General features: G+C 31.9%; 54 protein-coding genes and 1 other annotated feature (1 of these 55 running past the window's edge). Of the genes, 6 read left to right on the top strand and 48 right to left on the bottom strand.

What is annotated here, in order from left to right:
- The 5 genes from BK011_00270 to BK011_00250 form a co-directional block, all read right to left on the bottom strand.
- On the bottom strand, positions 1-1,251 hold the 5' portion of the coding sequence (locus BK011_00270) for a hypothetical protein (GenBank protein ID AUD64202.1). The gene continues 828 nt to the left of window position 1, outside the view; the window shows 1,251 of its 2,079 coding nt (coding positions 1-1,251); the start codon lies at positions 1,249-1,251; the stop codon falls past the left edge of the window.
- A gap of 14 nt (positions 1,252-1,265) precedes the next feature.
- Positions 1,266-2,897, bottom strand: a complete 1,632-nt coding sequence (locus BK011_00265) for a glutamine--tRNA ligase (protein AUD64201.1) — start codon at positions 2,895-2,897, stop codon at positions 1,266-1,268.
- Between the two features lie 197 nt (positions 2,898-3,094).
- Positions 3,095-4,363 (bottom strand): hypothetical protein, encoded by a 1,269-nt coding sequence (locus tag BK011_00260; GenBank protein AUD64200.1) that lies wholly within the window; start codon positions 4,361-4,363, stop codon positions 3,095-3,097.
- 145 nt (positions 4,364-4,508) lie between these two features.
- A complete protein-coding gene (locus BK011_00255) occupies positions 4,509-6,176 on the bottom strand; it encodes a hypothetical protein (GenBank protein AUD64199.1) in 1,668 nt (555 codons plus the stop codon).
- Positions 6,177-6,251: 75 nt separating this feature from the next.
- Entirely contained in the window at positions 6,252-7,058 is an 807-nt protein-coding gene (locus BK011_00250; GenBank protein ID AUD64198.1) for a hypothetical protein, read from the bottom strand.
- A 103-nt stretch (positions 7,059-7,161) separates the two neighbouring features.
- Between BK011_00250 and BK011_00245 the strand changes: the two genes are divergently transcribed.
- Together BK011_00245 and BK011_00240 are read left to right on the top strand one after the other, a co-directional pair.
- Positions 7,162-7,596: a hypothetical protein gene (locus BK011_00245; protein AUD64197.1), complete on the top strand. Its 435-nt coding sequence runs from the start codon at positions 7,162-7,164 to the stop codon at positions 7,594-7,596.
- Positions 7,597-7,661: 65 nt separating this feature from the next.
- Positions 7,662-7,919 (top strand): hypothetical protein, encoded by a 258-nt coding sequence (locus BK011_00240; GenBank protein AUD64196.1) that lies wholly within the window; start codon positions 7,662-7,664, stop codon positions 7,917-7,919.
- Positions 7,920-8,031: 112 nt separating this feature from the next.
- Here BK011_00240 and BK011_00235 read toward each other — a convergent pair whose 3' ends face one another.
- From BK011_00235 to BK011_00135, 21 genes are all read right to left on the bottom strand, one after another.
- The gene (locus tag BK011_00235) at positions 8,032-9,879 is read right to left on the bottom strand and encodes a hypothetical protein (protein AUD64195.1); all 1,848 of its coding nucleotides are present in this window, start codon (positions 9,877-9,879) and stop codon (positions 8,032-8,034) included.
- 96 nt (positions 9,880-9,975) lie between these two features.
- The gene (locus tag BK011_00230; protein ID AUD64194.1) at positions 9,976-10,983 is read right to left on the bottom strand and encodes a tRNA (adenosine(37)-N6)-threonylcarbamoyltransferase complex transferase subunit TsaD; all 1,008 of its coding nucleotides are present in this window, start codon (positions 10,981-10,983) and stop codon (positions 9,976-9,978) included.
- Complete coding sequence (locus BK011_00225) at positions 10,980-11,414, bottom strand: ribosomal-protein-alanine N-acetyltransferase (protein ID AUD64193.1); 435 nt, start codon at positions 11,412-11,414, stop codon at positions 10,980-10,982. Before BK011_00225 ends, BK011_00230 begins: the two co-directional genes overlap by 4 nt.
- Positions 11,392-11,994 (bottom strand): tRNA (adenosine(37)-N6)-threonylcarbamoyltransferase complex dimerization subunit type 1 TsaB, encoded by a 603-nt coding sequence (locus BK011_00220; GenBank protein ID AUD64192.1) that lies wholly within the window; start codon positions 11,992-11,994, stop codon positions 11,392-11,394. The genes BK011_00225 and BK011_00220 overlap by 23 nt, the downstream gene beginning before the upstream one ends.
- Positions 11,991-12,449: a tRNA (adenosine(37)-N6)-threonylcarbamoyltransferase complex ATPase subunit type 1 TsaE gene (locus tag BK011_00215; protein ID AUD64191.1), complete on the bottom strand. Its 459-nt coding sequence runs from the start codon at positions 12,447-12,449 to the stop codon at positions 11,991-11,993. The genes BK011_00220 and BK011_00215 overlap by 4 nt, the downstream gene beginning before the upstream one ends.
- Positions 12,450-12,456: 7 nt before the next feature.
- Positions 12,457-13,761, bottom strand: coding sequence for a glucose-6-phosphate isomerase (locus BK011_00210; protein ID AUD64190.1), 1,305 nt, complete (start codon positions 13,759-13,761; stop codon positions 12,457-12,459).
- Positions 13,762-13,772: 11 nt separating this feature from the next.
- Complete coding sequence (locus tag BK011_00205; GenBank protein AUD64189.1) at positions 13,773-14,096, bottom strand: hypothetical protein; 324 nt, start codon at positions 14,094-14,096, stop codon at positions 13,773-13,775.
- An 85-nt stretch (positions 14,097-14,181) separates the two neighbouring features.
- A complete protein-coding gene (locus BK011_00200) occupies positions 14,182-14,901 on the bottom strand; it encodes a hypothetical protein (GenBank protein AUD64188.1) in 720 nt (239 codons plus the stop codon).
- A 33-nt stretch (positions 14,902-14,934) separates the two neighbouring features.
- Positions 14,935-15,780 carry a hypothetical protein gene (locus BK011_00195; protein ID AUD64187.1) on the bottom strand — a complete coding sequence of 282 codons (846 nt, stop codon included), beginning with the start codon at positions 15,778-15,780 and terminating at the stop codon, positions 14,935-14,937.
- Positions 15,781-15,840: 60 nt separating this feature from the next.
- Positions 15,841-16,071 (bottom strand): hypothetical protein, encoded by a 231-nt coding sequence (locus BK011_00190; protein ID AUD64186.1) that lies wholly within the window; start codon positions 16,069-16,071, stop codon positions 15,841-15,843.
- A 62-nt stretch (positions 16,072-16,133) separates the two neighbouring features.
- Positions 16,134-16,409, bottom strand: coding sequence for a hypothetical protein (locus tag BK011_00185; GenBank protein ID AUD64185.1), 276 nt, complete (start codon positions 16,407-16,409; stop codon positions 16,134-16,136).
- A 3-nt stretch (positions 16,410-16,412) separates the two neighbouring features.
- Complete coding sequence (locus tag BK011_00180; GenBank protein ID AUD64184.1) at positions 16,413-17,534, bottom strand: 2-C-methyl-D-erythritol 2,4-cyclodiphosphate synthase; 1,122 nt, start codon at positions 17,532-17,534, stop codon at positions 16,413-16,415.
- Entirely contained in the window at positions 17,531-18,058 is a 528-nt protein-coding gene (locus BK011_00175; protein ID AUD64183.1) for a 5-formyltetrahydrofolate cyclo-ligase, read from the bottom strand. Before BK011_00175 ends, BK011_00180 begins: the two co-directional genes overlap by 4 nt.
- The gene (locus BK011_00170; GenBank protein ID AUD64182.1) at positions 18,055-19,635 is read right to left on the bottom strand and encodes a hypothetical protein; all 1,581 of its coding nucleotides are present in this window, start codon (positions 19,633-19,635) and stop codon (positions 18,055-18,057) included. Before BK011_00170 ends, BK011_00175 begins: the two co-directional genes overlap by 4 nt.
- A 178-nt stretch (positions 19,636-19,813) precedes the next feature.
- Positions 19,814-20,560: a TIGR00159 family protein gene (locus tag BK011_00165; GenBank protein AUD64181.1), complete on the bottom strand. Its 747-nt coding sequence runs from the start codon at positions 20,558-20,560 to the stop codon at positions 19,814-19,816.
- A 135-nt stretch (positions 20,561-20,695) separates the two neighbouring features.
- On the bottom strand, positions 20,696-21,859 hold the full coding sequence (locus BK011_00160; GenBank protein AUD64180.1) for a hypothetical protein: 1,164 nt from the start codon (positions 21,857-21,859) through the stop codon (positions 20,696-20,698).
- Positions 21,849-22,775: a hypothetical protein gene (locus tag BK011_00155; protein ID AUD64179.1), complete on the bottom strand. Its 927-nt coding sequence runs from the start codon at positions 22,773-22,775 to the stop codon at positions 21,849-21,851. Before BK011_00155 ends, BK011_00160 begins: the two co-directional genes overlap by 11 nt.
- 301 nt (positions 22,776-23,076) lie before the next feature.
- On the bottom strand, positions 23,077-26,493 hold the full coding sequence (locus BK011_00150) for a transcription-repair coupling factor (GenBank protein ID AUD64178.1): 3,417 nt from the start codon (positions 26,491-26,493) through the stop codon (positions 23,077-23,079).
- 28 nt (positions 26,494-26,521) lie between these two features.
- Positions 26,522-27,091 carry an aminoacyl-tRNA hydrolase gene (locus BK011_00145; protein AUD64177.1) on the bottom strand — a complete coding sequence of 190 codons (570 nt, stop codon included), beginning with the start codon at positions 27,089-27,091 and terminating at the stop codon, positions 26,522-26,524.
- On the bottom strand, positions 27,088-28,068 hold the full coding sequence (locus tag BK011_00140) for a ribose-phosphate pyrophosphokinase (GenBank protein ID AUD64176.1): 981 nt from the start codon (positions 28,066-28,068) through the stop codon (positions 27,088-27,090). Before BK011_00140 ends, BK011_00145 begins: the two co-directional genes overlap by 4 nt.
- 160 nt (positions 28,069-28,228) lie before the next feature.
- Positions 28,229-29,557 carry a hypothetical protein gene (locus BK011_00135; GenBank protein ID AUD64175.1) on the bottom strand — a complete coding sequence of 443 codons (1,329 nt, stop codon included), beginning with the start codon at positions 29,555-29,557 and terminating at the stop codon, positions 28,229-28,231.
- A gap of 204 nt (positions 29,558-29,761) precedes the next feature.
- Between BK011_00135 and BK011_00130 the strand changes: the two genes are divergently transcribed.
- Entirely contained in the window at positions 29,762-30,571 is an 810-nt protein-coding gene (locus BK011_00130) for a hypothetical protein (GenBank protein ID AUD66096.1), read from the top strand.
- A 205-nt stretch (positions 30,572-30,776) separates the two neighbouring features.
- Here BK011_00130 and BK011_00125 read toward each other — a convergent pair whose 3' ends face one another.
- From BK011_00125 to BK011_00105, 5 genes are all read right to left on the bottom strand, one after another.
- A complete protein-coding gene (locus tag BK011_00125) occupies positions 30,777-31,049 on the bottom strand; it encodes a septation protein SpoVG (GenBank protein AUD64174.1) in 273 nt (90 codons plus the stop codon).
- Between the two features lie 68 nt (positions 31,050-31,117).
- On the bottom strand, positions 31,118-31,939 hold the full coding sequence (locus BK011_00120; protein AUD64173.1) for a 4-(cytidine 5'-diphospho)-2-C-methyl-D-erythritol kinase: 822 nt from the start codon (positions 31,937-31,939) through the stop codon (positions 31,118-31,120).
- On the bottom strand, positions 31,929-32,717 hold the full coding sequence (locus tag BK011_00115) for a hypothetical protein (GenBank protein AUD64172.1): 789 nt from the start codon (positions 32,715-32,717) through the stop codon (positions 31,929-31,931). The genes BK011_00120 and BK011_00115 overlap by 11 nt, the downstream gene beginning before the upstream one ends.
- Positions 32,675-33,247, bottom strand: a complete 573-nt coding sequence (locus tag BK011_00110) for a ribonuclease M5 (protein AUD64171.1) — start codon at positions 33,245-33,247, stop codon at positions 32,675-32,677. Before BK011_00110 ends, BK011_00115 begins: the two co-directional genes overlap by 43 nt.
- Positions 33,244-34,449, bottom strand: coding sequence for a phosphohydrolase (locus BK011_00105; GenBank protein AUD64170.1), 1,206 nt, complete (start codon positions 34,447-34,449; stop codon positions 33,244-33,246). The genes BK011_00110 and BK011_00105 overlap by 4 nt, the downstream gene beginning before the upstream one ends.
- A 316-nt stretch (positions 34,450-34,765) precedes the next feature.
- Between BK011_00105 and BK011_00100 the strand changes: the two genes are divergently transcribed.
- The gene (locus BK011_00100; protein ID AUD64169.1) at positions 34,766-35,992 is read left to right on the top strand and encodes a hypothetical protein; all 1,227 of its coding nucleotides are present in this window, start codon (positions 34,766-34,768) and stop codon (positions 35,990-35,992) included.
- A gap of 145 nt (positions 35,993-36,137) precedes the next feature.
- On the opposite strand, the gene BK011_00095 is transcribed toward BK011_00100, so the two are convergent.
- On the bottom strand, positions 36,138-36,728 hold the full coding sequence (locus BK011_00095; protein ID AUD64168.1) for a propanediol utilization protein: 591 nt from the start codon (positions 36,726-36,728) through the stop codon (positions 36,138-36,140).
- 95 nt (positions 36,729-36,823) lie between these two features.
- On the opposite strand from BK011_00095, the gene BK011_00090 reads away from it, so the two are divergent.
- Entirely contained in the window at positions 36,824-37,240 is a 417-nt protein-coding gene (locus BK011_00090) for a diadenosine tetraphosphate hydrolase (protein AUD64167.1), read from the top strand.
- Here BK011_00090 and BK011_00085 read toward each other — a convergent pair.
- The 5 genes from BK011_00085 to BK011_00065 all read right to left on the bottom strand — a co-directional run bounded on the left by BK011_00085 (position 37,221) and on the right by BK011_00065 (position 42,608).
- A complete protein-coding gene (locus tag BK011_00085) occupies positions 37,221-38,501 on the bottom strand; it encodes a hypothetical protein (GenBank protein ID AUD64166.1) in 1,281 nt (426 codons plus the stop codon). The genes BK011_00090 and BK011_00085 overlap by 20 nt on opposite strands.
- Positions 38,498-39,154 carry a DNA-binding response regulator gene (locus BK011_00080; GenBank protein AUD64165.1) on the bottom strand — a complete coding sequence of 219 codons (657 nt, stop codon included), beginning with the start codon at positions 39,152-39,154 and terminating at the stop codon, positions 38,498-38,500. Before BK011_00080 ends, BK011_00085 begins: the two co-directional genes overlap by 4 nt.
- Positions 39,155-39,297: 143 nt before the next feature.
- On the bottom strand, positions 39,298-40,575 hold the full coding sequence (locus BK011_00075; GenBank protein ID AUD64164.1) for a serine--tRNA ligase: 1,278 nt from the start codon (positions 40,573-40,575) through the stop codon (positions 39,298-39,300).
- Positions 40,576-40,849: 274 nt separating this feature from the next.
- Positions 40,850-41,722: a UTP--glucose-1-phosphate uridylyltransferase gene (locus BK011_00070; GenBank protein ID AUD64163.1), complete on the bottom strand. Its 873-nt coding sequence runs from the start codon at positions 41,720-41,722 to the stop codon at positions 40,850-40,852.
- Complete coding sequence (locus tag BK011_00065; GenBank protein AUD64162.1) at positions 41,715-42,608, bottom strand: hypothetical protein; 894 nt, start codon at positions 42,606-42,608, stop codon at positions 41,715-41,717. The genes BK011_00070 and BK011_00065 overlap by 8 nt, the downstream gene beginning before the upstream one ends.
- Before the next feature lie 83 nt (positions 42,609-42,691).
- Here BK011_00065 and BK011_00060 point away from each other — a divergent pair, with 83 nt between their 5' ends.
- Complete coding sequence (locus BK011_00060) at positions 42,692-43,492, top strand: hypothetical protein (GenBank protein AUD64161.1); 801 nt, start codon at positions 42,692-42,694, stop codon at positions 43,490-43,492.
- Positions 43,493-43,510: 18 nt separating this feature from the next.
- Here BK011_00060 and BK011_00055 read toward each other — a convergent pair whose 3' ends face one another.
- From BK011_00055 to BK011_00005, 11 genes are all read right to left on the bottom strand, one after another.
- Positions 43,511-44,167, bottom strand: coding sequence for a hypothetical protein (locus BK011_00055; GenBank protein ID AUD64160.1), 657 nt, complete (start codon positions 44,165-44,167; stop codon positions 43,511-43,513).
- The gene (locus tag BK011_00050) at positions 44,160-46,283 is read right to left on the bottom strand and encodes a hypothetical protein (GenBank protein ID AUD64159.1); all 2,124 of its coding nucleotides are present in this window, start codon (positions 46,281-46,283) and stop codon (positions 44,160-44,162) included. The genes BK011_00055 and BK011_00050 overlap by 8 nt, the downstream gene beginning before the upstream one ends.
- A gap of 90 nt (positions 46,284-46,373) precedes the next feature.
- The gene (locus tag BK011_00045) at positions 46,374-47,189 is read right to left on the bottom strand and encodes a hypothetical protein (protein ID AUD64158.1); all 816 of its coding nucleotides are present in this window, start codon (positions 47,187-47,189) and stop codon (positions 46,374-46,376) included.
- An 11-nt stretch (positions 47,190-47,200) separates the two neighbouring features.
- Complete coding sequence (locus BK011_00040; GenBank protein ID AUD64157.1) at positions 47,201-47,866, bottom strand: hypothetical protein; 666 nt, start codon at positions 47,864-47,866, stop codon at positions 47,201-47,203.
- A complete protein-coding gene (locus BK011_00035; GenBank protein AUD64156.1) occupies positions 47,859-48,842 on the bottom strand; it encodes a hypothetical protein in 984 nt (327 codons plus the stop codon). The genes BK011_00040 and BK011_00035 overlap by 8 nt, the downstream gene beginning before the upstream one ends.
- A gap of 51 nt (positions 48,843-48,893) precedes the next feature.
- Positions 48,894-48,995, bottom strand: a binding site (SAM riboswitch class I).
- A gap of 114 nt (positions 48,996-49,109) precedes the next feature.
- Positions 49,110-51,710, bottom strand: coding sequence for a DNA gyrase subunit A (locus BK011_00030; GenBank protein AUD64155.1), 2,601 nt, complete (start codon positions 51,708-51,710; stop codon positions 49,110-49,112).
- Positions 51,711-51,723: 13 nt separating this feature from the next.
- On the bottom strand, positions 51,724-53,619 hold the full coding sequence (locus BK011_00025) for a DNA gyrase subunit B (GenBank protein AUD64154.1): 1,896 nt from the start codon (positions 53,617-53,619) through the stop codon (positions 51,724-51,726).
- Complete coding sequence (locus BK011_00020) at positions 53,606-54,652, bottom strand: hypothetical protein (GenBank protein ID AUD64153.1); 1,047 nt, start codon at positions 54,650-54,652, stop codon at positions 53,606-53,608. The genes BK011_00025 and BK011_00020 overlap by 14 nt, the downstream gene beginning before the upstream one ends.
- Positions 54,630-54,857 (bottom strand): hypothetical protein, encoded by a 228-nt coding sequence (locus BK011_00015; GenBank protein ID AUD64152.1) that lies wholly within the window; start codon positions 54,855-54,857, stop codon positions 54,630-54,632. Before BK011_00015 ends, BK011_00020 begins: the two co-directional genes overlap by 23 nt.
- Before the next feature lie 170 nt (positions 54,858-55,027).
- Complete coding sequence (locus BK011_00010) at positions 55,028-56,158, bottom strand: DNA polymerase III subunit beta (GenBank protein AUD64151.1); 1,131 nt, start codon at positions 56,156-56,158, stop codon at positions 55,028-55,030.
- Between the two features lie 130 nt (positions 56,159-56,288).
- On the bottom strand, positions 56,289-57,671 hold the full coding sequence (locus tag BK011_00005; GenBank protein ID AUD64150.1) for a chromosomal replication initiator protein DnaA: 1,383 nt from the start codon (positions 57,669-57,671) through the stop codon (positions 56,289-56,291).

Here is a 57,671-nt window from a genome sequence, read left to right as displayed (position 1 = left end):
TTCTAAGACTTGTATGCTTTTAAGACCTATAGATCTTTTCGGTACATTGACTATTCTTTTAAAATAAAAATCCTGATTAAAATCATTGATGAGCCTTATATAAGCAAGCGCATCTTTGATCTCTTTTCTCTCGTAAAAGGAAATACCTCCATAAATAATATATGGAATACCTTCTTTAATCATCGCATCTTCAAACAATCTTGATAATGCATTGTTTCGATATAAAATCGCAATGTCATCATAGGAATAGCCTTGTTGTCTAAGTTTATTAATCTCGTTTATGACATAAAACGTTTCCTGATAATCAGATTGTGCTGTGTGGTAGATGATTGGATTACCTAAACCTAAATCAGACTCAAGGTTTTTCTGTGAAGGACGATTAAAATTGTTTGCAATAAGTTTGTTTGCAGCTTGAAGAATGTAGTTTGTTGATCGATAATTCTTATCTAATATAACTTCCTCAGCATTAAAATCTTTCATAAAATATTTACTATTGTTGTAGTTAGCACCTCTAAATCCATAAATGGATTGATCAGGATCACCTACAACAAAAACATTTTTATGAAGAGCTCCTAAGATCTTTAAAATCTTATATTGTATGAGGTCGGTATCTTGAAACTCGTCTACTAAAACATGCTCAAATGCTGTTTGGTATTTCGCTTGAATGTGCGGATAACTATCAAGGAGTTCGTGTGTATATATTAAAAGATCATCAAAATCAACCAATTGATTTTCTCTTAAATAGGTCTGATATCCTTTATATATTTTTTCCTCATCTGATCGTTCAAACTCTTCCATGCGTTCACATTTAAAAAGTGAAATCAATCCTTTGAGTGCCTTAACAGAAAACATCTTTATATCAAAGCCTAATGACTTAATGACATCACTAACGATTTTTCTTCCATCTTCTTCATCTATAACAGTGAATGACGGTTTATATCCATATGGGAGTTCTTGAATATGTCTTCTTAAGATTTGAAGTCCAAATGCGTGAAATGTATATAACCATACATTCATTGCATGAGGACCAGTCATATCGATGACTCTCTGTTTCATTTCTCGTGCTGCTTTATTGGTGAATGTGACTGCCAAAATTCTTTTTGGATCGACACCTTCCATGATTAAATATGCTATTCTTGCTGTTAATGTTCTTGTCTTTCCTGTCCCTGCTCCTGCAACAACAAAAAGCGGTCCACTCGGGTGGATCACCGCTTTTAATTGAGATTCATTTAGGGTTGCTAGCCAGTTCATGGCTCACCAACTTTCTATTTATAACTGCTCTTTAACGGAACAATTTCATTGAATATAAGATTTCCAGATGTAGAATCATCATCAACATTGAAATATCCGTTTCTTACAAATTGATATCTATCTTGCGGTTTTGTATCTTTTAAAGCTGCTTCTACATAGCCTTTTTTAATATGCCATGAATTGTCGTTAAAACGTTCTAAAAGCGGCAATGAAGTATCTTCGTTAATCAGTGGTTCAAAGAAGTTAAACGTCGCAGGAACTGCTTTAGTTGCTTCTACGAAATGAATCGTTCCATTTGGTTTTCTTTCGTTAAATCCAGAACCAGATTTTGTTTCTTGATCATATGTCGCTAGCACTTCAACAATTTCACCTTGCTCATTATATTTCACATCGTAGGCTTTAATGAAATATGCATGAAACAATCTCACTTCAACATTTAATGCTAGTCTTTTATATTTTTTATTTGGTTTCTCTAAAACAAAGTCATCTTGTTCAATATAGATATGTCTTGAAAAAGGGATATGTCTTCTGCCCATGTCTTCATGATCCGGATGATATTCAACATCTAAGTACTCGATTTCATTTTCTGGATAGTTTGTTATAGTCACTTTAAGTGGATGGATGACAGCCATTGCCCGATAGGCTTTATCTTGAAGATCATCTCTAACTGTTGCTTCTAACATATCCGTAGATACAGTTGAATTAACTTTTGATAGTCCAGTTGATATAATAAATCTCTTGATAGCATCTGGTGTGTAGCCGCGACGGCGCATACCAGCAATGGTTGGCATTCTTGGATCATCCCAACCGATAACTCTTCCATCTTCAACAATCGCTCTTAAGAATCTCTTGCTGAGTACTGTATTTTCAATATTCAAACGACCAAATTCGATTTGTCTTGGAATTTTCGGCATTTCAGTTTCTTTAACAAACCAGTCATAAAGTGGACGATGATCTTCAAACTCTAGCGAACATAATGAGTGTGTAATACCTTCAATCGCATCTTCTAATGGATGTGCATAATCATACATTGGATATATACACCATTTATCTTTTGTATTATGATGATGTGCATAAACAATACGATAAATGACAGGATCTCTCATGTTCATGTTTGGAGATGCCATATCAATTTTAGCTCTTAAGACACATTCGCCTTCTTTAAATTTGCCGTTTTTCATATCATCGAAAAGTTTTAAATTTTCTTCAATTGAACGGTTTCGATAAGGGGACTCGATACCAGGTGTATTGACATCGCCTCTTGTCTTTTGAATTTCTTCTGGGGTTTGATGATCGACATAAGCTAATCCTTTTTTGATTAAAAGAATTGCTCTATCATACATTTCATCGAAATAGTCAGATGCATAAAAAATATTTTTAGGCTCGTAACCCAACCATCTAATATCTTTAATGATTGCTTGCACATAAGAATCATCTTCTTTTACAGGATTCGTATCGTCAAAACGAAGATTTGTATACCCGCCAAAGGCAATAGCACTCTCAAAATCGATCACGATTGCTCTTGCGTGTCCGATGTGTAGTTGTCCATTTGGTTCTGGTGGAAATCTTGTGACGATTTCGTCATGTTTTTTATTTGCTAAATCTGTTTCAATTATGGTTTTAATAAAATTTGAATGATTTTCCATATTAACTCACCTCAAGTCCTCTTTATTATATGATAATATCATATAAATCTCAAGTTATAATTGTTTATTTTTTCTTGGTTTCATAGCTATAAAATGAAGACTAATTAAATCTTAAAGTTACTTTCTGAGATTCATATCTTTAAAGATCTCTAAAATAGAACAAAAGTAATTTTAAAATTACTCCTTTAAAACGATTCTTACCCAAATAGGTAAGTCCGTTTAGGCGTGTTCCAACCTCTAAACCCTGTCCCTAAGGCATCAGGCTTACATTTTCTAATCATATTTAATGAGGCATTTAAATCTGCATTAATTAAAATGCCTTTTTTACTTTCATAAAGTCCTCTTTTGATTCTTCTACCAGAAAACTCTTTTTGATTAAATGCATCTTGATCAATAAAAGATGCGACTGACGTGTAAGACTCGTTCATTACTTGATATGAGATATCGTTAGCTTCTGCTAAAGATATGATTCTATCTCTTAATCGTGCGATTGGGATTGATTTAAACCACTGATTATTTTTCTTACTTGTTTTCGCATCTTTAAACCCTTCATTATATCCGATGATGATTTCTTTTACATGTTCTTTTTTAGCATGTTCAATAATCAATTTAGCTGCTTTATATATCCCATAAGACATTTGATGGTTTCTTTTTTCCATCAATGAAATCATTCTTTTTGTAAGTACATGTTGGTTTTCTCTTAAAGAAGCTAGCTTTGATATACGTTTCCAATATCTTTGATTCATACTTTTTAATCTCAACCCGTCGACTAATAGATGATGCCCACTCGTTACTGCACACATGGCTAAGTTATTATATCCAAAGTCAATCCCCATCACTTCTTTTTTAGTGTTATGCTCATTGGTTACATCATCATCTTCATAAACATGTATCACTTCGATGTACTTGCCATCATATTTTTCTTTGATGGTGATTTCTTTAATTCGTTTGTTTGATATACATTTAGGTGTGTCTATCTTTAATGATAATGTTTCAATTTCTAATAATGATAATGCATGTTTGGATAACTGTTTGGATATATCTTCAAAGTCTTTAGATATCTTTTTAATAAAATGTCCTCTAGGCAGTATATACTCATGATCATTTGGTTTATAGACCATTCGATCAACAAGTGAGAAAAAGCCATCTTTTTTTAAGTATCTAGGTAGTTTTACTTTTTTACTTTTCTTTGATCTCATCGATCCAAAAAAAGCTTTCATGGCTTCATCAACTTTTTTTATAACTGACTGTCCCAACGATGTTGATAAGGTTCTATAATGGATGCTATCTTTTAATAATTTGTAATTATCAACATAGCTTAAATATGTTCCATATTCAAAATAATGTTGTCTAACATGATACAAGGCTTGATTGTATAAATGCTTGGCTTCATGCATTAGAAAAAGTAAGAATTTTTTCTCATTTTGACTTAAATATAACTTCGTTTTTATGGCTTTATAGCTCATATAAGCGCCCCCCTTTCTTCAAATGTTTTCTACACTTCTATTTTACCATTTTTATAAATATGATAAAAGATTTAAATAGAAATTCCTATTAAATAAAAAAGTCTAATCAACATTGACTAGACTTTGTTCATTTTCAAATGATATCTTATGGTACAAGTCCTAAAATATCTTCAAGTGAATATTCGCTATTTTGGAACTCTTCTTGTAAAGCATCATAAACAGCTTGTTGATCTTCTTCACTTAACCCTTCAAAAGTTTCCATAAAGTCTTCAACTGCCTGTTCTGGATCACCTTGTGGGTCAGTTATACTATTTAATACGTCATCAATGGCATCGTTAACTTCAGCTGGGACTTCAGGATTATCACTGATACCACCTAATACACCTTCGATAGCATCTTGAATGTCTCCAAGTGGAATTGAATCGCTTAATACAACATACATTCTAAGTTTGCTGTTTGTGACTTCAACGCTTTCAATAGACATACCAGCTTGATTCATTTGTTGATCAAAATTTTGAATAACTATGTTTCCATCAACGATTAAGTTGGTGTCTCCTAGTAAAGTCACTATATTGGGAAGATGCTCATTGGTTACTGAAACTTCACCAGCTGTTAACTCATTTAAAGTAATGACTAAATCACTACCTGAAATTGTAGGAGTTGCATCAATTTTAATAATTGTTTGAAATTGATGAGTTGGCTCTGCAATCGATGATATATTGAGTGGAATATTGACTACAAACTCAGTATCCGTCATACTCACATATGGGACATAGGCTTTCATCACATAATTTTCAAACATGACTACTTCTTGTAGTACACCAGGAGATACTTGTTGATCTTTTAGCATATAGTCTAATACTTTATTTAAAGTTAACTCACCAAATTCGATATACGGGTTTGTTGTTGTAGATAATGTTGACAAAATAAGTGAAGTTGCTTTAGATTCAAGCATTGCTGTTAAATCCGCTTCAGTCATTATTCTATCTGCTGCATCAAGTTCAAATGGAGGTGTTGCATCTTTAGTTTTACCTAAAGCTAGAGATGCATCAAAACTACCATCAGTAAATCCAATTTCGAATAATTCATTTTCATCTACAAACGCCATGAGTGAATTAATTAATGCCGCTTGTTGTGGATCATCTTGAAACTGTGAATCAACGAGCGTTTGAACTTCAACCCTAATTTCCCTAGTTGTTGGATTAAATGTCGCAACACCATTTAATTGATCATTGATCGTTTCTTCTAAATCATTTCCAGTGATTTGAGTAACTGCCCAATCTGCAGCACCAAATGCCCAAGCGAGCGGTAAATTCCCTATGGTTAACTTATCTAAAGTTAAAACAATCTCTTCTGTATCAGCTTCTAATTTGAAGGTGATTAATAATCTTGTTTTATATGTGAAGTTTGCAACAAATATATGAATACCTGATTCAATTTCTACAATATCTTCATCAAAATTAACCCAAGTTCCTTGGTATCCATACATATCTTCTTTTAAAACATAGTTTTTTTCATCATCAGTAGCGTTCTCATCTAAAAATTTAGAATTCATCGATAAGAATGTTTCTTTTAACAATAGGTTAGCTTCTTTTTGTGCAACCCCTAAAGTAATCACCGATTCACTATCATTATTTTCTAAAAATGCATCCATCTCTTCTGTAATCATATCAGCTAATACAACAGTGTCTCCATCTGAAGTGAAATCTTCAACGGGTATTTCAACACTTTTATATAGTATGGCTAATGTAATTAATGGTATGGCTACAATCGATAATATCGGTAAAACAATGACTTTAAATAAAAACTTCATACTCTCACCTCTTTGTTTGTCTATATATTATTACATTTAACTTAAAAACACAATATCGTTGCTTTATATTCTACACTATAGAGATTTTTTGTTAATATTTACAATATTTTGAAGAAAATCAGGTACTTCATGCTGCTTAAAGAATGTATCATATCTAATAGATATCAAATCATTTGGGTTCGGTTTATGTGAGTCTTTTTCCATGAGATGCAGGGGGTAATTCACATATGGACTAAGTTCTGATATTTCTTGATGGTAGAGTTTTTCTACGATTACAGAGAAGACCAATTGATGATAAAATATTTGATTTAATGGTTTTGAGAAAATCAGTTTGTTTATGTTTTCATTTTGTGATAGTTCGATGATTTTTTGATATGATTGCCGAAATAAAAAGCGATGGACATTCACGTAAACCATACCTATATTATAATAAGGCCAAATGGATTCTTTTGAGATTTTGGTTTTTACTGTATGACTCATAGATTTAAGTTCTAGATATTCTATAGTTTTTAACCATAGGTCTGACATTTTTTGATTTTCATTTATGCCTATATTTTTAATATCTACAGGGTTTAGACAAATCGCTGCTTTCTCTTTACAGATATCTTTCATTGGTTTTAAAAAAATGGTATCTATATCAATCCATAAATAAGGTGCAAAAACATGTGATTCGAATATCGAGGCAGCTTGTAGTTTATCTACAAAATACAAAGTGTTATGTTCGAAAATATCTGCATATATCATTTGGCAGCCATCTAAATGAATTTCATCTTTAGTTATAGCATAGATTTTTGAATGCTTTATATGTCTCTGGATAGATGAAATGAGCAGTTTAGCTTTTTCAACTTCTTCTATGTTTTTAATATAAAACCCAATATTCATATACTTATCCCTTCACACTTCATATGATAATTTATTATACCATCTTTTATATTTAGAAAAAATATGATAGAGTTACATTAAAACATAAGGATGTGATACCTGTATGAGAAAAGCAGTTGTATATTATTCTAAAACAGGCAACACTGAAATGGTTGCCAAAAGATTTATTGGTTTTGATATGTTGAAGATTATGGCTGAATCTGATAATCCAAACATTAGTGATCCAAAACTGATTTACGCTCCAGAACTTGATGCTTATGATTACATTGTTTTTGCATCTCCCGTTCATGGATTTCAATTGAGCAGAGTAATGGTTGCTTATTTGAATCAAGTTCAAAATCTTGAAGGTAAGCTCATAGATATATATATTACTCACTTCTTTCCATTTGCTTGGATGGGTGGAAATCAAACATTAAAACAGATGAAAAAAGTAATTAAGTCTCGTGGTGGAGAAGTAAGATATAAAACATCTATCAATTGGTCTAGAGGAAATAAAGAACAAGTCATTAAAGAAATGATCGATTTATATCATAACTAATACAGCAATGCTGTTAGCATTATCACATCTTTCAGGATAGACTTAACACAAAAGGAGACTAAAACATGGTTATTCCAACTCTGATTTATTTTGCATTGCCTATACTCATTGGCATATTACTCATGAAAAAAATGAACTCTTATAAAAACTATCATTTTTTTCATCAATTTGCCTTTTTATGTTTCATCATGGTTTCATTATTTTTAGATTTTGAGATTACTTCTAACTGGAACTTTGATGACTATTTACTTATGTTATTTCTTCCCCTACTTATATCTTACCTTGCTGGACTAGTATACTTGTATGTGAAAAACAAAAAGTAAAATAAAAAAGGGACTCCTGATGACATGATTACATATAATCATTAATCGTCCCTTCTAATAAGTTAGTATAGTATCGCTTACTCTACTTCAAGAAGAAATAAAGTAAGTCTTTTTATGCATAGGTTAATCCATATCCGTAAGGAAACTCTACCAAGTCTTCATCATAATCATTTCGGTTACTATTATATCCAACATACGCAATCGATTTTGGCCATGTATATGCTAATTTACCTACAAAATCATAATCACCGAAAATGACATCTGCTATACCCAGTCCACCTTCACTGCCTGGTAACCAAGCTGCTATAAAACTATCAAAGTATTGTAAGTAATTTTCTAATAAAAGCGGTCTTCCACTAACCAAAATCCCCACAACATTTTTACCTTCTTCATGCGCTTGTTGTGCAACAAACAGTGCGTTAACATTAGAAGCATCCGCTTTTCCACCAGTTAGCGTTAATACTTGATTATCTCCTGCACCTTCTGAATAAGGTACTTCAGATAATACAACCACAACTGTATTTGCATCATTCATATTGTTGACTAGATGTCCACCTTCTGTGGCTAAAACATGAGACACGGCATCCTTTATTGATGTTCCTACTCCGATATCAGCATTCATGTTTCCTTGCCAAAATGTTGTCCATCCACCGGACATATAGCCTACATGATCACTAGCAGCACCTGTTAGATAAATGTTTTCATTTTTATCTAATGGTAAAGAATTATTCTCATTTTTAAGTAGTACTAGACTTTTTCTAACAGCTTCTCTTGCTAGATTTCGATGTTCTTCACTATATAAGACAGACGTTTCCTCTCTTATAAATGGATCATCAAATAAACCTCTTTCAAGTTTAACCTTGATAATTCTTGAAACTGCATCATTAATTCTATCCATGGAAATTATGTTTGCATTTACATTGTATTTAATTGCGTTGATTGCATCTCTCCATGTATATGGTTCCATAAGCATATCTATACCTGCATTGATGCTTTTTGCAACTTGTTCTTCGTAAGATCCACTTAATTGTTGAATTGCATTCCAATCACTAACGACAAACCCTTCAAATCCTAACTCATCTTTTAAAATATCTTGAATCCAATATCTTTGTTCATGCATTTTAACACCCAAAATACTACTATACGAGATCATAACTGTATCCACACCAGCTTCAATAGCTTCTATGTATGGTAGAAGGTGTGTATCTCTAAGTTGTTGTTCAGTTAAATTCACATCTCCTTGATCGATACCATTGATGGTTGCTCCATCCGCAAGATAATGTTTGGCTGTTGCACTTACACCATGTTCTTCATATCCTTTAATTGCACTTTGTGTAAGTGATTCAAAAATTTCAGGGTTTTCACTATAACCTTCATAACTTCTGCCCCATCCAATGTTTTGAACGATGCTTAATGCAGGTGCAAAATTCCAGGGGATTCCTGTTGTTAATAATTCGCGCGCAGTCGCTTTTGATATATTGTAAACCAAATCAGGATCATTTGCCGCGCCAAGACCTATGTTGTGTGGAAAAATAGTTGCACCGTATAAATTGTTATGCCCGTGAATTGCATCAGTTCCATAAATTAAAGGAATGTTGGCACCGCTGTTTACGGCAGCATACTGATAGTCATAAACCATTTGATACCATACATCAGCACTATCATTAAACTGATTAGGATGACTACCACCCCCACTTAAAATAGAACCTATGTAATAAGTACTAACATCACTTGGAGTTACACTTGAGCGCTCAGCTTGAATCATTTGTCCAATTTTTTCATCTAAACTCATATCAAAAAGGATTTCCGTAACTTGTTCTTCAATCGTTGGTTCGTTTGGTAATTGATCACATGTTTCACCATTCGGATCAATATCGCATGGATCTGTTGGTGTTTGATCTGTATTTTCACAACCCACCAGAAATACTATAATTAATAAAGTGATTAGTAATTTTTTCATAGCGACCTCTTTTCTTTTCTTCCTCCTCATTATAACATAATGAGCTTTTGACCCCTCTTATAAAAAAGAAAAGTCCACGACGCATCGTGAACTCATTTAATCTTCCATCATTTCAAAAGGAATCGTTGAAACACCACCTAATAAATAATTCGGATGTGCCCCTTCTTTTAAAAACTTAAAGTATGCAGCAACACCAATCATTGCGGCATTATCTGTACAGTACTCAGAACTTGGAATAAGGATTTCTAAGTGATTAATATGTTTATTCAAAGCTTCCCTTAACCCTTTATTTGCTGCAACCCCACCAGCTACGATGAGTTGCTTTACATCATAAGATTCTATAGCCTTTTTGGTTTTGGCAACTAAGACATCAATCACAGATGCTTGAAAAGACGCACACATATCATTTGTTCTAATTTCATTTCCTCTTTGCGTTTCGTTATGCACTAAGTTAATCACAGCACTCTTTAATCCTGAGAAACTAAAATTAAATCCGTGTTGTTCCATATACGGTCTAGGTAGGTCATATGTATCTTTTCCTAGCTTTGAAAGCGTATCAATGACTGGTCCACCAGGATAAGGAAGCCCTAAGGTTCTTCCTACTTTATCATATGCCTCACCAACTGCATCATCTAAAGTTGTACCTAGCATTTTGATATCCATGTGATCTTTGATATACAAAAGTTCTGTATGCCCGCCACTTACAAGTAATGCAAGTGCTGGAAACTTTATTTCATGTTCAATATTTGATGCATATATATGACCAATCAAATGATTAACACCAATAATCTTTTTGCCATGTGCAAATGCAAATGCAGTTGCAGCATTAATACCAACCAATAAACTTCCAATTAAACCTGGTCCTTCAGTAACCGCAACTAAATCGATATCTTCAATAGATAGTTTTGAGTCTTTAATTGCTTGTTCAAAAACTCTTGTCATATGAACCACATGATTTCTAGATGCGATTTCAGGGACAACGCCACCAAAAACTTGATGAATATCAATTTGTGATAAAACAATGTGACTTAAAACTTCTTTGCCATCTTTAACGACCGCAACACTGGTTTCATCACAACTGCTTTCAACTGCTAATATGTTCACACACTCACCTCTTTTACTAAAACGAATCCGTCTTCATTTTCATAATATTTTTTTCTAATATGAGACAGTTTAAATCCCATTTTTTCATAAACATGTTGAGCCTTTTTATTACTTTTTCTGACTTCAAGAGTAATCGTTTTAACATGTTTTTTTTCTAACTCATTCAAACAATATGTTAGTAATTGAGTCCCATAACCTTCATCTTGATGATCTGAGTTTACAACAAAATTCATCATTTCTGCTTGATCGTCATAAACTCTAAACCCAATATAGCCTATCACTGTTTTATTCAGTTCATAGACATAATAAAAACTAAAAGGATTATCCTTTAACTCTTGAAGCAAAAACTTTTCTCCAAGAGTTGTTTTAAATGCACTTTTTTCTAACCTAACCATGTGAAATATGTCGTTAGGTATCGCTTTTCTGATCATGTTTACTCTCAGCTTCAGTCTTTCTTAAATAATTTGGTACTAAATCATGAATGTTTTCTACTAAAACACTTTTTTCAATAATGTATTTGGGTGATACTAAAAAACTTCTATCATCAATAAAAACGGTTTTTGCAGATCTATAGATATCGTTGCTTGCTAAATCTTTTAAATCTCTATAACCATCTTCTAGTAATATATTTTTTTGATCATGAACCATTGAAAAAACAAACCCTCGTCTAGCATCAATCAATGCAGCTACTCTTTCTTCATAACCAGATGTCATGAAAAATAAGCTACTCACTGTTCTTAAAGGAATATTTTTCGTCCACGCCAACATCTTACCAACCATCACTGCAATCCTTAATCCTGTATAACTACCTGGTCCAATACCAATAATGATTTCATCTAAGTGATCTAGTGTTACTCGATTTCTTCTTAAGACTTGATCGATGCGATCAACTAAATATTTAGCATGATCTCTTTTAGCAATACGTATACTAAAATCAGTTAACATATAATCTTTTGTAAATCCAACAAACATAACGTTTGTAGAAACATCAAACATTAATCTTCTTTTCATACGTATTCCACCGCTCTTCTACATGGATAACCAACACACTCAAGCGTGAACTCTCTCATATGGTCTCCAGTTTTTCTTATTCTGATGATTAAGTAATCGGATGGTAATAAATCCTCAACTTGAAATGGCCATTCAACAACAACGAGTCCTTGTCCATCGATGTATTCTTCTAAATCAAAGTCAGAACCAACATCAGTTAACCTATATAAATCTAAGTGATACAAAGTATGTTTTCTATCTTTAGATATATATTTCTTTAAAATGGTAAAAGTAGGACTGTTAACGACTTGGTCGATGCCTAAGCCCTTAGCAATCCCTTGAGTTAATGTGGTCTTCCCTGAACCCAAATCTCCATCTAGTAAGATAACAACATGAGGTTCATCTTTTAGTAATAGACCTATTTCATATCCTAAATTTTGTGTTTCTTCTGCTGAATTTGAATATTTTTTCTTCATATAACTCCTATTTTAAGATGTGTTCGTACCCTTTTTTACCTAATAATGCAAACATATTTTTCTTATAGTCTTCAACACCTGGTTGGTTGAATGGATTTACATCAATCAAATACGCGCTCATTGCGCAAGCTTTTTCAAAGAAATAAACAAGATATCCAAATGTATAACTATCAAAAGATGGGATAGATAATAACATATTTGGTACCAATCCATCCTTATGAGCCATCATGGTACCTTTTAAAGCTTGTTTATTCACATATGATAATGTTTTACCTGCTAAATAATTGAGCTGGTCTAAATCATCATTTGTCTCTGGAATGATTGTATCATCATTTGTATTTTCTACTTGGATGACTGTTTCAAATAAATGACGTTCGCCATCTTGAATGTATTGCCCAAGAGAATGGAGGTCAGTAGAAAAACCAGCGCTTGCTACAAATAAGCCCTTATGATCTTTTCCTTCTGATTCACCATATAATTGTTTCCACCATTCATTTAAGAAAAGTAGGTTTGGTTCATAGCCAACAAGCATTTCAATTTTATAGCCTTGTTTATATAATAAATAACGTGTTACAGCGTATAAATAAGCTTCGTTTTCTTCTAATTTAGGATTCGAAAATCTTATCTCTGCATCTTTTGCGCCTTTAAGCATCGATTTAACATCTAAACCGTCTGCAGCGAGTGGCAATAACCCAACAGGTGTAAGTACACTAAATCTTCCACCAACATCATCAGGAATAATAAACATTTCATATCCTTCAGCTTTACTTAATGTATATAAAGCACCTCTTTGTTTATCAGTAGTTGCGTAAATTCTTGTTTTAGCTTCTGCTTCTCCCACTTTTTCAATGAGTAAATCTTTTAATACTCTAAACGCAATCGCAGGTTCTGTAGTTGTTCCTGATTTTGAAATCACATTGATACTAAATGATTTATCTTTTAAGTAATTGGTTAAATGTTTTAAATAACTTCCTGACATATGATGTCCTGCAAAAACGATTTCTAGGGTCTTTTCTTCAAATGGAACTTTTAAAAACTCAAGGCCAGCTTTAGCACCTAAATAAGATCCACCAATACCGATGACGACTAAAACTTCACTTGTTTCTCTAATGCGTTCTGCAGCTTCTAAAACGCGTTTGAACTCATCCTTATCGTAATTTGAAGGGAGGTCTAACCACCCTAAAAATTCATTTCCTAAACCTGTTTTGTTGTGAATCATTTTATGAATCTCATTAACTTTTTCTTGTAATTGTTCTGGTTGCTCGCTCAAAAATGAGCGTGCATCATTAAGCACGATATCTACATGTGCCATATATAACACCTCTATTTCTTTGTTTTTTCTATCCAAAACGGTAACGCTTTGTATAGTGATTGGAATCCGATTGTAATTTTTACCATTTTTTGTATTCTTGGATGAATAGGATTAGCCTTTTTATAACTGAGTTTTAAACGTTTTTGCTCATTATCGATTTCTAAAACTGATGCTTCAATTTCATCTCCAACACACAACATGTCTTCTATGGATTGTACATATTGATCAGATATTTCAGAGATATGAATTAAACCAACATAATCATCGTATGAAACAAATACTCCGTAAGGCTGTATGCCTGTGATTTTACAGACGATAACATCATTTATTTTCATATCAAAAACCTCGTTGTCATTATATCATATTTCATATTTTTTTTAATCATTACGCAAAAATATTCATTATGGAAGTGTTTTTATATTATGTGTTCATAAATGAAATGATTTCTGTGATGATGGTGTCTTGTTGTGTCTTTGCGCTGATAGTCGCTTGTCCATCACCCTTTTGCTCTCCGTACCATCCAAATTGAGCGTGATTTCCTCCAGCTATTGTTATATTTCTATAGTTTTCTGGAAGATATGCATGATTATCTTCGATTTTTGATTCATCTAGAATCAGATCATTTTCTGCAGTGATTACTAAAACCTTTTTATTACTTACATCTTGTATTGGATAACTGGCAAGAAATACGACATGAGATACTAATGTATTTGTGCTACTAATCATCGATCCAACAGTGCCGCCTAAAGAATGTCCGATCACAACATTATCAATAGAACTTGATAGAAATCTATCAAAATAATTTGGCGTTAAAATTGCTAAATTAAATAGTGGTTTTACAATCGTAACATCATGACTATTCATTGCTAATAAAGTTGCTAGATATTCGTAACTTTCTGGTTCAACTTTTCCACCAGGAATAATTAATATATGTTTTGTTGGTTGATTGACTTTGTATTTAATTTCATCGAAATCTTCTATTCTTTCATACGGAGAAACCATATCTTCTATCGTTTGATACATTTCTTCTAATGGATCATATGAGTCCATTGAGTAAATCCATAAGCCTATAAAAACAACAATGAAAATTGCTGCCCCTATTAATACTATTTTTTTCAATATATTGACTAATTTTCTCATATGCTCACCTAAAGAAATAGACTCATCTTGAGTCTACTCTTCATAAGATAAATAAATACCTAATCCACCAAGACCAACATGCGCTGATATGACGGGTGAAATAATCCCCGTTAACTTAACATGGACTTTTTCACCTAATTGAAAGAGCTCATGTTCAAGTTCTTTAGCTTCTGTAGCTCTATCTACATAAGCAATTCTAACAACGACATCTTTACCAAATTCTAACATCGTTTCAACTTGTTTTTTTAAATAAAGAATAACGTTATTGAAACTTCTTACTTTATGCTCTACATCTAAAATGCCACGTTTGAATCTTAAAATTGGTTTGATTTTTAAGATGTTACCAATAAAAGCTGACATTTTACCTAGTCTTCCGTTTAGATGCAGCGTTTGTAAATTATCAACAGTAAATATGAGCGAACCTTGATCTTTTAATTGGTCTAAATAACTTACTGCTTCACTAGCTGTATGACCTTCATTTAAATATGCAACTATTTTTTCAGCTAAATATCCTGAACCATTGATTGTAGATTCAGTATCTACAACAACCACTTTTGGATGTTCGAGTATCGTTTTAGCTAAATTCGCACTATTGATTGTTCCACTTAATGTTTTGGATAAAGTTAAACAAAGTACTTCATCATATGTCTCTAACTGTTTTTCATATGCAGCTTTAAACAAATCTGGTGAAGGTTGCGATGTCTTAACTTGTTTTTTGTCTTGCATCGCTTTGACAACAATCTCAGGATCTATCTTCCCATCAACATATTCCTGGTTATCAATCATCACCTTTAAAGGAACTACAATAATATTTTCTGTTTTTACGAATTTTTCTTCTAATCCAAATGTAGAGTCAACTACCAATCCAACTTTTCTCATTACATCATCTCCGTTTTTAATTAGTTTAATGAAAAAGACGGTCAAAAGACCGCCTATATGTTAATCAACAGTAACAACTGCAATAATTCCAGGCACATTTTCTAATAACATAGTTTCAATACCTTGTTTTAATGTGACATCAAGTGCGACACACCCATCGCATGCACCCATCATTTTTACATATACAATGCCATCTTCAACGTTTATGATTTCAATGTCTCCACCATCACGCTGTAAGTACGGTCTTACTTTATGAATTAATTCGTGAACTTGTTTTGTTGTTTCATCCATATTTTTCACCTCTTTTTACACTATAAGTATATAACAATAAGTTTTAACTTTCAAATGATATATTAATCATTATTTTTTATGCGTTTTAAAATATAGTATCCACAATTAAAATTACAAGATTCGCTTAAATAATCCGGTATTCTTTTAAACCCATTTGGACTTTTAGGATCTGAATTAAATCCTTTAATTCTAAGTTTTTCAGAAGACATATCTCCTACAAGATACGTATATCTATCAAATGCAACATCCACATATTTTTCTATGAACAATTGTAGATCAAAAGCTTCTCTATAGTCTTTGATTAACTCGAAATTCCCAAAATCTGTTTCTATAATCATAAATTACCCCTTCTTTAAAAGTACTACTGACTCAGCTGCCATTGCTTTTTCTTGCCCAATGGCATCCATTTTTTCATATGTAGTTGCTTTAATGCTTATGTCTTTCATATCTATATCAATCGTTTTTGATATGTTAGTTCTCATGTGCTCAATATACGGTGCTAACTTAGGTTTTTGTGCATAAATAGTTGCATCTATATTGTTTACTTTATATCCCATGCTCTTCATTTTTTGATAAACCTGTTTTAATATATCCATCGATGACATGTCTTTATAAGTTTCATCGGTATCTGGGAAATGTTTTCCAAGATCACCTAACGCAAGTGCACCCAATATGGATTCAGCAATTGCATGTAATAATACATCTGCATCGCTATGTCCATCAAGTCCTTTTTCATGCTCGATCTCGATGCCACCAAGGATGAGTTTTCTACCCGTTTTCAATTGATGAAGATCAAAACTATGACCAACTCGCATATCTGCTTCACCTTCTAATAATATTTTTGTTTGTTCAAAATCAATTGGATATGTTAATTTAGGATTTGGTTCATCATTCATAATCACATGGACATTCATATCTGGATAAAACGCTTGATATAAGCTAATGTCATCATCAAATGCTTCTTCATTTCTAATATAAGCATATCTTATTTTCTCTGTTAAAAACGCTTGTGGTGTTTGCGTCATAATATGTTTTTGACGATCCACTGTTTTTAACGTATTTTTTTCATAATATTTTAAAGCTGATATCACTGGTTCACATAAAACTACTGCATCATGCATTTGCAAAGCTTTCTCAACCTCTGTGATTGCTTTGGTTGTAATCAAAGGTCTAGCTGCATCGTGGATGAATACATAAGGTGTGGTTACTTCTTTGAGTCCTTTTTGAACACTCTCACTTCTTGTTTTTCCGCCAATGACAACTTTGACTGTAGGATCCACATAATCCATGATTTCGCTAAGATCCCCCTTTGATACGACTAAACAAATGTGATAGCCTAAGGATTGGAATGCTTCAATACTGTACATGAAAATGGGTTTATTATTTATTTTGTATAAAATCTTTGATTCTTTGAGTTGCGATCTGCTGCCTGTACCAGCAGCAACTATTAATGCTGTATTCATAAAGACCCCTTTAGGTAATCATCTAATTTTTGATCAAATGATGAAACATCAATGTGATCTAATTCTTGAAAATCATAGATGACTCCAAGTGTATGTTTAACATTATGGTTTAAAATAAATCGATCGTAAAAACCTTTGCCATAACCTATTCTATCTTTTTCTTTAGAAATTGCAAGTGCTGGAACGATAACTAAGTCATAGTCACCCTCATGTTTATCTTCTTGAATGCTAGGTTCCATCACACCAAAAGCACTTTTATGAAATACCATAAACTTATGATATGGATAAAAGTCCATTTGCTCACCATGAACTCTAGGGAATAGGAATGTTTTATCATCCTTTAATAAATCTAATAATCCGATTTCGCCTTTCATCGGATAAAATATTGTAACTGTTTGGGCTTCATTGTAATAAGGATGATTTCTAATTTGATTTAACAAATCCTGATCTCTTTGCTTCTTTTCTTTAGGTGTTTGCTTTAATCTTAAATCTATCATGAGTCTTCTAATCTCATCTTTTGTCATGAAACAATGTCCTTATAATAACAGCCATGAGACGAGAATTGTGGGTTTAAAGATATTTTTAAAGCTTGGTATGCTGCTTGATACAATTGGTGTTCATCATGTGCATCACTACCACCTATGGCAATACCTGAGAACACTTCAAGTGTTTCGGATATAGACCCATATTGCATGTTAAGATTTAAGAATGTTGGATTCGACTTAATGCCATTAGAAAGAACTTCCATTTTTCTTGGGTCAGTAATTGTCATCGCAAACTCTATTCCGGTGATTCTAAACAAATCACCAGATTCAGAAATAAACGATGACTTCATTTTTTTGATGTATTCGGCCATGAGCATATTCCCAACTTCTCTACCGTGATCTTCATTAATCTTTGGGATATTTTGAAGTCTAAAGACGACGAGTTGGAAATATCTATTATCATTAAAGAGTTGATGCATGTGTGCAATAAACTCATTTTTATCTTTAAGTAAATCAAGAACATCGATATGACTAGATTGAAAATGTTTGGTTTGCATCGGATTGAGTGTACCCATGATGATTGCACTATGTGTATCTTCAAACAAACGCTTCCCTTTTTCTCTAAACCAAACATAACGCCCATTGACTTTGATTCTATATGATGTCTGGTATTGAGTTTTATTGATTGTTAAATCGCCTAATATAGCCAAATACTTCTTTAAATCTTCAGCTTCAATTAATCTTCTAAAATCTGTCAAGTCTAGTAAATTGCTTGGAAGGTTTAGAGTTTTAACTAAACTGTCAGATGCCCAAATGGTGCGCTCATCAAGATCAATATAAAACAAGCCTTCTTCACTTAGTTCTAGCGTTGCAATAAACTTATGTCTAATGCTTTCTAATTCAGTATTTCTTTCGTTAAGTTCTTTTTCAACAGCTAATAAATCAAAATCTGTCTTCTTTTCGCCAACACATATTCTACCTTTGTATTTACCAAGAGAGAACACGGGCTGCATGACTAAGTGTAATAAAACCGGTTGTCCCGATTCATTTAAAAACTGTAATTCTTGAACTTCTTGATCGTTAGGCTTAGCAGTTTCTCTATAGTTTAAATAGAAGTTTTCAAGTTGTCTATTATTAATATCTAATCCATTAAGTTTTGTAAATCTGATGGTTTTATTAAAAATCGAAAATAGTTTTTTACCTATTAAATCTTCTTTATCCATACCAAGTTCCTGAAGTAAACTTTGAGAAATATCTTTTATTCTTTCTTTTTTATCAACGACATAATATGCATTCCATCTACTGTTTTTAATTGACTTAACAAACAACTGATAGTGATTTGCCTTTAGAGTTGAAGTCTTAAATGCAAAATATAAAACCACTAAGAATATAAAGTAGATGTAAAAGTTATAGACAATATAGATTTCTTCATAAAGTTGGTTTTCTAAAATGATTGAATGATATACAACAAAAACCATCACTGTGATGGTGATGTTTAAAAACGAAATGATTAATCTGTTTTTTAATACCTTCTCACTTTGAATACTTTGCATAATGACAAGCACTAAGGTGAAAATAGATATAATGAGTGGATAAATTGGGTGTTGCAATAACATATTAAATACCGCCTGAATACATAAATAAAACAATCAATACCGCAATTGCTAGCGATACGAATGCGTATAATACTTTATGTCTATTAAAATACTTACTAACATTTTCAGATATACTTCTTCTTGAGATGACTTTAAATGGTTCGATAAAAAATTCTAATATTTTTTTCATTTGAACCTCCTACTTCATGAACATATTGAGGTATTCTAATAGTTTTTCGCGATCATTCATTTTAAGCAAAATACCCTCAATTGCTACTGATATATTTCCAGTTTCCTCTGATACTAATATCGTTAAACTATCTGTGATTTCACTGATTCCTAAACCTGCGCGATGTCTTGAACCCATTGTTTTATCGTAATTTTGATTATCTGATAAAACAAAATATGCACCTGCACATAAGATTTGGTCTCCCCTAACAATAACTGCTCCATCATGAAGTGGTGTGTTCGGTGTGAAAATATTAATTAACACCTCTTTAGAAACATCACTGTTCATCATAATAGCTCGTTCAGCATATTGGTCTAAAGTGTTATGTTTTTCAATTGTAATGAGAGCTCCAATTTTTTGAGAGGCTAAAACCATGACAGCATCAATGATGTGTTGTTTTGTTCTTTCAGAACCCATCTCAAAATCTTCTCTAACACGCTCATTTTTCCACACAATTTCAAGTGCTCTTCTGATATCCGGGGCCATCACAATGATGATAATCACTGGAACCCATTCAACCACATAAAGTAGAAGTGTTGAGCTAGCCATGATTTCACCTAAATTTGTTAAATAATAAATGATATAGACAAAAAGAACCGATAGAGAAATACTAAATATTTTTTTATTGTTAATTAAAAATTTTAATAGGAAATATACTAAAATCCATACAATGTAAACATCGATGACAAATTTCCATATGGGTTGGCCAAAAATCATTGTATCAGCTCCTTTTTTGTTAACTTCATTATAACACAATTATCATTGTGTTTACATCTTGAAATATTTAAACCGTTGATGAAAAAAGCTAATGATATAAAAGATGAAATCATACCATTAGCTTTATACTTTAATTTATAAAAATGCTTGAATACGTTGTGGTAGTCCCTCAATATCTTTTAGTGATATGCTACATAGAGCTATTCTTATTCCTTTTTCCATTGGAACTACATAAATACCAGCTTTTGCAAGTTTTTCATAAACATCCATTGGATGATCAGTTAAAACGATAACATAAAACCCTGATGTAAACGGATATGTTTTAAGTCCGATTGCTTTTGCTTGTGAGATAAAAGACTCACTTCTTTTTTGAACAATTTCTTTAATCTTTGTTAAATCTTTAGAAAAAACATCGTAGTTTTCTTTTATAGAGAAATGGTTTAGTAACTCAATTGATATAGTTGGTGTAGCTGACCAGGATCCTCTTGCTTCATTAACAAATCTAGGTCTGAAATGATCAATATGTTTTTTGTTTTTGCTTAATCCGATTGCGGCACCTAATCTTAATCCGTAGACACCAAAAGTTTTTGAACCGCTAAACGCTAAAACGGTCATAACATGTTCTTTCAAAGTAAGTAATTCTAGCATCTTGATACGATTGTCTTCTTCACTTGTGTATTCTAAATAAGCAACATCATATAAGAAAACAATGTCATTTTGATCATACTTGTTTAATATGTCAATCACTCGTTTAAATTCATAATGAGTTAGGGTATAACCCGTTGGATTGTGACATGGATCATTGACGATGACAATCACTTGTTTTTGCATATTGCAAAGTCTTCCTAATGATTCATCAAAACTTTCTAGATCAAAACCATCATCTTTAAACATGTTGTGTTCGAATAATCTAACATGTGCTCTGTCTGCAAATCTGTCATATTGCCATCTAATGTTAGACACAAAAATATAATCATTTGGTTTTGCATAAACAGAAAATGTAGATGCGATTGCTCCACTGCCTCCCGGTGTCGCACATGCATCAACAAACATTTCTTTACGGATCCGTTCTTCGTATTTACCAAAAGCCCACGAAATGACGTTGTCCTTAAAAACTTTTCCCCCATCAACTGCTGGATAAGGCATAACACTCATATCCGGTAGTTCTCTTAATGCTTTAGATACTGCGGGCATACCACTGATTTTTCTCTCTTCATCAAAAAACATACCGATAGATGCGTTGATTACACTTGGGTCTTTTTTTTCTGACGTTTGGTGCATAGTGTTGTTATTTTTCATAATAATCACTACTCACTGATTCTAGTACATCCGTAATTCCAGGATCACTTTGGAAATTTCTATAAGTGATTCTCTTTTTTATCTTTTTAACTCTTCTGTATAAATCATCAATCATAGAATTCCTGCTTTCAATAATTTGACGACTGTTAATGTGTTTTGATTTAGGCGTATGATTATATCTATAAACGAAAAAATTCATGTAATGTTGTAGATTTTTTAGACGATATCCTGCGTGCTTGAATAAGTATCTTTTTATATTGCTATGTAATGAATCTACTAAAAGTGTATTGTATTTTCCATCACATTCTCTGCGTGCATCATAATTAGGGACACTAAATTGACGCATAAATTGTTTCTGTATTACCGATCCATCATGGATAAATTTAGTCACTTCTCCAATGTTTTTTGTACATAAATCAATAAACTTTTTTGGTGAAGCGTTTCCTCTTGATGACACTTTAGCTATAGTTATTCCTTCTAAACTTATCAAAGTAATCACGCAAAGATGATTAAATGAAATCCCTCTAATCCCCTTACCATCACGTCTAACCAGTTTATATCTTTTATCACTTATTCTGACGAAAGTCTCATCTACTAGAATAGTTCCATTCAAAAATACCTCATCTTGGTAATCTCTTAAAGATTCGAAGATAAGGTATCGATAATATAAAGCTGTCTTTATATCAATGCTTAGGTTTCTTGCGATTACTTCTAAAGTTACATCATCAATCATAAATCCAATAAATCTTTTGAAGATGTAATCACTATTATTTAAGTAACTTGTTGTAGATTCGTCTTGTATAAAAGTTCCCATACAAGATTTACACTTAAATCTCGGTTTACCATTCTTAGTACGACCATGCTTGATTGTAGAATTAACTGTACCACAAAGTGAACATATTTTGAACTTGGGCATAATACTCCTTAGACCACAAAAGCGAGTATTTCACCCAACTAAGGAAAGTCGCCAAACAAACCAGGGTAAAATACTCGCTTTTGCGGTTCCTTAGTTTATTTGTTTGGCACGTTCATTATAACATTTTAGTTTTGGAAAATTCCACTCAAAATAAAAAGTTTAATATTCGCCCTTGTTAATGATTTATCAGAAAAATTTAACAACACTATGCACCAAACGTCAGCTTTTTTTTGATGCTCTAAAGCGTCTCTAGATATTTGTAAAATATCAATTGCCATCCTAATTCACCTCTTATATTTTTTTATTGATATATGTAAGATTCTAAGAATTGATCAAAAACATATAACCAATGTTGTTTCAAATTTTTTGTAATAAGTTGTATATGAACATGTCCTTTTAAATAACTCAATCTAACTTTAGCTTGTTTAAAGTTTTCTGCTTTTTCGAAGAGTTTTTTACCATCAATCTTTTGAGAAGCTTCCATCGTTAGTACCAATGTTGTTTGATAAAGATCAACAATCGTTTTATGTGCACCAATTTTTGATGATAGTTTTTTATATAGTTTCTCATACATATATAAAAGTAAGTCTGCGTCTAAATCACCGAATCGATCTGTAAGTTCAAGTTTCAAATCTTCAACATCCTCAATTGAATTAAGTTCACTGATACGCTTATGAATTTCAATACGTGCACTATCTTGAGAAATATATTCTGGATCAACATGTCTCGGCGCATAAACTTCATCAATTTGAGTAGATTTAGGTTTATCTAATGATTCACCTGTCACAGCTTCTTCCAATAGCTTCATATAAAGTTCAATACCAACACTGTCAATAAACCCAGATTGTTCTGCTCCTAAAATATCCCCAGCACCTCTAATGGATAAATCTCTGAGTGCAATTTTATAACCACTTCCAAGTTCGGTAAAGTCTTCGATTGCAGATAATCTTTTTTGAGCTTCATCGTTAATATTTTTGTGTGGTTCGTATAAGAGATATGCATAAGCGATTCTATCAGAACGACCGACTCTTCCTCTAATTTGATAAAGTTGAGACAACCCTAATTTATCTGCATCATGGATAATCAAAGTGTTTGTATTAGGAATATCAACACCTGTTTCGATAATTGTAGTGGATACGAGTATATCAAACTGGTGATCGATGAAATCCGATATGACACTTTCTAATCCTTCTCTACTCATTTTACCATGAGCATAATTAATTTTCGCACTAGGAATGAGTTTTTGTAATCTCTTGACCATACCCTCTATTCCTTTGACTTGATTGAATAAATAAAAGACTTGTCCACCTCTAGCGATCTCTCTTGTGATTGCTTCTTTGATGAGCGCATCTTGTCTTTCAACGACATATGTCTGAACCGGATAACGGTTTAATGGTGGGGTTTCTATCATGGATAGATCTTTTAGTCCCATGAGTGACATTTGTAAAGTTCTAGGAATTGGAGTTGCTGAAAGTGTTAGTGTATCAACATTGTTTTTGATCTCTCTAATCTTTTCTTTATGCTCAACTCCGAATCTTTGTTCCTCATCTATAATCAGTAAACCAAGATCTTTATATTTCACATCTCCGGATAATAATCGGTGTGTTCCTATCACAACATCGACATATCCCTTCGCTAATTTATCAATAATTTGTGATTGTTGTTTTTGAGTGACAAAACGGCTTAATAATGCGACATTCGCACCATATTTATCAAATCTCTCTTTAAACGTATAGTAATGTTGTCTAGCTAATACAGTTGTAGGTACTAAATATAAAACTTGCTTCTGATTTAAGACTGCTTTAAATGCTGCGCGTAGTGCAACTTCAGTCTTACCAAAACCGACATCTCCACAGATCAAACGATCCATTGGACGAGGTTGTTCCATATCATGCTTTGTCTCGATAATGGCTTTATGTTGGTCTTTTGTTGTTTCGTATTTAAAATCTCTTTCGAATGATTCCATCATTTCATTATCTTTTGAAAACTGATGTCCAACTGCATGATCTCTTGTTGCATATAACTTAATTAGACGATCACTTAAATCTTTAATACGCATTCTAACACTTGCTTTAGTCTTACTCCAAGTTTTTCCACCTAATTTAGATAATTTCGGTTTATGTCCCTCATAGCTACTATACTTTAAGACCATATCAATTTGATCCATAGGTACATATAATGCTTCTTCATTTGCATATACAATATGCAGATAGTCTCTTTTTTCTGAGCTCAGTTCCATGGTTTTTAATCCAACATATTGTCCGATTCCGTAATCGTAATGGACTACATAATCACCAACAGTAAGATCATCGACATGTCTAATTTTTGTGGATTGTGTAAGCACACTTCTATATCTAATTGCTTTTCTAACTTTATAGTTAAAAAGTTCTGATTCATCGATTACCATAATCTTTTCATTGTGTGATATGAATGATCCATGACTTGAAACATCAATCACGTATACAAGTCTTTCAGAACCGATTTGTCTTTCAAAAGGTATGTTTTTTTGAATCAAAAACGATTTTAATTCTTCAAGATAATGTGTTGTTTTTACACACAAGTAAATTGAATACTTGCCAACTAAATCAATCATATCCGAATAAAACAATTGTAGATTTGATTGATAGTTATTGACTTCTGACACATTTAAATCATGCCCTTTATCGTTATTAAATCCGTAATTATCAATTTCGATGTGTCTATGTTTTAGTATATCTTTTAAGTCTAATCTATACTTGATTGATAAAAATGCTCTTCCGTTCATAGTGATTGCATATGTATCTAAGTCATCTTTAATGTGTTCTTGATTGACTTCCATTTTATGAACATCAATCATATAGATTTCATGTGTTTTAGAAAAATCAATGATCGTTGTTTCTGTCTCATTAAAAAACGGAATATATAAACTTAAACCATCAAGTTTTTGTCTTAAATCGATGTGTTCGATATCTAAATTGAGTTTTTCTTGTTCTCTTTCTGAAAGATCAAATTTCTCAAAATGTTTGGTGATTTTTTTTATTGCATTATCTTTCATTTGATCTGTAAAAAATAGTTCGTGGATAGGTGCAATCTCAATGTGTTTTGTTTCTGCAAAACTTCTTTGATCTTCAACCTTAAATATTTTAATTTGTTCTAACAAATCATCAAAAAAGTCTAGTCGATACGGATGTTCTGTATTTAAAGGAAACACATCTAGAATATTCCCCCTTAAAGAAAACTCACCTGGTTTTTCAACGGTAAATGAATGCTGATAACCGCTATAAACCAAAAACTGCGTTAAATCTTTGAGATCATATGTATGATCTTTATAGATATGTTTTACTGAGTTTTCATAATCTTGAGGTTTTAACTGTCTTTGACTCATACCTTGCATTGTTGTTACAACAATAAAAGAATCATCTGTCATCAATTGTTTTAATGTATACAATCTTTCACTCTTAAACTCAGGAGATCCTAATGCCATCATTGATGTTAATGTTTCATCTGCTGGGTAAAATAAAACATCATCAGGGTCATTAATATTTGATAAAGTATCATAATATTTTTGTGCCTCATAAAGATTTGCTGTAACGACAAAAATGGTTTCTTTTTCTTCCTGATATCTTTTTGAAATTAAATAGCAATTATAGACATCTGTAGAAGATTTTAAATAAACCGTTTTATTCTTCTTATTAAGTTCTTTTAAAAGTTCATCATCAAGTTTTAATAAATCAATCATGTGCCCTCCGTGAGAAAAAAACCCAAACCTATGTTTGGGTGTTAAATGTTGTCATGATATCTATAAATGATACACCATCAATAAATTGTTCGATAATCTGTATGGATTTATCAATCGCTATGGATATGGTAATCATATCCTCTTTTGAGAATTGACTTAAAACATAATGATCAAGTGGTAGCTTTGAATTCAAACCTACGCCAACCCTAACACGCTTAAACTCGTCGGAATGACATAGTCCAATAATGTTTCTTAATCCGTTATGTCCGCCATGACCACCTAAAGCTCTTAAACGAAGACGACCAACATCGAGATTAATATCATCTACAAAAACTAATACATCATCTAAATCAATATCATAATATTTCATGACTTTAATGATGGCTTCACCTGAAAGATTCATGTAAGTTGTTGGTTTTAAATATATAATTTTTTCAGATCCTTTATTTAGAGTAGTAATTTCCCCATTAAACTTTGTATCTAGTTTAAATGATAGGTGATGTTTTTTTGCGAATTCATCTAAAATCATATATCCAACATTATGTCTGGTATTATGATATTTACTCCCAGGATTTCCTAAACCTACAATTAATTTCACTCATTATCATCCTTATGTGTTATTCGATCAAATATTTGACTAATTGGTTCATCATTAACAATATGTAATATAGCTTGTCCAAGAAGTGGTCCAATAGATAATTGTTTAATCTTTCTTGAACAACAATCGTCTCTAAGTTGGATTGTATCAGTAACAACAACTTCTTTTAAAACAGATTTATCGATTCTGTCACTAGCATCTGCAGAAAACACTGCATGTGTTGCACATGCATATACTTCTTTAGCACCTGCATCAAGCAAAGCTTGTGCGCCAGCAACTAATGTCCCTGCGGTATCAATAATGTCATCTACCATAATTGCTGTTTTCCCTTTGACTTTACCAATAATATTTTGAACTTCTGCTTTATTAGGCTCAGGTCGTCTCTTATCTATAATCGCTAATGGTGCTTGAAAAATATTAGCAAATATTCTTGCTCTTGTCACACCACCATGGTCTGGTGATACAACAATGACGTCTTCTAATTTCTTTTCATTTAAAAAATAATCTGCAAGAAGTGGTGTGGCAGGAAAATTATCAATAGGTTTATCAAAGAATCCTTGAATTTGTGCTGCATGCAAATCAATTGAGATTACTCGACTAATACCGGCTGTTTGAAGCATATCTGCTACAAGTTTAGCTGTAATAGGCTGTCTTGATTTTGATTTTCTATCTTGTCTTGAATAACCATAGTAAGGCATAATGACAGTTACTGACTTAGCTGATGCTCTTTTTAGTGCATCTGTAAAAATTAACAATTCCATTAAATGCTCATTTGCTGGAGCTGATGTTGATTGGACAACAAAAACATGATGCCCTCTAACACTTTCTTCAATATTAACTGATATTTCACCATCAGCAAATTTCACAACATCCACATTGGATATTTCTATTCCTGATGTTTTTGAAATTTCTTCTGCTAACTTTCTGTTAGAGCTCAACGCAAACAATTTAATCTTTTTTCCATAAACAATAGACATCTGATTCGCACCTCTTCGTTATTCTCATCTCTATTATACATGATTTATAGTGATATTTTTAGTGATTTCATCAATAAAATCAATAAAATTTACAGTTAACTTCTGTTTATATTTATACAAACGAAAAGCCACTCATGTAGAGTGACTCTATATACTTTTTTTAAGCCGCTTCAATAAGTTCAATGCGCATCCACTTTCTTTGATACCACCTAAAGACCATTGACAGCCCCCTAAATATCTCATCCATGGATAATGCAATAAAAACACCCAAAATGCCCATTTCTAATCGGATTGCTAATATATATGTAAATAATACTGCAAATCCAAACATCGATATGGCAGCCATGATCACTGGGAAAATCGTATCTCCAGCTGAGCGTAATGCAGCAATAAATATCATGTTTAGTGCACGTCCTAACTCAATAAAAATTGCAAAATATAGTACTTTTCTTACCATCTCAGTAATAACCGGGTCATCTGTTAATAAAGCAATCATAGGATAAGCTAACAAGTTAACAGCCCCTACAATAACAAAAATTAATACATATGCAACTCTTGTGGTTTTAAACGTATGTTTAAATGCAATATCATACTCTCTTTCACCGATGTAGTAACCCACAATAATTGAGTTACCACTCGCCAGTGCAAAACTAAAAATAAATACATACGATAAGATGAGCATGATATATGATTGTGCAATAACTGCTTCTGGACTAATTTGATTAATAAAAAATAATATGAGTACTTGAGCTATATTGTAAAGAACATTTTCGGTTGCTCCAGGTATACCTACATATAATATTTTTCTAAGTTGAATGATGTGAAATCTCAACTTGTGAAGTTTTATTTTTAATAATTTATATGCAAAATAAATGAGTAATAACACCATGACGATTCTTGCAACGAGAGTTCCGATAGCTGCACCTTGAACACCTAAAGAAGGAGCACCAAATAAACCATATATAAGTACAGCATTAACTACAACATTAACTAAGTTACCGACACCCATAATCATCATAACAACTTTTGGATGGCTGAAGCTTCTAAAAGCGTTAGATAGTCCTACACGAATAGATACAAACAATAAAGAAAATCCAACGATTTTAATATATGTTGATGCATCTTCTATAAATACTTCATCTGTACCAATCATATGTATAAAACTTCTTCCAAAAAACATTACAACAAGAGAAAGGATTACACCTAGAACAAAATTACCTAAAACTCCAGTAACAACTGTATCTTTCGCTTTTTGTTCTTGATTCGCACCTAAGTACTGGGCTGCAACGACACCAATACCTAAAGCCAAAACATTGACAACAATTGCAAACAAAAACAATATCCTATTTGCAATCCCCACACTACCAACAGCCGTATCCGAGTAATTTGATAACATAATGGTATCTACTGTTCCAAGTAAAGTAAAAAAGAGCAGTTCAATAAATATAGGCCATGACAATTTATATATATTTTTTTCTAATTTTTTCATATTATAACACCTAATTTCCAATGTATTATATCATTAATTTATTTAAAAAAATCAATTAAAATCTATAAAACGGTTTCATCTTCTAATTTGGCAAATTGTTTAGTTCCTTCAAAATTCTAATTTGTTGATAAAAAATATAAACTGTGATAATATTTAGGCAAATCAATAAATAAAAGGAGTTTGATTATGGATTCTGCAAAAACAATGAATGATAAGTTATCATTCCCTAGTTTAATTCGTTTTAACAAAATCATGGGATCAGTGCACTTAGCGCAAGGTGTGCTCATGATGTTATTTGCTTTTTTAATTTATCCTAACTTAGATGGTAGTGGAACACAATCATTCACCATTCCAGTTATTGGAAATTATCTAGAGTTCGTTCAAGGTCAAGGTTTAGTACTAACACCAACGGACACATTGTTTGAATTACCATTCTTACCATTAACAGCAAGTTTCTTACTGATCTCTGGTATTTTTCATTTCATTATCGCATTCCCTTATAAAGATAAATATGTCAGTGATCTTAAAAAAGGCATTAACAAACTTAGATGGTATGAATATGCGATAAGTTCATCTTTAATGATTGTTTTAATTTCATCATTATTTGGTGTAAGAGATATCGCAGTGTTCGTTTTAATTGCTTTAGCTAATGCTGCTATGAACTTATTCGGTTTAGATATGGAATTACTAAACAGCGGCGAAAACAAAACTGAAAAGAAGACTAACTGGTTACCATTTATCTTCGGTTCTGTTATTGGTATTGCGCCATGGTTAGCAATCGTGTTCTATATTGGTGTTAATCCAAACTTAGATGCTGTTCCAGGATTTGTATGGGCTATTTTAGTTACTTACTTCTTAGCATTTAACACATTCCCAGTCAACATGTATCTTCAATATAAGGGTATTGGTAAGTTTAAGAATTACTTATATGGTGAACGTGGATATATCGTTTTATCATTAGTTGCTAAGACAATCTTAACCTGGTTAGTATTATTTGGTGCATTCCAACCTTAATCCCACTAGATTATCATATAATAATATTTTGATTGTAAATTTTAAAAACTCAGTATTGATCAACTGAGTTTTTTTGTTTTTATTAAAAGTAAAAAAGAGTTTATTTTGCTGTGAAATGTGAAATAAACTTTGAAGTCATCTTTTCAGTGTGTGCATACAAAAAAATACACCTTATTAACTAAAGTGTATTTGTCATTTAAACATGCTATTCTTCTTGTCCGCTTTCTAATAACTCATTATAAGCTTGAACAATGGCATCTTCGATGAGTTTTCTCATTTCACCGTGGATTGGGTGTGCGATGTCTCTAAAAGTTCCGTTTGGAGTCTTTTTACTTGGCATAGCGACAAACAAACCATTCTCACCTTCGATGATTCTAATGTCATGCACAACAAAACTTTCATCAAAAGTAATTGTTGCTACTCCTCTTAATCTACTTTCGCTTTGAACTGCTTTAACTCTAACATCTGTAATTTTCATTGTGCCCTCCAAGACGCTATATTTTATACCTAAATTATAGCACAATCAATCATTGATATAAAGTTTTTTTACGTTTTTATGCTTGTTTTGATTAATTTAACCCCCATTTTTTGGGCTTTTTTAACCATTTTGGGTATATTTAGATTTGAATTCACCATAAAGAAGGTAGAACCGCTACCACTCATCATGATATGTTCATCTACTTCTTTTAAGTCTTGATAAATGCTTTTTAACTCTGGATAACACATGAATGTAGTTTTTAATAAGTCGTTATATAGTGATTGATAGAAGGTTGGCCAAGATTTAGATTTATATAGATCTAATAACTGATCAAATCTAGATTGATGTGCTTCAATCACGTGATGCTTAAAAACTTGTGCTGTTGAAACATGAATGTCTGGACAAAATAAATATACATTTTGAATCATTGGGGATTCCAAGAACTCTATATGTTCTCCTCTACCATAAACATAAGCTGGTCTTTCATAAAGACAAAATAATGTGTCAGAACCTAAAGAAAGGGCAATCTCTTCCAATTCTTTGTTTTCCAAATTAAGATTCCATAACTGATTAAGCCCTCTGATGGTTGCTGCTATATCTGCTGAGCCACCTGCAAGTCCTGCACCAATAGGAATCCTTTTTTTCAGTGTGATGTGTACACCATCTTTAACTTGGTACTTATCTTTTATAAAACACGCTGTTTTTATGATTGCGTTATCTTTGATTTCAATATCACTTGATAACTGGATTTCAGGATGTTTTTTAAATGTGAGTTCATCATGAAGATCTATGGGTATCATTATCATTTTTAAATCATGATAACCATCTTCTCTTTTTCGATTGACATCTAAAACAAGATTAATTTTTGCATGTGCTTTTTCATAAATCATAAGGCCACATCCTTGCGATATCTAAAAATTCATTTATGGTGATTTTTTCAGCGCGAATATTGATATCTAAGTCATTTTTTTCTAAAAAAGACTGTAGGTCTTCTTTAGGAATTTGATAGGCTTCAAACCAATTATTAACAAGTGTCTTTCGTTTTTGTTTAAATGCAGTTTTTACAATATCTAAAAAAATCTTTTCTTCTTCAGGTTTTAAAAGTGGTTCATCTCTTTTTTCAATTCGAATAACTGCGCTATCTACATTTGGTTTTGGAACGAACATATGTCTTTTAACATCCATCATTTTATACACTTTCGCAAAATAATTAATGACAACTGATAAGTGATTATAAGCTTTTGTCCCAGGTGTAGCAACAAGTCTATCACAAACCTCTTTTTGAATCATAAGTGATGCGGTTTTGATTTCTTCTGTTTCTAGAAGTTTAAAAATAATCGGGGTTGTAATATAATAAGGTACGTTTGCGACTACGTGTAGTTCATCTCCATAAGCCTTTAGATCTTGTTCCATAAAATCAGCGTATACAATATCTAAGTTTTCATATGCTTGTTCAATTGGATCTAAAATTGGTTTTAATGATTTATCAATTTCAAAACAAGTCAAACGATGGGCTTGTTCAGCCAAAAAAGAAGTCAAAGCTCCTTGTCCTGGACCAACTTCTATAACATCTTTATCTTTAATATGTGATTGGTTTACAATTTTCTTTAATAGATTTTTATCTCTTAAAAAGTTTTGTCCATATCTTTTTTTGGCTTGGTGTTGCATGAAATAACCTCGCATACATCTCTTTTGAGTAGACCAAAAGCTTTCAATCTGTACATAAGTGTTTTACCATTAACGTGTCCTAGATGTAAGGCTTTTGATAATTGTTCTCTTAAGTTTTTACTATCTTTATGAGCAATCAGCTTAACATCATATAAAAAATTTATATCAATATCTGTTTGTTGATCATCGTTTGATTTATATATTTTTTCTAAAGCTTTTTCAATATCAACTTTATTTGCATGTTCTACACCTAGTTTTTTATAGTTTTTACTGTGTGCTTTATCTTTTTCGATAAATGCATGGTAAACATGCTTTAATTTAGAAGATAAATGATCCCTGATTCTTTTTCCTGGATAATCTGGATCTAAAAAAAGAATAATATCGTGTGTCTCATCAAGTTTGATCAATGCATCCAAAGTAGCATCCGATATTTCAGAACCATTTGTTGTTAGTATAAACATATCAGGGTAGAATTGTTTTAGTTTTGAATAATCGTTTTTTCCTTCTACTACATATACTTTAGGTCTCATATATTTCTATAGAAGAATTTTGGGTCTTCTTTTACTCCTGTTAAAACTAAACCTTTGATAAGTTTTGACTGTTCCTTTAATGTTGATAAAGTTCCATCTTTAAGTAGTATGCAAATCTCTTCTCCAAAATGCATCGTATCGTCTTGGTATGCAAAATTAGAAACAGTTCGATATGCAGTAAAATACTTTTTATCTTCACCATATTTTTCTTCAATCGCTTTGATTTGTCTTTCTGTAGTGATATCATCAGCTAAATATTTCCATATATGACGATTTAAAAAATCATCAGCTAAAGTTTTTAAAATTTGATCTTTTGATCTTGTAAAACTTGAGATTAAACCATTCATATAAAAATCGTCTATTCTAATGTAACTTTCTAAATCTTCTGGATTTTCAATGATTCTCTTCAATGCTTCTACATCTGCATTAAACTCAAACCCTTGAACACATAAATCTTTAACTCGGTGATAAATCTTTTCTAAAATCGTTTCATAAGATCTAGAAACAGGATGGTAATAAACTTGCCAGTACATATGATATCTACTAATTAAATAATTTTCAATTGCGTGAATTCCAGATACATGAAAAACGATTTTTCCATCTTTTACATCTAAAACTCTCATGATGCGATCTAAATCAACATGTCCATAAGCGGTTCCTGTGAAATAAGCATCTCTTTCTAAATAATCTAATCGATCGACATCTAGCTGACTTGATATGAGTTGTTCGATTAAAGGAAACTTACCCTGTTTTAAAATCACACTTGCGACATCTGCTGGAAAATGATCATCAATCGTTTTCAATATATCTCTGATCTCATAGCGATTTGTTACCATTCGTGCTCCTATTTTTTCATGATTCACATGAAATACATCCTCAAATGCATGTGAATATGCCCCATGGCCAACATCGTGGAGTAAAGCCGCAGCTAAAAAGATGAGCTTTGTTCTCTCATCTAAAATCTCTTTTAATGCTTTAACTGAAGAAAACCTATTTGCCAACTCATAGACACCTAAACTATGTGAAAACCTAGAGTGTTCTGCACCATGAAAAACCATTTGCACACCGCTAAGTTGTCTTATCCTTCTTAATCTTTGAAATAGATTTGAGTCAATCAATTTTTTGATAAAATCATAATCAACATGGATATATCCATAGATGGGATCTTTTAATACAAGTTGTTTTTCTAATCGTTTCACCATAACCCTCCTCGTATAATATGTAGTGTAGATTTAGGTTGATACCTTACTACATATCATTATTTATAAGTTTGAAGTCCTAGTGTTATAATTAAATCAAGATGTAACCAGAAGAATCTGCTTCCACTCCTTGCACATCATGGTGCTATTTAAGCGTGCAAACCTGCTTGATTGGCTTATCTGCTAACCGGTTGTTGTTACCCGTTAGATTTCACTCAACTTCTATGTCTAACGGTGGTTTCTTATTGGCGAGGCTGCAGTTGTCTTTCAAGGCTAGGACTTCTCTTATATCTATTTTCCCTTGAAAGAAGGTGTTCTTTTGAATCATACTTTATGTGTTGGTATTGACGTTGCTAAACTGTCCAATCACGTTTATGCACTTAACTTTAATCGTGATAAACTTTTATCTGTCAATATTCCTAATACCCAAGATGGTGCGAACTTAATTGAAACGCATATTTTAAAACTTCTTGATAAACATCATCTCTCTAAAGTCATTGTCATCTTAGAGTCAACTGGTGTTTACTCCGGTCATCTTGCGACCTACTTATCAGCTTCTAAGTTTTTGAGTGTTTTCGATATCAAAGTTTATCTCATCAATCCTAAAATTTCTAAAAATTATAGAAAAAGTTTTGCTGATATGGATAAAACTGATCCTAAAGATGCTTACATCTTAGCTGATATTGCTAGAGTTGGAAGAACCGATGAGTTAACTCCCTTTAAAGGTGGTCAAAGACTTGCTTTAGAAAGACTCACAAGGCATAGACTTCATATTGCTGAAAAACTATCCAATGAGAAGGTTTATGCCCTTAATAACGTGTTTATAAAGTTTTCTAACTTTGAAACTATATTTTCTAATAACTTTGGATCAACTGCTGTTGATCTCTTATTAGATTATAAAACCATTGATGATATTATCGATTCATCTTTAGAAGATTTATCTGACTTTGTTGCTAAATCAAGTAAAAATCGCTTTGATAATTCACTTGATATCGCTGCTAAGATCCAAAAAGCTGCTAGAGATTCTTATCGTCTTGATAAAGTTTCTTATGATCCTATTAATACAGCTCTCGCCTCATCCATAAATGTCATTAAATGTTATGAACATGAAATGAAAGATATTGATAAAGCCATTTTGCGACAAGTCGCTGGGTTTAATCATGATCACTATCAAATCTTAACGTCTATACCTGGTATTGGTAAAGTTTATGCAGCCGGTATCTTAGCTGAGATTGTTGATATTAGTCAGTTTGAATCCAATGATGCACTTGCTAAATATGCAGGTATTACCTGGCGTAAAAATCAATCCGGGAAATTCACCGCTGATGAGACTTACATGACTAAAACTGGAAATAAATATTTGCGCTACTTTTTAATCCAAGCAGCCAACATGGCTAGAATTCATATACCTGAGTATCGTGATTTTTATCATAAGAAATATGATGAAGTCACGACTCATCAACACAAACGTGCACTCGCCTTAACTGCTAGAAAACTTATTCGTCTTATCTATGGTTTGTTGAGTACCAATAGACTTTATAAGTAAAACTTAATTAGATTAATTCTTATAACTTTTACTTTTTTAAGCATGTCTTTAAATGATGCTTTTTATTAAATTTTACTCGTTTTTTTAATTTTTAGTGCTTGACATCTTTACCGGTTGCTTATGGTAAAAAAGCACCTAAAGGTGCTTATTCATTGATTGTGTATGACTTAACTAGTTCGACTTCATCACCAGTCACTAACATAAACGCACTACCATCATCTGTATCTAAATGGCAATCTAATGCATATTTCGGACTTACACGACATAAAACATTATCTAAGATACCTGCTTTAACACCGTTAACTTTTAAACTTACAACTTGTCCATTTGTTACACCAAATTGTTTCGCTTCTTCATCTGAAAAATGGATATGGCGATCTGCAATGATTACACCTTCGCTTAACTCAACTTGTCCTTTTGGACCAATTAATGTGCATGGTCCTGAACCTACTACATCACCAGATGATCTTACTGGTGCTTCAAATTTAAATCTTAAAGCGTCACTTCTTGAAATCTCTACTTGTGATGCTGGGCGCACCGGACCTAAGATGCGTACACCTGATAAAAGTTTACCTTGTGGACTCATTACGTCTACTTTTTCGTTTGCAGCGTATTGTCCTGGTTGACTTAAATCTTTCATCGGTGTCAACTCGTAACCTTTACCAAATAGTGTTTCTAAATGTTCTTGTGTTACATGGAGATGACGACCAGATATTCCTACTGGTATTTTTTTCATATTCTATTCCTCCTACATACGAAATGATTATATCATTTTTTGATATGTTTTTCAACGAAATTATGATAGAATAAAGCCAAGAAAGAGGTGTATTTATGTCGACAATATTTGAAAAAATTATTGCCAGAGAAATCCCAGCTCATATCGTTTATGAAGATGATTTAGTGATATCGTTTTTAGATATATCACAAGCGACTGAGGGGCATACGCTTGTTGTACCTAAAAAAGCGTATGAAAACATTTTTGAAGTACCCGATGATTTGTTAGCTCATACAATTTTAATTACAAAAAAAATAGCTAATGCATGTAAGGAAGCTTTCCCATTAAAAGGATTAAACATCTTAAGTAATAATGGTGAAGTTGCTGGTCAAACCGTATTTCATTTCCACTTCCATGTCATTCCAAGATTCGATTTGTCAGATGTTTCATTTAAGTTTACAAACCACATGAATGAAACATCAAAAGAAATGTATAAAAAAAGAGCACTCCAAATTATAGAGGCTCTATCGTAAACTCAACACCTGGATTAACATTTTTAACAGATAACTGTAAATTGAAATGTTCACAAGTCTTTTGAACAATACTCATCCCTAAACCAAATTGGCCTTTGCTGCCTTTTTCGTATGGCTTGAATAATTGTTCTATAAATTTATCACTTATTGGCTCACCATCGTTATAGAAGGTGAGTTTTTTATTATTTAACGTAATCTTTATTTCTTTTTTAGCATATCTAAGTGCATTATCTAAAATATTACTAAATACAGTTAATAGATTTTCTTTGGTTGCAAAATATGTTGAGTCATCTAACTCTGTTTTTATTTTTATCTGTGTCCTATATTTTTGTTGATTTATGATGTTTTTAATTAAATCCTTTATTCTAATCGTCTCAAATGTAGACGGATCTTTTAAATACTCTAACTTATTAAGCTCTAGCAGTTGTTTAACTTTTTGATTTAATATATCTGCTTGTTTGATGACGATCTTTGCTTCTTTAGGATCAGATATGCCATCAGAAATAGCTTCTGCATAAGATCTAATAACAGCAATTGGTGTTTTAAAATCATGAGATATATTTTGGAGCATTTCTTGCTTGATATTTTCATTAAGCTCGATCTCACGTCTCATCTTTTCAATTGTTCTTGCCAAATCAGTGATTTCGTCATCTCCACCCATTTTAATAGGTACTTTATAATTGTTTTTTGTAAGTAGTGCGACTTCACCTTCAAGGTGTTTAACACGATCAACTGTAATTCTAGACCACATAAGTATGGTTATATTACCTAGAAGTATGATTGCAACCAAACTCACTAATACGACAGCTGAAAATCTTGTATTTGTAACAGATAAATAGTCATCTCCAGTAAACACGATGACAAAGTCTGAATCAGATCTTCTTTGAAATCTAAAATAATATGTTTTATCATCTTCAATATCTTCAGCTTCAAAACCTGGTCTTACACTAAACATTTGATAAAGTCTACTTGTCGTATATTGATCGTCTAACACGTCGCTAAAATTACTCGAAGCATAAAGCAATCTTCCGTTTTGATAAACAACATATCCGTTGTATCTATTATTTGTTGGTCTTGATAATGGTGCCATTTGAATGATTTCATTGAAATAGGCATTAAGTTGATCCTTGTTCTGTTGTACTCTTGATTCTCTTATGACTTGTGTGACTGCAAACAAAAAAACGAAACTAGTCAGCACAGTTACAATCGTAAAAATAAGATTAATTTGTGTCGATAATTTCAGTTTTTTAAATTTTCTCATAATAAGCGATATCCATATCCGTAGATCGTTTCAATCTTTAATTCAGGCATCTTATGTCTTAAGCGTCTAAGAAGATCATCAACAACACGGTCACTACCGTAGTAATTATCTCCCCAAACGTGCTTTAATATTTCTTCTCTAGAAAAAGCTTTATTCGGATTTTTGATGAAAAAAGATAGTAATTCAAACTCTTTATTTGTAAGATCAATCATTCCATCATTTGCTTTTATTTCTCTTTTTGTAATATTAATCTCATATTGATCATAGTGAATAATTTCTGATACTTGAAAGTGACTTTGTCTTTTGAGTACAGCCTTAACTCTTAATATGAGTTCTCTTGGAGAATAAGGTTTAGCTAAATAATCGTCACTCCCTAGCTCTAATCCCATAATCTTATCTAAATCTTGGTCTCTGGCAGACGTAAAAATAACCGCTGCATCAGATTCATTTGCCTTAAGTGCTTTAATGATATCGTATCCACTCACATCACCAGTAAGCATGATATCTAAAATCCATAAATCAACATCATCATGAATATGTTCCATTGCAGATTCACCATCAAAAAAAACAGTGACGTCAAATCCTTCTCTCATTAAATATTTTTTGATAATACCAGCTAAATCTTGTTCGTCTTCAACATAATAGATTTTCATATGAGCACCCTCCTATATAGTAAAATAAGTGTGCGTTTGCACACTTATTATAACATAGAGTCTATAAATAAAGAGAAAAATGAAGTACCTATAGTATAACAAAACACTATGTGATGTCTATGTTTTTTTAATGTGAAATTATGTTATTTAATAACATTAACCTTCATATATGGGACTAGTGCTTTAGGAACAGTAATTGATCCATCTTTATTTTGATAATTTTCAATAATCGCAATCATGGTTCTGCCTACTGCTAAACCAGATCCATTTAAAGTATGTACGTATTCAGTTTTACTATCTTTTGTACGTTTAAATCTAATATTAGCACGTCTAGCTTGAAAATCTTCTGCATTAGAGATAGATCCGATTTCACGATATTTATTTTGTCCTGGTAACCAAACTTCTAAATCATATGTTTTTGCCATACCAAAGCCCATATCTCCACTACATAAAGAAACGACTCTATAAGGTAATTCTAACTGTTTGAGTACTTCTTCAGAATTGATTAACATACGCTCTAGTTCATCATATGATGATTCAGGTGTAGTAAACTTAATAAGTTCAACTTTATTGAACTGGTGTTGTCTTAAAATACCTTTCGTGTCTCTTCCTGCAGATCCTGCTTCAGATCTAAATGCAGTTGTATAGCTACAGTATTTAATAGGCAATAAATCACCATCGATAATTTCATCACGATATAGGTTTATGGTTGGTACTTCAGCAGTTGGGTTTAAGTAGTAATTTTGATCCTTTAACTCCAGTTTAAAACTATCCTCTTTGAATTTAGGAAACTGCCCCGTGGCATACATACTTTTATCATTAACAATAAACGGTGGAATAACTTCTTCATATCCATGGTTTAAACTATGCATATCCATCATGAACTGAATAAGAGATCTTTCGAGTCTAGCGCCTAAACCCTTATCGACAACAAATCGAGTGCCTGTAATTTTAGCAGCTCTTTCAAAATCTAGAATACCGAGTTTCTCACCGAGTTCTACATGATCTTTGACTTCAAAGTCATATGATTTAGGTTCGCCAACTTTTCTGATTTCAACATTTTTTGTTTCATCTTCACCAAAAGGCACTGATTCATGAAGTAAGTTTGGTGTGATTGCTAAAATATCGAAGATTTTTTCTTCGATTTCTTTAAGTTTATCATCCATGACTTTGATTTCATCGCCTAAGTCTTTAACTTGTTCTAAGATATGTGTTGCATCTTGTTTATTTCTTTTGAGTTCTCCTATCTTTTTAGAAGATTCATTTCTTAAAGCTTTTTTTGATTCAACATCAACGATGATATGCTTTCTTTGTTCTTGCAAGGCTTCTAGTTCTTTTAAATAACTAAAATCCCCTTGTCTTTTAGATAAGTTTTCTATAACCTTATCGATGTTTTCTGTAACAAATTTTAAATCTAACATTTTAATATCCTCCTTTAAAATAAAAAGTCCTCAGACATGATGTCTAAGGACGAAAGTTCGCGGTACCACCTTAGTTCTAGGTTACCCTAGCACTTTAACTTAATCTTTAACGCAGATTTACGGATGTGATTAGCATCACTAGGAAAGTAGATTCATATACGTTTGTTTAAACACTCTCACCAACGTGTTCTCTCTTTAAAACAAATCAGATACTACTAGTCTTTCTTACGTGTTACTTATATTATAGAGTTTAACTGCAAAAATGTAAAGTGAATTATAAGTGTTTTGCTTTTTCTTTGATTAAAGCTTTTAATCCTTCTTTTAATTCATCTTTTTGCAATCCAAAATCTAAGATAGCTTCAACATAATCTAGTTTATTTCCAACATCATAACGCTTTGCATCTATATCGTATGCATAAACTTTTTCTTTTTTCATAAGTCTAAGGATTGCATCTGTTAATTGAATTTCGTTACCTTTACCTTTTTGTTGGTTTTTTAAGTATTCAAAAATAGTTGGAGTAAGAATATATCTACCACCGATTGCTGATCTTGATGGTGCAACTTCTATATCTGGTTTTTCCACTACGTCTTTTAATTCAACAAGTGGTCCTTTTTTCTCTTCTTTAGGCGTACAAATACCGTATTTATAAGTGTCTTCATATGCAACTTCCATCGTGCCTAAAATCGATTGATTTGTTTTTTCAAATGCATCCATCATCTGTTTAATGGCTGGAGTGCCTTCTGTAACATACATATCATCACCTAAAAGAACTGCAAATGGTTCATTGCCAATAAAAGCTTCTGCTTGTAGAACAGCGTGCCCTAAACCGAGTTGTTCTTTTTGTCTAATGAAGTGAAGGTTGGCACCCTTAGCAATATTTCGAACTAAATGATACTCTTCTTCTTTTTGCTTCGATAAAAGAATTGTTTCTAATTCTATGTTGTAATCAAAATAATCAATGATTGCATTTTTATTACTACTTACAATAAGTAAAATGTCGGTAATACCCGATTTAATCGCTTCATCAACAATATATTCAATCGTTGGTCTATCTATAATCGGTAACAATTCTTTTGGTAATGCTTTTGTAATTGGTAAAAATCTTGTGCCATACCCCGCTGCTGGAATCACTGCTTTTCTAATCATGAATGATCTCTCCTTTTGGCTCTTCTTTTTTATTTGATAAACTGAATGTAATTAAAATACCTATAATAAATAATAGCGCACCTATAAAATAACTCCAAAAATTTGCTTGAAATACATTAGCTGTTGTATTTTCTTGAAGTGTAAACAAAATATTAAATGGCGATATAACGACAATACCTAATACCGCTAGATAGAAATGTGTTTTAAAATGATGTAATAAATAATGCATGAGTTTTCCTACAAGAATCAACCCAATAAGTGCTCCCAATATGAGTAAGAATAACATCGGTAGTTGTGATGCGATTTCTGTAAAATTAAGGGTAACAAACGCCTTTGCTATATCATCAACTAAATTGATTAATAATTGAAAATATCCAAATGCCATAAGCATTGTTGACCCGCTAAGCCCAGGAATAATTAAAGCGACTGCATAGATAACACCTACAAAAAATACAGAAACGTAATAAAATAAACTATCAGGATTATTTTCTGATTCCTTGATGAAAATAAAACCAATCATTGCTAAAATTGCGATGATGAATGTTAAGTAATGATGCCATTTATATGATTTTAATTTAACTTCTTTAATTAGAGATGGTATTGCGCCTAAGATGAATCCAATGAATAAGAATGTAATTGGGATTGGGGCGATGTCATAAAATAAATCTATAAATACAAATCCAATGATAAAACCTAAAATGACACCTATGATATATTCCCATACTGATAAGATGGATTTGATTGGTTTTTTGAGAAAATCGTTTAATGCATCTATGAGATATTGATATATTTTTAAAATAGCTGCAACCATAGAACCTGAGATGCCAGGAAGAATACTTCCCATACCAACGAGGCTACCTTTAATGATTTTTACAAGTTGTTTCATATATGCTCCTTATGTCTGATGATTGATATTATTTTAACATATTTTTTCACTTTCATCTATGCTATAATAAGTTTGGTGATAACATGATAGATATTATTAAATACATAATATTAGGCATTATTCAAGGCATAACAGAAATTTTCCCTGTATCAAGTAGTGGTCATTTAACGTTATTTAGTCATTTGCTTGATATTGATCTTACAAACTTAACCATTTTTTTAATGATAACAAATACAGGATCATTTCTGGCATTGCTATTGTTTTTTAGAAAAGATATTAAAGACTTAATCGTCGGTACGTTTAAATTCTTATTTAAAAAAGAAGAAAACTATAAACAAGATTTTGAATATGTGGTCAAATTAATCATTGCCGTGATTCCTATTGGCATCTTTGGTTTATTGTTTAAAGATATGCTTCCAGAAGACTTACTGTCTGTAGGATTTGCATTAGTTGTGACATCTGGTTTATTGTTCTACGTTTACATGGTAAGAGATATCGAATGGAAAAAAGATATATCATGGAAGAATGCTTTAATTATCGGTTCATTTCAAATGTTTGCGATATTCCCTGGAATATCAAGAAGTGGGATTACGATGAGTGGTGGTCTCATTCAAAAGATTGAGTTGAAAAAAGTTTTAAAATTCTCATTTCTTAGCTATATTTTAGTCTCGGTCCCAGTCATGTTACTCGGGTTTTACGAAGCTCTACATGCAAGCGAATCCATCCATGTGATTGGATATAGTTTAGCATTTATCATGAGTTTTATTTTCAGTTTATTATCTGTACGCATTTTCTATAAATATGTAAAGGTTAAAAACTTAATTTATTTTGCGATTTATTGTCTAATTGTTGGTGGTATATCTTTGGTACTTCACTTTATTTAAAAATATAGGAGATTGATTTTATTCAATCTCCTTTTCTTTAAACAAAATATAGATGACTCCGTGGATTATTGTAAATAAAATGACAAATATCGTGAAGAATTCAAAATGATTAAATATTCCAGAAAATATAGATGAAAGATCAAATATGTTCCATGAATTTAATCGAATAAATCTACCTAGATATATAGCGATACTTGCTAAGAAGAACAACATGATTAGCCCTATAGCTTCATACTTCATATATTTTTGGGGTATTATTTTTTTAATGTTTGAAATAGATAATAATCCTAATTTGATACCTATCATCATCGCAATCGTTACGATAAAGAACACGTACCAGTCATAAATCTCTAATTGATATATATTGGGATATACCTGGAAAAAATCATAGTTTTGAAAATGAATGGTATCAGTGATGATATAAAAACTATTTGGAAAAAATATAACCCATAAACCTATACCTATCCATGATAAATGTCGATATGCTTTTTTTATATAAAGATTTAAGGATATATAACTTAGCCCATAGACAATGATTGCTAAAGCAATATTCCAAGATAAGAAGACGACTAATCCGTTTGCTAAAATCATTCCAAAAATAAATGTGAATAATGCAAATCCAACAGCAACATAAAATGTTGAGTGTAATTGCTTGATCATGTGCTTCTTATGCATGATTCATCTCATTTAATATTTTTTGTAAATCACTTTTAGATAATAAAAAATCACTTAGGAGCTTGTATCTTAAAATATAATTATATACTTCATCAGATACTACTTCATGATTAGGATAAATGCGATTTCTATTTCTAAGTGAGAAGAAATACTGATCTAAAGCGACATCAGTCAACCTATTATCTAAAGCATATGTGGGTTCAACGCTCATCCCGTGCACACCAAAATACATATCATTTTGTGCTGGAAGGTCAAATAACTCTATGATTGTTCTATATAAATCAATTTGAGAACGTACTAAATCCTGCTCTCCCGTAATTAACCCTTTTCTAATCGTATAATCACCATAAGTCACATATGTGTCATTACTTGGAGCATATATAAACGCTGTGACTTGTTGAAGCATCTTTCTTTCTTCCATAGGATCAAGATTTTTATCGAACAAAATTGATAGATCCCCATTTTTTATACCCGATCCGTGATCACTGTAAAAAACATAAACTGAATCATCAAGTGTCTGATCATTACCATGTTCATCCATGAAAAATCTTTGAATGATATCATTATAATATTTACTGTAATTTATATATCTTAATGTAATATTTTGAATCAAATCAGCAAACTCAGGAAATTGATCTTCTCTAAGGCCACCATAAGGATCATAGTCATATGGTGTGTGTCCCATCATAGTGATAGGGAATAAGAAGTATGGTTCCTGTGTTGTTTCTAGATTTTTTCCTAATTCGTATGTGAAATCAGCTAAATGAAAATCACTAATCCATGGAGAATGATGCACAAGTCCTTCGTTTTCATCAAATAGATATCCCTCTTCAATCACATAACCATCTTCAATAAAGTCTTCAATTGCATAAAAAGCATCAAATCCATAGAACTCTGGATAAATAACATCCCGGTTATAAAATGTTTGTTTATCACCGTGGATAGCTTCTGTATAGTAATTTGCTTGATTAAAGTATTTGACCAATGATGTTAGTTCATAAGGTGTTTTATTATACTCCCAGTAAAGTGTTTCATCTCCGGAAGGGTTGAGCCCTGTAAGTACAGCTAATTCGCCGTCTGAGCTTACACCCATACCTACATTATTGTAGAAATTATTAAAAACAAAACTTTCTTCAAAGATTGCATCCATAAAAGGCATAAAAGCTCTAATCTCTGGATGATCTAATAAGAACTGATTCATTGATTCTAAGTGAATCAAAACCAAATTTTTGTCTTTGAAAATGCCTGTGAGATCTGAGCTTGTTGAAAGTTCTGGATCAACATATAAATTGCTTACTGCATCTTCAATCATTAAACGATTACTATAAGTATTTCCATCGAAAAAATTAATATACGATGCCTTATTTTTATTGTAAGCATCGAAGGCTTCAAATAAATCATCATCATTATTTATATTTAATATTTCTTCATAATCTGTATCAAATTCAACACCCATAAGTTGTCCTAAGTAATATGGATATACACCTAAATTTTGAATCGCATATGTTGATGTCATCGATTCAACAGGAGCATCTATAGCTTTCATATTGAAATAATTGTTTAGGGAAACGAAAAAAATTGAAATCAATGCAATTAATGCAATCATTACTTTTTTAATATTGTTTTTAAATGTAAGTTCAGCTAATCGATCTCTTGATGATATTAAAAACAAAATGAATAATGTTATCGTTGGTAAAAACACAACAATCCTATAATATGTAATAAGTTCTAACAGTGTCTCTAACACAATGCCAAAAGCAAAACCGTCTGCTGGGTTTTTTAGCATAACAATAGCATCTCTTGAAAAAGCTGTACCATAAAATAGATTAAACACACCAAATGTATAGATCAAAAAGTTTAAAACGAGCGATATATATATTAATGTTTTAATTCTTGTTTTGGCTTTTTTAAAAATTAAAGTTACGATGACAAACAGTAAAAATAAAACAGCAAAATTCCCAAAAAATTGATTGATTTCGCCAATAAATGTATGGGTAAAAGGCTCAATATATCTATTGAGCTCTCTTATTGTTAAAAAATATGTATTGATAATGTTTAAAAATATAAACACTAATATAAATATCAAATATTGGATTTTTAAATTGATAGATTTCATATAGTCACCTAATTCCGAATTGCTAATTACTATTATACACTATTTCAAAAGCATATTAAACTATGGTAAAAAGAAAAAGCCCAAAAGGGCTTATGAAGGAATAACCGCTCCACCATATGTTTCTAAGATGAATGCTTTTACTGCTTCTGATTCTAAAACTTCAACTAATGCTAATATCTTTGGATCTTCTAATCTATCTTCTCTAACTGCAACGACATTAACATATGGATTGTTATCAGTTGCTTCAATGAAGATGGAATCTGTGAGTGGATCTAACCCACCTTCTAAGACATAGTTGGAGTTGATAATATATAAATCAGCTTCTTCATTTTGATAAGCAGATATCATAAAATCTGGTGCTACATCTGTTCTAAAAACTAAATTTTTAGGATTAGTTTCGATAGCTTCACTGATATTAAAATTTGAAGCGGTGATATCCACGCCGTTTTTAAGGGTAATTAATCCTGCTGAAGCAAGTAAGTTTAAGGCGCGTCCATGATCTGAGATAGAATTTGAAAGTAATACTTCTGCACCATTTGGAATCTCAGCCAGTGACTCATACTCATTTGCGTATAGTCCAATCGGTTCAATGTGAACTCTAGCAGCTACCACTAACTGAAAGTCTGGGTTATTTTCATTATATAAATCTAAGAATGGGATATGTTGGAAATAATTTGCGTCTGCATCTTTAGCTGCAATCGCTGGATTTGGAAAATAATAATCTGATGTTGTCGTAATCTTTAATGTATATCCTTTTTCTTCTAGAATAGGTCTAGCAAATTCTAGAATCTCCGCATGCGGTAATTGTGTGGCGATTACTTCAATTTCTGTATCATCACTTGATGAACATCCAAAAAGTGTAATTAGTGTAAAAAATAATGTTCCTAATATAAATATTTTTTTCATGTTTTTGTCTCCTATTTATGGTCTAATTTTCTAGAGATTTTATCTCCTAATATTTGAATAATAAATACGAATAACAGTATGGTAAATATGGATAAATACATAAGTGTATAATTGTTACCAAACTTGCCATATTCGTATGCCAAAAATGCAAGTCCACCAGCACCGATGACTGCTGCTGCAGACATAAATCCAATCAGTGTTACTAGTGTTAAAGTATACCCAGATACTAATGCCGGAAGAGCTTCTTTAAAAATCACATACACAAGGTGTTTAAATGATGCTCCCATAGACCTTACTGCTTCTATTGTATCATTAGAAACCTCAAATAGTGCTAAATGAACAACTCTTGCAAAAAATGGAGTAGCGCTTATAATCAGTGCCGGTAATGCAGCTTTTGGTCCTAACATAGTTCCAACTAAGAGTCTTGTCATTGGTATTAGCATAATAAGTAATATGATGAAAGGTATTGATCTTGCAGCATCATTGATGGTCGCAATCACTCGATGTATCAACTTCATTGTTTTAGTTTGTTTAGTCATGTGAGGATTTTGTGTTACGAACAATATAAATCCTACGCTTAAGCCAAATACCAACACAAAGATTCCAGTAATCCCAACGATGTAAACCGTTTCGTATAATGCATCGACATATTGTCTAATTTCACTTTCACTAAGCATACCGTTTCACCTCTATATTTTTTGATTTTAGATAGTTAATTGCATCTTTAGTTTGAGATCCATTAAGTTCAATATATAGATAACCAATCAAATCATTTTTTATGGATAATGTCTTTGCATAGACAATATTTACATCTACGTTGAATGTTTTTACCATATGACTTAAAATTCGATCATCAACATTATCATGAGCATATATAAGTTCAAAATAATGCTTGTCTTTTAAGTGAATCGGCTCATCAATAACTTGTTTAATTAATTTTTTTGTGGTTTCTTCTTTTGGGTTAATAAACAATGATTTTGTCGGCTGATCTTCTATGATTTGTCCCCTATCCATAACAACAACTCTGTCACATAAATCCTTTACAATCTCAATTTGATGAGATATAAAAATAATGTTTAGTCCGGTTTTATTGTGTATATCTTTTGAGAGTTCTACAATCTCATAAGCTGTCTTTTGATCAAGTGCAGAAGTTGCTTCATCACATAGTAAATATTTAGGGTGATTTGCGATTGCTCTTGCGATACCAACTCTTTGTTTTTCTCCACCCGATAAAGCTTTAGGATATCTATGTTTTTTATCGAGTAGACCTACTAACGCTAAGACTTCATCAATTCTTTTTTCTTTAGTCTCTTTTGAGTACTTTTTGATATCTAAAGCAAGTTTAATATTTTCATATATGGTTAGATTACCAACAAGATTAAAATGTTGAAAAATCATAGAAAGATCATAACGCATTCGGTTTAAATCCTCCTGTTTTAAATCGTGGATGGATACTTTATCAACCATAATCTTTCCAGATGTTGCAACAGCAAGACCATTGATGAGTCTAATGAGTGTGGATTTTCCAGCACCACTATACCCAACAATACCTAATATCTCATGATCTTTGATGGTTAAATTGATATCCTTTAATGCGTGAAATGATTCTTGTTTTGACTCAAACGTTTTGTGTATATTTACAAATTCAATCATCGATGTGTCTCCTTATTAACATAAAAGGCTTCTATCATCGATAGAAACCTTATATTATCTATAATTTCCATCGTTTATAGCATTACCACCTTGTAATAAAACCGGTTGGTAGACGTTCATAGAGCTATATCTCTCCCGTCTTCTTGATAGTTCATTTTATGAAATTATTTAAATTGTAACACAACTTTTTAGGTTATACAATACTTTTATTGATGAAATCGTTTTTGTAAGAAAAAAGACTTTGTCGGTTGACAAAGTCTCTTATTATTATTCATCAAATAAACTGTCTTTTACAACGGTTTCTTCTTTATCTTCATCAGCTTCTTCAGGAGCTAAGTCAACTGCTTCAACGATTTTCTTTTGTTCTTCGACTGGGATTGCTTCTTGAACAAATTGTTCTTGTTCAGTTTCAATCTCTTCTTCATCTTCTTGTCTAGGAACAAGTGCTACTGTAGATACATGATGATCTGGTCTAAGTTTAATAACTCTTACACCTTGTGTTGCGCGTTTAGTTTTAGAGATTTGATCTACATGTGTTCTAATGACTACCCCTTTATCTGATACAACAATTAAATCATCTTCATCAGATACAGCTTTAAGTGTTGATAGTTTACCGTTTTTAGCTGTGATATTTAATGTTTTAACACCTTTACCACCTCTAAGTTGTCGACGATATTCATCAACATTCGTACGTTTACCATAACCATTTTCAGTAACAACAAGTATTTCTTGTTCATCTGATTCTATGATAGCGGCACCGACGATTTGATCACTATCAGCAATCATCATACCACGAACACCTGACGCAGTACGGCCCATAGTTCTAACATCTGATTCAGCAAATCTAATGGCTTTACCATTTGATGCGCCTAAAACAATATCTTTTTGGCCATCAGTGAGTCTTACTGACAATAACTCATCATTTTCTCTTAATGTTAAGGCAATAATACCGTTATTTCTGATATGTTGATATTCTGAAATATGTGTACGTTTGACGACACCACGTTTTGTAACAAAGGTTAAGAATGAGTTTTCATCTTCAAAGTCTTTAACATTTGTGAAGTTTGCTAGTGTCTCATCTTTATCGAACTCTAGGAAGTTAACAATAGGCATACCTTTAGCAGTTCTAGAACCCTCAGGAATTTGATATCCTTTAAGTTTATAAACTCTACCTTTATTGGTGAAGAATAAGTGGTAATCGTGTGTTGATGTCATTAGGATATGTTCTACATAATCATCGTCATGAACTTTAATACCTGACATACCCACTCCACCACGATTTTGAGTTTTATATTGATCCACTTTCATACGTTTAATATAACCATTATTAGTCACCGTAATGATTACATCTTCAACAGGAATTAAGTCTTCATTTTCGATACTTAAATCTTCATGAAGGTTGATTTCTGACATTCTATCGCTATGATATTTTTCTTTGATCATGATTAGTTCTGATTTAATGATTTCTGTTTTTCTTTCATGTGAACGTATAATATCTTTAAAATCATCAATTTTAACGATGAGATCTGCAGCTTCAGATTCAATCTTATTTATTTCTAAACCTGTTAATCTTTGAAGTCTCATATCAAGAATTGCTTTTGCTTGAATTTCTGATAACTCATAAGTTGACATTAAAGCTTCTTTTGCTTCATCACCAGTACTAGCCTTTTTGATGATTTCAATTGCGTGATCGATATCGTGTAAAGCTTTTAATAAACCTTCTAAAATATGAGCTCTTGCTTCTGCTTTATCTAGATCATAAATTGTTCTTCTTTGAATTACTTCGATTTGATGTTCTACATAATTTGTCAAAACATCTTTAAGTGTAACCATCATTGGTTGCCCTTTAACAAGTGCAATCATATTGATACCAAATGATGATTGAAGTTGTGTATATTTATATAAGTTATTAATCATAACATGTGGATTAACATCGCGTCTAAGTTCGATAACAATGCGCATCCCTTTACGATTTGATTCATCTCTTAAGTCAGTAATTCCATCAACAATTTTGTTTTTTGCGATTTCTGCAATACGTTCAATTAAAGTTGTTTTATTGACTTGATAAGGAATTTCAGTAACGATGATACTATTTTTATTTTTATGTGAAACGATCTCTGTAGTTGCTCTTACAGCAATAATACCTTTACCTGTTTCATATGCTTGACGTAATCCAGTAAGGCCTAGAATTTGGCCTCCTGTAGGGAAGTCTGGTCCTTTGATATATTCCATTAATTCAGCAATAGTAATATCTTCATTTTCCATATAAGCTAAGATGCCATCAATGACTTCAGTCAGATTATGTGGTGGGATATTGGTTGCCATACCAACAGCAATCCCAGTCGATCCGTTGACCAAAAGGTTAGGATATCTTGCTGGAAGTACACTAGGTTCTTTTTCAGACCCATCATAATTATCAACAAAATCTACTGTGTTTTTTTCTAAGTCTTGAACAAGCTCTCCGGCAATTTTGCTCATTCTAGCTTCGGTGTAACGCATCGCTGCTGCACCATCACCATCAACTGAACCAAAGTTACCATGTCCATCAATTAAAGGCATCCTATAGTTGAATGGCTGCGCCATACGAACCATTGCATCATAAACACTTGAATCACCGTGTGGGTGATACTTACCAATCACTTCACCGACGATTCTAGCTGACTTTTTATGAGCACTGGTTGCTGTCATATTTAAATCATTCATTGCATATAAAATACGTCTTTGAACTGGTTTTAATCCATCTCTAATATCAGGTAATGCACGTGATACGATAACACTCATTGCATAGTTTAAAAATGAGGATTTCATCTCGGTTGAGATATTAATCTCTTTTACTAAACCTTCGGTTGTCTTTGTTGTTTCTTCCATCTGTTATATCCTCCTATGCATCAATATTATCTGCATAAATTGCATTTTCTTGAATGAAGTTTTTTCTAGGTTCAACTTCCTCACCCATAAGCATACTAAATACCATATCTGCATCTAAAGCATCTTTTAAAGATACTTGTAGTAAAGTTCTTGTTTCTGGGTTCATCGTTGTTTCCCAAAGTTGTTCAGGATTCATTTCCCCAAGACCTTTATATCTTTGAAGCGTTGGTCTACCGCCCATTTCTTCTAGTAAAGTATTAAGTTGTTGATCTGTATAAACATATTCAACTCTTCTACCTTGTTGAACTTTATATAATGGTGGTTGAGCGACATAAACATATCCTAAATCTATCAGTGGTTTCATATATCTAAAGAAGAATGTTAAAAGTAAAGTTCTAATATGTCCTCCATCGGTATCAGCATCGGTCATGATCACAATTTTATGATATCTTGCTTTTGCTGGATCAAACTCTTCTCCTATGCCTGTACCGATTGCTTGGATCATAGATAGGATTTCTTTGTTTGACAAGATTTTATCTAATCTTGCTTTTTCAACATTTAATACTTTCCCTCTTAGTGGTAAAATTGCTTGATATTCTGATTCTCTGCCTTGTTTTGCTGATCCACCGGCAGAATCCCCTTCGACGATATACATCTCTGAGATTGCTGGATCTTTACTTCTACAATCTGCTAGTTTTGATGCAAACCCTAATTGATCAAGTGGAGATTTTCTTCTTGTTGCTTCTCTTGCTTTTTTAGCTGCAAGTCTTGCTCTTGATGCGAGTAAACATTTTTCTACTATTGCTTTTGCATCTTGTGGATTTTCAGCTAAATATCTTTCTAATCCTTCTCCAACAATTTGACTTGAAATCTGACGAACTTCAGGATTTCCAAGTTTTGTCTTCGTTTGCCCTTCAAATTGAGGGTCTGGGTGTTTAACAGATACAACTGCTGTTAAACCTTCTCTAGTATCTTCACCAATCAAACTATCATCTTTTTTAAGTAAATTGTTATCAGTTGCATATTTATTAATGACACGCGATAAAGCAAGTTTAAATCCATCTTCATGCATCCCACCTTCATGGGTTGGGATATTATTTGCAAATGAATAGATATTTGTAGAATAAGAATCGTTATATTGTAACGCAATTTCTAACGTGATGCCTTCTGTTTCTTTTTCTGTATATAAAATATCTTGATTAACTTTTCCTTTACCTTTATTTAAAAACTCAACATATTCAACGATACCACCTTCATAGTGATATGTGTTTTCAATAGGTTCATTTCCTCTTGTGTCTATAATTGTAATTTTAATACCTTTATTTAAAAACGCTAATTGTTGAACACGACTTCTTAATATTTCATAATCATAAACTGTTGTCTCAGTGAACACTAAATGATCTGCTTTAAATGTAATCACTGTACCTGTATGAATGCTTTCACCAATTTCGATCACTTCAGTCATCGGGAAACCACGTTCATATTTTTGCTCATAGATTTTGTTGTTTCTATGAATTTCTACGACAAACCATTCTGAAAGTGCGTTTACTACAGATGCACCAACACCATGTAATCCTCCAGAAACTTTATATGATTTACCATCAAACTTACCACCAGAGTGAAGGGACGTCAAAATTGTTTCTACTGCAGGTCTATTTGTTTTAGGATGTAGATCAACTGGTATACCACGACCATCATCAGTAACTCTGATGATATCATCTTTAAGTACTTCAAGTTTGATATTTGTTGCATATCCACCTAAAGCTTCATCGATTGAATTGTCAATAATCTCCCATACTAAATGGTGTAATCCACGTGCTCCAGTACTACCGATATACATCCCCGGACGCTTTCTTACAGCCTCTAAACCCTCTAATATTTGAATATTCGATGCATCATAATTTGACATGTTCTTTCTCCTTTATAAGTTCAATCATTTCTATGTGATCCATATCAATTTTGTGGACACTATTCATGATGATTTGGTGTTCTTTTGGTAAAGCATTTAAAAATATATTTTGTTTATCTTCATCAAGTTCAGATAATACATCATCTAATAGGCATATAACTTTTTTATGTGTTTTAGACTCAATCCATTCTAACAGTGCTAATTTAAGCGCTATGACGATTAAACGAGTCTCCCCTTGTGATGCATAAGATTTTGCATCAAAACCTCTAAAACCAATAAAAAAATCGTCTCTATGTGGTCCTGCTAAGGTGGTCTGGTATAAAATATCTTGTTTTTGTTGAGTTTCTAGATATTTTTTAAATCCATTTTTATCTTGATCTGGTTTATATAGAAGTTTAACATCGTAACTACTAAACGCTTGATATTGCTTGATGAAAATTTCATTAATTTCTTTAATAAATTGTTGTCTTTGATCAATTAATTTAATCCCAACTTCAAAAAGTTGTTTGCCAAGTATATCTAAAAATATAAAATCATCTTTTAAATCAACTTTTTTCAATAAACTATTTCTTTGTTTTAAAATTTGTTTATATTCGTTTAAATCATGTAAATACTTTTTATCAACCTGTAGTAATTCAAAATCCATGAAATTTCTTCTAAATCCAGGAGAGCCTTGAATAAGTTCTAAATCATTTGGAGCAAACATGACAACATTTAAATGTCCTACAAATTCACTGATTTTTCTTTTTTCAATATGATTGATTTTTGTTCTTTTACCTGCTTTAGAAATAACAATTTCAAATATATCTTCATGAGTTTTCACTTTCACTTGTGCGAAGGGTTCATTTTTTTTTATTAACTCTTTTTCATCAGATGTTCGATGTGATTTTGTTGTCGCACAAAAATATATACTTTCTAAGATACTTGTTTTACCACTACCGTTCTCACCGTAGATATATACAAAGGGTTGTTTAATATCTAATGTGTAATATGTGTGGTTTCTAAAATTTTTAAGTTGAACTTTTTGAATCATAAACTAAATAATATACAGTATCGAAAATCATAATTTGGTCTCCGTGAAATAACTTTTTACCTCGTTCAGTTCTTCTTTCGTGATTCACAAAAACTTCATGTTGTAATAAAAAAAACTTCGCTTCACCACCTGAACCGATGTAATCAGTTGCTTTTAAAAATTGACCTAAAGTTATGAATTCTGTGTGCATTTTAAATTTTTTCATCTTTTTATCCCTCTGTATTCTTTTATATTATATCATAATATAAAGAAAAAATCATCTATTTTCAACAATTTAAACGGTCATAAATGTTCATCTCATGGCTATATAAAAAAAAGCCTTAAAATTGAAATTTCGGCTTTTTTTATTATTTTATATTTTTTATATTTTTCTTTTTAATCGATGCGAACTGGTAAAATTAAATGTAGTAAATCTTGATCTAGATTACCTTTAATAACGAATGGTTTTACTTCTCCAGCAAATTGAATTGTGACTTCATTTGATGAGAAAGCTTTAAGTGCATCTACTAAATATCTTGAACTAAAAGCGATTTTAATCATTGGTCCAATAACATCTGAAGATGGGATGATTTCTTCTAGTGCATCCCCAACTTCTGTATTTGTTGAACTCATTTCTACAATATGATCTTCTCTTAGTGTCATTTTAATGATATTGTAGTTTGTTTCTCGATCTCTTGGAGATAGTAAAGATACACGTTCTACAGCTTGTAATAATTCTTCTTTGTTAAACGGGATACTTACTGGAAATTCTGTAGGAATGATTCTCATTGTATCTGGATAAGTACCTTCTAATAATCGTGTTTGGAATAAGGTATTATTCATTTTAAATAAAACCTTGTTTGGGTTAATATATAACTCAACATCATCATTTGAAGTATCTAGAATTTTATTAAGTTCATCTAGACTCTTATTAGGAATAACAATATCAAATTCTTTAGAATGTGTTCTTAACTTGACATTTTTTTGACTTAATCGATAACTGTCGGTTGCAACACAATATAGATGGTTATCGCGATATTTAAAGTTAACACCTGTTAAAATTGGACGTTTTTCACTTTGTGCTGTAGCAAAATTCGTTTCTTTAATAATGTTTTTAAATAATTGAGCATCTAATGTGATAGGATTATCTAAATCAAGGAAATCCACTTCTGGATAGTCTTCTACATCCATCAAGCGAAGTTTAAACTCTGATCGATCAGCTTTAATAACAATCAAACGATCTTCTATTAATGCAAACTCAACACGTTTAGATGTAATTTTTCTCATAATTTCAATTAAGTAACGACCAGGTATTGCTACTTTACCTGTTTCTTTAATTGATATAGATTGATCATCAATTAATACTTGAATAGCTACATCTGTATTACTTGTTGTTAATATCACATGATCTTCATTCACTTCAAACTTCACAGCATATAAAATGGGAAGTGGTGTTTTAGAAGGTAATCCTTTTTGTACAGTTAGTAGGTGATTTAATAATACATCTCTATCGATATTAAAAATCATAGCGGAAGCTCCTTTATTTTATATATTTAATCTTTAATTATTGTTGTTAGTCAAGGTGGATAAGTGGGAAAGTATAATTAAAGGCTTAACACTGCTATTATTATACCATATTATCAACAATTTATAAACATTAATTTTGTGTGAAATGATCGATTTTTTTATTAATAGTTTCTATTGCTAGTTTAAGACTTGAATCTTGTTTTATTTCGTTTTCTATTTTCTCACAAGCGGCTAATACTGTTGAATGATCTCTACCTCCAAACAACATACCTATTGTCTTATAAGGGATATTATATTTAGATTTAATAAGGTACATAGAAATATGTCTTGGAAGTATATATTTTAAATGACGTTTTTTACCAATTAAATCATCAACTGTGATTCCATAAAAATCACTTACAATACTTTGAATTTTATCGTAATTATTTTCGTTTAAAGAATTACTCTTTCGTTTCGTTTTTAAGAGGGGTTCAAGCGCCTCATTAACTGATTCTAAGGATAAGTCTAAGTTGTTCGCTAAACAATAAAATAAGACACGTTTTAAAGCACCTTCAAGCTCTCTAATATTGGTTACAAAAGATGAGGCAATGAACTCTAAAACATTATTAGGAATATCGTGAATATCTGATGATTCTGTAGCTAATTTTCTTTTTAAAATTTCAATTCGATGTTCTAAATCTGGCACCTGAATATCAACAGTTAATCCGACTTCAAATCTAGATGTTAAACGGGACATAATATTCTTCAATTCAGATGCTGGTTTATCACTTGTAATAACAATTTGTTTATTTTGATGATACAAAAAATCGAAGAGTTTAAAAAATTCCATTTGTGTTTTAGTTGCACCACCCATGATTTGGATGTCATCGACTAATAAAACATCAATATCTCTATATTTTTGATTAAAATCATCCATTTTTTCTTTTCTTAATAAATTTGCAAAATCTTCAATAAATCCGTCAGCTTTTACATACATAATTTTTTTATGAATATCATTATCTAAGATATAATTACCAATAGCTTGCATTAAGTGGGTTTTTCCAAGGCCAACATCTCCAAAGATATATAATGGATTTGCAACCATACCAGGTTGATCAGCGACTTTCATTGCCATTCTAAATGCAAAATTATTACTTTTACCAACAACAAAATTATCGAAAGTGTAACTTCGATTGAGATTGCCTGGTCTATATTTAAGATTTAAGTTTCTTTCAGGGCTTATGAGTGTTTCTTCAGGAATTAGTTCTGATTCAGTCACAAATTTAAAATGAATCTTATCCTTATTGTATTTTTCAGCAAGTTCATTAATCTTATTAATGTAAAACTTATTGATTCTATTCTTGATAAATTCATTAGGGACTACGACGTAAATTTGACCATTAGAAAACTTATGTGTTTTCTTCAATGGTTCGAAGACATCCACAAATAATTCTTCTGAAAAAATATTCTCTAAGTCGTTTAGTATTTTCTGCCATAATTGATCATATTCATTCATATTTATATACCCTTTCAT

The sequence above is a fragment of the Tenericutes bacterium MZ-XQ genome (genome assembly GCA_002838205.1).
Classification (GTDB): Bacteria; Bacillota_I; Bacilli_A; order Acholeplasmatales; family Acholeplasmataceae; genus Mariniplasma.
This window is presented reverse-complemented; position numbering and strand designations above follow the sequence as displayed.

Coding starts and splice junctions, on each gene's coding strand:
- BK011_00265 (AUD64201.1), bottom strand. CDS start 2,897: ATGGAAAATCATTCAAATTTTATTAAAACCATAATTGAAACAGATTTA.
- BK011_00260 (AUD64200.1), bottom strand. CDS start 4,363: ATGAGCTATAAAGCCATAAAAACGAAGTTATATTTAAGTCAAAATGAG.
- BK011_00255 (AUD64199.1), bottom strand. CDS start 6,176: ATGAAGTTTTTATTTAAAGTCATTGTTTTACCGATATTATCGATTGTA.
- BK011_00250 (AUD64198.1), bottom strand. CDS start 7,058: ATGAATATTGGGTTTTATATTAAAAACATAGAAGAAGTTGAAAAAGCT.
- BK011_00245 (AUD64197.1), top strand. CDS start 7,162: ATGAGAAAAGCAGTTGTATATTATTCTAAAACAGGCAACACTGAAATG.
- BK011_00240 (AUD64196.1), top strand. CDS start 7,662: ATGGTTATTCCAACTCTGATTTATTTTGCATTGCCTATACTCATTGGC.
- BK011_00235 (AUD64195.1), bottom strand. CDS start 9,879: ATGAAAAAATTACTAATCACTTTATTAATTATAGTATTTCTGGTGGGT.
- BK011_00225 (AUD64193.1), bottom strand. CDS start 11,414: ATGATCAGAAAAGCGATACCTAACGACATATTTCACATGGTTAGGTTA.
- BK011_00220 (AUD64192.1), bottom strand. CDS start 11,994: ATGAAAAGAAGATTAATGTTTGATGTTTCTACAAACGTTATGTTTGTT.
- BK011_00215 (AUD64191.1), bottom strand. CDS start 12,449: ATGAAGAAAAAATATTCAAATTCAGCAGAAGAAACACAAAATTTAGGA.
- BK011_00210 (AUD64190.1), bottom strand. CDS start 13,761: ATGGCACATGTAGATATCGTGCTTAATGATGCACGCTCATTTTTGAGC.
- BK011_00205 (AUD64189.1), bottom strand. CDS start 14,096: ATGAAAATAAATGATGTTATCGTCTGTAAAATCACAGGCATACAGCCT.
- BK011_00200 (AUD64188.1), bottom strand. CDS start 14,901: ATGAGAAAATTAGTCAATATATTGAAAAAAATAGTATTAATAGGGGCA.
- BK011_00195 (AUD64187.1), bottom strand. CDS start 15,780: ATGAGAAAAGTTGGATTGGTAGTTGACTCTACATTTGGATTAGAAGAA.
- BK011_00190 (AUD64186.1), bottom strand. CDS start 16,071: ATGGATGAAACAACAAAACAAGTTCACGAATTAATTCATAAAGTAAGA.
- BK011_00185 (AUD64185.1), bottom strand. CDS start 16,409: ATGATTATAGAAACAGATTTTGGGAATTTCGAGTTAATCAAAGACTAT.
- BK011_00180 (AUD64184.1), bottom strand. CDS start 17,534: ATGAATACAGCATTAATAGTTGCTGCTGGTACAGGCAGCAGATCGCAA.
- BK011_00175 (AUD64183.1), bottom strand. CDS start 18,058: ATGACAAAAGATGAGATTAGAAGACTCATGATAGATTTAAGATTAAAG.
- BK011_00170 (AUD64182.1), bottom strand. CDS start 19,635: ATGTTATTGCAACACCCAATTTATCCACTCATTATATCTATTTTCACC.
- BK011_00165 (AUD64181.1), bottom strand. CDS start 20,560: ATGATTTTTGGCCAACCCATATGGAAATTTGTCATCGATGTTTACATT.
- BK011_00160 (AUD64180.1), bottom strand. CDS start 21,859: ATGAAAAATAACAACACTATGCACCAAACGTCAGAAAAAAAAGACCCA.
- BK011_00155 (AUD64179.1), bottom strand. CDS start 22,775: ATGCCCAAGTTCAAAATATGTTCACTTTGTGGTACAGTTAATTCTACA.
- BK011_00150 (AUD64178.1), bottom strand. CDS start 26,493: ATGATTGATTTATTAAAACTTGATGATGAACTTTTAAAAGAACTTAAT.
- BK011_00140 (AUD64176.1), bottom strand. CDS start 28,068: ATGTCTATTGTTTATGGAAAAAAGATTAAATTGTTTGCGTTGAGCTCT.
- BK011_00135 (AUD64175.1), bottom strand. CDS start 29,557: ATGAAAAAATTAGAAAAAAATATATATAAATTGTCATGGCCTATATTT.
- BK011_00130 (AUD66096.1), top strand. CDS start 29,762: ATGAATGATAAGTTATCATTCCCTAGTTTAATTCGTTTTAACAAAATC.
- BK011_00125 (AUD64174.1), bottom strand. CDS start 31,049: ATGAAAATTACAGATGTTAGAGTTAAAGCAGTTCAAAGCGAAAGTAGA.
- BK011_00120 (AUD64173.1), bottom strand. CDS start 31,939: ATGATTTATGAAAAAGCACATGCAAAAATTAATCTTGTTTTAGATGTC.
- BK011_00115 (AUD64172.1), bottom strand. CDS start 32,717: ATGCAACACCAAGCCAAAAAAAGATATGGACAAAACTTTTTAAGAGAT.
- BK011_00110 (AUD64171.1), bottom strand. CDS start 33,247: ATGAGACCTAAAGTATATGTAGTAGAAGGAAAAAACGATTATTCAAAA.
- BK011_00105 (AUD64170.1), bottom strand. CDS start 34,449: ATGGTGAAACGATTAGAAAAACAACTTGTATTAAAAGATCCCATCTAT.
- BK011_00095 (AUD64168.1), bottom strand. CDS start 36,728: ATGAAAAAAATACCAGTAGGAATATCTGGTCGTCATCTCCATGTAACA.
- BK011_00090 (AUD64167.1), top strand. CDS start 36,824: ATGTCGACAATATTTGAAAAAATTATTGCCAGAGAAATCCCAGCTCAT.
- BK011_00085 (AUD64166.1), bottom strand. CDS start 38,501: ATGAGAAAATTTAAAAAACTGAAATTATCGACACAAATTAATCTTATT.
- BK011_00080 (AUD64165.1), bottom strand. CDS start 39,154: ATGAAAATCTATTATGTTGAAGACGAACAAGATTTAGCTGGTATTATC.
- BK011_00075 (AUD64164.1), bottom strand. CDS start 40,575: ATGTTAGATTTAAAATTTGTTACAGAAAACATCGATAAGGTTATAGAA.
- BK011_00070 (AUD64163.1), bottom strand. CDS start 41,722: ATGATTAGAAAAGCAGTGATTCCAGCAGCGGGGTATGGCACAAGATTT.
- BK011_00065 (AUD64162.1), bottom strand. CDS start 42,608: ATGAAACAACTTGTAAAAATCATTAAAGGTAGCCTCGTTGGTATGGGA.
- BK011_00060 (AUD64161.1), top strand. CDS start 42,692: ATGATAGATATTATTAAATACATAATATTAGGCATTATTCAAGGCATA.
- BK011_00055 (AUD64160.1), bottom strand. CDS start 44,167: ATGCATAAGAAGCACATGATCAAGCAATTACACTCAACATTTTATGTT.
- BK011_00050 (AUD64159.1), bottom strand. CDS start 46,283: ATGAAATCTATCAATTTAAAAATCCAATATTTGATATTTATATTAGTG.
- BK011_00045 (AUD64158.1), bottom strand. CDS start 47,189: ATGAAAAAAATATTTATATTAGGAACATTATTTTTTACACTAATTACA.
- BK011_00040 (AUD64157.1), bottom strand. CDS start 47,866: ATGCTTAGTGAAAGTGAAATTAGACAATATGTCGATGCATTATACGAA.
- BK011_00035 (AUD64156.1), bottom strand. CDS start 48,842: ATGATTGAATTTGTAAATATACACAAAACGTTTGAGTCAAAACAAGAA.
- BK011_00030 (AUD64155.1), bottom strand. CDS start 51,710: ATGGAAGAAACAACAAAGACAACCGAAGGTTTAGTAAAAGAGATTAAT.
- BK011_00025 (AUD64154.1), bottom strand. CDS start 53,619: ATGTCAAATTATGATGCATCGAATATTCAAATATTAGAGGGTTTAGAG.
- BK011_00020 (AUD64153.1), bottom strand. CDS start 54,652: ATGATTCAAAAAGTTCAACTTAAAAATTTTAGAAACCACACATATTAC.
- BK011_00015 (AUD64152.1), bottom strand. CDS start 54,857: ATGAAAAAATTTAAAATGCACACAGAATTCATAACTTTAGGTCAATTT.
- BK011_00010 (AUD64151.1), bottom strand. CDS start 56,158: ATGATTTTTAATATCGATAGAGATGTATTATTAAATCACCTACTAACT.
- BK011_00005 (AUD64150.1), bottom strand. CDS start 57,671: ATGAAAGGGTATATAAATATGAATGAATATGATCAATTATGGCAGAAA.